Source organism: Halopseudomonas sp. Lyrl_26, from assembly GCF_051948695.1.
Taxonomy (GTDB): Bacteria; Pseudomonadota; Gammaproteobacteria; order Pseudomonadales; family Pseudomonadaceae; genus Halopseudomonas; species Halopseudomonas formosensis.
Genome location: NZ_JAYJLH010000002.1, coordinates 57,481 through 115,151 on the forward strand (window position 1 = coordinate 57,481; position 57,671 = coordinate 115,151).

The 57,671-nt window shown below is 62.1% G+C and carries 47 protein-coding genes and 1 tRNA gene (2 of these 48 only partly in view); 26 read left to right on the top strand and 22 right to left on the bottom strand.

Annotation, left to right across the window (positions count from 1 at the left end; all coding sequences use genetic code 11):
• From pglX (VF673_RS03650) to VF673_RS03690, 9 genes are all read left to right on the top strand, one after another.
• Nucleotides 1-893, top strand: partial view of a BREX-1 system adenine-specific DNA-methyltransferase PglX gene (pglX, locus tag VF673_RS03650; protein WP_440290932.1) — the end only. The gene continues 913 nt to the left of window position 1, outside the view; the window shows 893 of its 1,806 coding nt (coding positions 914-1,806); the start codon falls outside the window, past its left edge; the stop codon is at nt 891-893.
• Nucleotides 890-1,063 carry a hypothetical protein gene (locus tag VF673_RS03655; protein ID WP_440290933.1) on the top strand — a complete coding sequence of 58 codons (174 nt, stop codon included), beginning with the start codon at nt 890-892 and terminating at the stop codon, nt 1,061-1,063. The genes pglX (VF673_RS03650) and VF673_RS03655 overlap by 4 nt, the downstream gene beginning before the upstream one ends.
• Nucleotides 1,063-2,307, top strand: a complete 1,245-nt coding sequence (locus VF673_RS03660) for a Shedu immune nuclease family protein (RefSeq protein ID WP_440290934.1) — start codon at nt 1,063-1,065, stop codon at nt 2,305-2,307. The genes VF673_RS03655 and VF673_RS03660 overlap by 1 nt, the downstream gene beginning before the upstream one ends.
• Entirely contained in the window at nt 2,304-5,324 is a 3,021-nt protein-coding gene (locus tag VF673_RS03665) for a reverse transcriptase domain-containing protein (RefSeq protein WP_440290935.1), read from the top strand. Before VF673_RS03660 ends, VF673_RS03665 begins: the two co-directional genes overlap by 4 nt.
• A complete protein-coding gene (gene pglX, locus VF673_RS03670; RefSeq protein ID WP_440290936.1) occupies nt 5,321-7,087 on the top strand; it encodes a BREX-1 system adenine-specific DNA-methyltransferase PglX in 1,767 nt (588 codons plus the stop codon). Before VF673_RS03665 ends, pglX (VF673_RS03670) begins: the two co-directional genes overlap by 4 nt.
• Nucleotides 7,088-7,090: 3 nt before the next feature.
• Nucleotides 7,091-8,962, top strand: coding sequence for a DUF262 domain-containing protein (locus VF673_RS03675; protein ID WP_440290937.1), 1,872 nt, complete (start codon nt 7,091-7,093; stop codon nt 8,960-8,962).
• Nucleotides 8,959-11,472 carry a BREX-1 system phosphatase PglZ type A gene (gene pglZ / locus VF673_RS03680; RefSeq protein ID WP_440290938.1) on the top strand — a complete coding sequence of 838 codons (2,514 nt, stop codon included), beginning with the start codon at nt 8,959-8,961 and terminating at the stop codon, nt 11,470-11,472. Before VF673_RS03675 ends, pglZ begins: the two co-directional genes overlap by 4 nt.
• Before the next feature lie 12 nt (nt 11,473-11,484).
• A complete protein-coding gene (brxL, locus tag VF673_RS03685; RefSeq protein ID WP_440290939.1) occupies nt 11,485-13,569 on the top strand; it encodes a BREX system Lon protease-like protein BrxL in 2,085 nt (694 codons plus the stop codon).
• A gap of 114 nt (nt 13,570-13,683) precedes the next feature.
• A complete protein-coding gene (locus VF673_RS03690; protein ID WP_440290940.1) occupies nt 13,684-14,613 on the top strand; it encodes a hypothetical protein in 930 nt (309 codons plus the stop codon).
• 325 nt (nt 14,614-14,938) lie between these two features.
• On the opposite strand, the gene VF673_RS03695 is transcribed toward VF673_RS03690, so the two are convergent.
• Nucleotides 14,939-15,015, bottom strand: a tRNA-Arg gene (locus tag VF673_RS03695).
• A 354-nt stretch (nt 15,016-15,369) separates the two neighbouring features.
• Between VF673_RS03695 and VF673_RS03700 the strand changes: the two genes are divergently transcribed.
• Complete coding sequence (locus VF673_RS03700; protein WP_440291139.1) at nt 15,370-15,657, top strand: c-type cytochrome; 288 nt, start codon at nt 15,370-15,372, stop codon at nt 15,655-15,657.
• Nucleotides 15,658-15,768: 111 nt separating this feature from the next.
• Here the strand turns inward: VF673_RS03700 and rep are convergent, their stop codons facing one another.
• A complete protein-coding gene (gene rep, locus VF673_RS03705; RefSeq protein ID WP_440290941.1) occupies nt 15,769-17,775 on the bottom strand; it encodes a DNA helicase Rep in 2,007 nt (668 codons plus the stop codon).
• A gap of 275 nt (nt 17,776-18,050) precedes the next feature.
• Between rep and VF673_RS03710 the strand changes: the two genes are divergently transcribed.
• Complete coding sequence (locus VF673_RS03710) at nt 18,051-19,628, top strand: putative bifunctional diguanylate cyclase/phosphodiesterase (RefSeq protein ID WP_440291140.1); 1,578 nt, start codon at nt 18,051-18,053, stop codon at nt 19,626-19,628.
• Here VF673_RS03710 and VF673_RS03715 read toward each other — a convergent pair.
• Entirely contained in the window at nt 19,601-21,109 is a 1,509-nt protein-coding gene (locus tag VF673_RS03715; protein WP_440290942.1) for a YifB family Mg chelatase-like AAA ATPase, read from the bottom strand. The two genes, VF673_RS03710 and VF673_RS03715, sit on opposite strands and share 28 nt — an antisense overlap.
• Before the next feature lie 14 nt (nt 21,110-21,123).
• The gene (locus VF673_RS03720) at nt 21,124-21,366 is read right to left on the bottom strand and encodes an accessory factor UbiK family protein (protein WP_090538932.1); all 243 of its coding nucleotides are present in this window, start codon (nt 21,364-21,366) and stop codon (nt 21,124-21,126) included.
• 346 nt (nt 21,367-21,712) lie between these two features.
• Here VF673_RS03720 and glnK point away from each other — a divergent pair, with 346 nt between their 5' ends.
• From glnK to VF673_RS03740, 4 genes are all read left to right on the top strand, one after another.
• A complete protein-coding gene (glnK, locus tag VF673_RS03725) occupies nt 21,713-22,051 on the top strand; it encodes a P-II family nitrogen regulator (RefSeq protein WP_090538931.1) in 339 nt (112 codons plus the stop codon).
• 49 nt (nt 22,052-22,100) lie between these two features.
• The gene (gene amt / locus VF673_RS03730; protein ID WP_440290943.1) at nt 22,101-23,345 is read left to right on the top strand and encodes an ammonium transporter; all 1,245 of its coding nucleotides are present in this window, start codon (nt 22,101-22,103) and stop codon (nt 23,343-23,345) included.
• A 117-nt stretch (nt 23,346-23,462) separates the two neighbouring features.
• Nucleotides 23,463-23,918, top strand: coding sequence for a hypothetical protein (locus VF673_RS03735; protein ID WP_440290944.1), 456 nt, complete (start codon nt 23,463-23,465; stop codon nt 23,916-23,918).
• Between the two features lie 97 nt (nt 23,919-24,015).
• A complete protein-coding gene (locus VF673_RS03740; protein ID WP_440290945.1) occupies nt 24,016-24,324 on the top strand; it encodes a transcriptional regulator SutA in 309 nt (102 codons plus the stop codon).
• Between the two features lie 85 nt (nt 24,325-24,409).
• On the opposite strand, the gene VF673_RS03745 is transcribed toward VF673_RS03740, so the two are convergent.
• From VF673_RS03745 to VF673_RS03775, 7 genes are all read right to left on the bottom strand, one after another.
• Nucleotides 24,410-25,108, bottom strand: a complete 699-nt coding sequence (locus VF673_RS03745; RefSeq protein WP_440290946.1) for an HAD family hydrolase — start codon at nt 25,106-25,108, stop codon at nt 24,410-24,412.
• Between the two features lie 8 nt (nt 25,109-25,116).
• Nucleotides 25,117-26,010, bottom strand: coding sequence for a tyrosine recombinase XerC (xerC, locus tag VF673_RS03750; RefSeq protein ID WP_090538963.1), 894 nt, complete (start codon nt 26,008-26,010; stop codon nt 25,117-25,119).
• A gap of 14 nt (nt 26,011-26,024) precedes the next feature.
• On the bottom strand, nt 26,025-26,720 hold the full coding sequence (locus VF673_RS03755) for a DUF484 family protein (RefSeq protein ID WP_440290947.1): 696 nt from the start codon (nt 26,718-26,720) through the stop codon (nt 26,025-26,027).
• Nucleotides 26,717-27,547, bottom strand: coding sequence for a diaminopimelate epimerase (gene dapF, locus VF673_RS03760; RefSeq protein ID WP_273125351.1), 831 nt, complete (start codon nt 27,545-27,547; stop codon nt 26,717-26,719). The genes VF673_RS03755 and dapF overlap by 4 nt, the downstream gene beginning before the upstream one ends.
• Nucleotide 27,548: 1 nt before the next feature.
• Nucleotides 27,549-28,802 (bottom strand): diaminopimelate decarboxylase, encoded by a 1,254-nt coding sequence (lysA, locus tag VF673_RS03765; RefSeq protein WP_440290948.1) that lies wholly within the window; start codon nt 28,800-28,802, stop codon nt 27,549-27,551.
• An 8-nt stretch (nt 28,803-28,810) separates the two neighbouring features.
• Nucleotides 28,811-28,957, bottom strand: a complete 147-nt coding sequence (gene lptM / locus VF673_RS03770) for an LPS translocon maturation chaperone LptM (protein ID WP_090538914.1) — start codon at nt 28,955-28,957, stop codon at nt 28,811-28,813.
• A gap of 155 nt (nt 28,958-29,112) precedes the next feature.
• Complete coding sequence (locus tag VF673_RS03775) at nt 29,113-29,349, bottom strand: TIGR02647 family protein (RefSeq protein ID WP_440290949.1); 237 nt, start codon at nt 29,347-29,349, stop codon at nt 29,113-29,115.
• Nucleotides 29,350-29,527: 178 nt separating this feature from the next.
• Here VF673_RS03775 and VF673_RS03780 point away from each other — a divergent pair, with 178 nt between their 5' ends.
• Nucleotides 29,528-30,193, top strand: a complete 666-nt coding sequence (locus tag VF673_RS03780; protein WP_090538911.1) for a glutathione S-transferase family protein — start codon at nt 29,528-29,530, stop codon at nt 30,191-30,193.
• Nucleotides 30,194-30,247: 54 nt separating this feature from the next.
• Here the strand turns inward: VF673_RS03780 and VF673_RS03785 are convergent, their stop codons facing one another.
• Both VF673_RS03785 and VF673_RS03790 read right to left on the bottom strand, forming a co-directional pair.
• Entirely contained in the window at nt 30,248-32,152 is a 1,905-nt protein-coding gene (locus VF673_RS03785; protein WP_440290950.1) for a beta-ketoacyl synthase, read from the bottom strand.
• A 185-nt stretch (nt 32,153-32,337) separates the two neighbouring features.
• Nucleotides 32,338-33,675, bottom strand: a complete 1,338-nt coding sequence (locus tag VF673_RS03790) for an aspartate aminotransferase family protein (protein ID WP_440290951.1) — start codon at nt 33,673-33,675, stop codon at nt 32,338-32,340.
• A 246-nt stretch (nt 33,676-33,921) separates the two neighbouring features.
• Here VF673_RS03790 and VF673_RS03795 point away from each other — a divergent pair, with 246 nt between their 5' ends.
• The gene (locus VF673_RS03795; RefSeq protein WP_440290952.1) at nt 33,922-35,070 is read left to right on the top strand and encodes an MFS transporter; all 1,149 of its coding nucleotides are present in this window, start codon (nt 33,922-33,924) and stop codon (nt 35,068-35,070) included.
• Nucleotides 35,071-35,153: 83 nt separating this feature from the next.
• Here the strand turns inward: VF673_RS03795 and VF673_RS03800 are convergent, their stop codons facing one another.
• The 4 genes from VF673_RS03800 to VF673_RS03815 form a co-directional block, all read right to left on the bottom strand.
• Entirely contained in the window at nt 35,154-37,250 is a 2,097-nt protein-coding gene (locus VF673_RS03800) for a TonB-dependent receptor family protein (RefSeq protein ID WP_440290953.1), read from the bottom strand.
• Between the two features lie 86 nt (nt 37,251-37,336).
• Nucleotides 37,337-38,524, bottom strand: coding sequence for an osmoprotectant NAGGN system M42 family peptidase (locus VF673_RS03805; RefSeq protein WP_440290954.1), 1,188 nt, complete (start codon nt 38,522-38,524; stop codon nt 37,337-37,339).
• 20 nt (nt 38,525-38,544) lie between these two features.
• On the bottom strand, nt 38,545-40,293 hold the full coding sequence (gene ngg, locus VF673_RS03810; RefSeq protein WP_440290955.1) for an N-acetylglutaminylglutamine synthetase: 1,749 nt from the start codon (nt 40,291-40,293) through the stop codon (nt 38,545-38,547).
• Nucleotides 40,293-42,071 (bottom strand): N-acetylglutaminylglutamine amidotransferase, encoded by a 1,779-nt coding sequence (locus tag VF673_RS03815; RefSeq protein WP_440290956.1) that lies wholly within the window; start codon nt 42,069-42,071, stop codon nt 40,293-40,295. The genes ngg and VF673_RS03815 overlap by 1 nt, the downstream gene beginning before the upstream one ends.
• A 281-nt stretch (nt 42,072-42,352) precedes the next feature.
• On the opposite strand from VF673_RS03815, the gene VF673_RS03820 reads away from it, so the two are divergent.
• Nucleotides 42,353-42,814 (top strand): MarR family winged helix-turn-helix transcriptional regulator, encoded by a 462-nt coding sequence (locus VF673_RS03820; protein WP_440290957.1) that lies wholly within the window; start codon nt 42,353-42,355, stop codon nt 42,812-42,814.
• Between the two features lie 56 nt (nt 42,815-42,870).
• On the opposite strand, the gene VF673_RS03825 is transcribed toward VF673_RS03820, so the two are convergent.
• Nucleotides 42,871-43,548, bottom strand: coding sequence for a DUF2931 family protein (locus VF673_RS03825; protein WP_440290958.1), 678 nt, complete (start codon nt 43,546-43,548; stop codon nt 42,871-42,873).
• Nucleotides 43,545-45,491 (bottom strand): PAAR domain-containing protein, encoded by a 1,947-nt coding sequence (locus VF673_RS03830; RefSeq protein WP_440290959.1) that lies wholly within the window; start codon nt 45,489-45,491, stop codon nt 43,545-43,547. The genes VF673_RS03825 and VF673_RS03830 overlap by 4 nt, the downstream gene beginning before the upstream one ends.
• Nucleotides 45,492-45,761: 270 nt before the next feature.
• On the opposite strand from VF673_RS03830, the gene gabD reads away from it, so the two are divergent.
• Together gabD and gabT are read left to right on the top strand one after the other, a co-directional pair.
• Nucleotides 45,762-47,222, top strand: coding sequence for an NADP-dependent succinate-semialdehyde dehydrogenase (gene gabD, locus VF673_RS03835; RefSeq protein WP_273125126.1), 1,461 nt, complete (start codon nt 45,762-45,764; stop codon nt 47,220-47,222).
• A 24-nt stretch (nt 47,223-47,246) separates the two neighbouring features.
• Nucleotides 47,247-48,518 (top strand): 4-aminobutyrate--2-oxoglutarate transaminase, encoded by a 1,272-nt coding sequence (gabT, locus tag VF673_RS03840; protein ID WP_440290960.1) that lies wholly within the window; start codon nt 47,247-47,249, stop codon nt 48,516-48,518.
• Nucleotides 48,519-48,567: 49 nt separating this feature from the next.
• On the opposite strand, the gene VF673_RS03845 is transcribed toward gabT, so the two are convergent.
• On the bottom strand, nt 48,568-49,995 hold the full coding sequence (locus VF673_RS03845) for a phospholipase D-like domain-containing protein (RefSeq protein WP_440290961.1): 1,428 nt from the start codon (nt 49,993-49,995) through the stop codon (nt 48,568-48,570).
• Nucleotides 49,996-50,072: 77 nt separating this feature from the next.
• Between VF673_RS03845 and VF673_RS03850 the strand changes: the two genes are divergently transcribed.
• From VF673_RS03850 to VF673_RS03860, 3 genes are read left to right on the top strand one after another with little or no spacing between them, the layout of a single operon-like run.
• Nucleotides 50,073-52,367, top strand: coding sequence for an intermembrane phospholipid transport protein YdbH family protein (locus VF673_RS03850; RefSeq protein WP_440290962.1), 2,295 nt, complete (start codon nt 50,073-50,075; stop codon nt 52,365-52,367).
• A gap of 12 nt (nt 52,368-52,379) precedes the next feature.
• Nucleotides 52,380-52,565 carry a YnbE family lipoprotein gene (locus VF673_RS03855; protein ID WP_090538889.1) on the top strand — a complete coding sequence of 62 codons (186 nt, stop codon included), beginning with the start codon at nt 52,380-52,382 and terminating at the stop codon, nt 52,563-52,565.
• 10 nt (nt 52,566-52,575) lie between these two features.
• Nucleotides 52,576-52,920 carry a YdbL family protein gene (locus VF673_RS03860; protein ID WP_440290963.1) on the top strand — a complete coding sequence of 115 codons (345 nt, stop codon included), beginning with the start codon at nt 52,576-52,578 and terminating at the stop codon, nt 52,918-52,920.
• 3 nt (nt 52,921-52,923) lie between these two features.
• On the opposite strand, the gene VF673_RS03865 is transcribed toward VF673_RS03860, so the two are convergent.
• Nucleotides 52,924-53,907, bottom strand: coding sequence for a lipase secretion chaperone (locus VF673_RS03865; RefSeq protein ID WP_440290964.1), 984 nt, complete (start codon nt 53,905-53,907; stop codon nt 52,924-52,926).
• Nucleotides 53,908-53,961: 54 nt separating this feature from the next.
• Entirely contained in the window at nt 53,962-54,891 is a 930-nt protein-coding gene (locus VF673_RS03870; RefSeq protein WP_440291141.1) for a lipase family alpha/beta hydrolase, read from the bottom strand.
• A gap of 328 nt (nt 54,892-55,219) precedes the next feature.
• Between VF673_RS03870 and VF673_RS03875 the strand changes: the two genes are divergently transcribed.
• The 3 genes from VF673_RS03875 to VF673_RS03885 form a co-directional block, all read left to right on the top strand.
• Nucleotides 55,220-55,696, top strand: coding sequence for an NfeD family protein (locus VF673_RS03875; protein WP_273123547.1), 477 nt, complete (start codon nt 55,220-55,222; stop codon nt 55,694-55,696).
• A gap of 33 nt (nt 55,697-55,729) precedes the next feature.
• Nucleotides 55,730-56,650, top strand: coding sequence for an SPFH domain-containing protein (locus VF673_RS03880; protein WP_440290965.1), 921 nt, complete (start codon nt 55,730-55,732; stop codon nt 56,648-56,650).
• 484 nt (nt 56,651-57,134) lie between these two features.
• On the top strand, nt 57,135-57,671 hold the 5' portion of the coding sequence (locus tag VF673_RS03885; protein WP_440290966.1) for a 3-deoxy-7-phosphoheptulonate synthase. 555 nt of this gene lie beyond the right edge of the window; 537 of the gene's 1,092 nt are visible here — the first part of the coding sequence; its start codon is at nt 57,135-57,137; the stop codon falls past the right edge of the window.

The following is a 57,671-nucleotide window of genomic DNA, read 5'->3' on the forward strand; positions in this document are numbered from 1 at the left end:
ACCTGCTGTATGCGATGTACGAAGAGGAGGGCTATGACCCGGCTGAGATCCCGGAAAAGATCCTCACCCACAACCTTTTCGGCATCGAGCTGGACGAGCGTGCAGGAGAACTGGCTGCCTTTGCGCTCACCATGAAAGCCCGAGCTCGCCAGCGGCGCTTCTTCAATAAAGGCGTCGAGCCGAACATCACCGTGCTGGAGAAAGTGATCTTCAGCAGTGAAGAGCTGGACGAGTACATCGGTTTTGTTGGCCGTGACTTGTTCACCTACGGCCTGCGCGAAACGTTGCAGCAATTCAGCGAAGTCGACAACTTCGGCTCGCTAATTGTGCCCAAGGTCGCCAACGTGGCCGATGTGCTGACCACGCTGGAGAGCAAGGACATGAGCAGCAACCTGTTCCTGGCCGAGACGCACAAAAAAGTGCTGAGTGTTCTACGTATGGCTGAGGCTCTTAGCCCACGCTATGCCGTGGTGGTGGCCAACCCGCCCTATATGGGCGGCAAGGGCATGAATCCAAGGCTTGGTGCATGGCTGAAAGAAAACTACGAGCCCGTAAAGACAGACCTGTTTTCAGCATTTGTTGTACGCAATCTGGAGCTCTCTCTCCCCAAAGGCCAGCTTGGCTTCATGACCCCGTTTGTCTGGATGTTTATTTCCAGCTACGAAAAACTGCGCACCATTCTGATCGACCGGAAAACGATCACTTCACTCATCCAGCTTGAATACTCCGGCTTTGACGGCGCGACCGTGCCCATCTGCACTTTCACCGTTGAGAATGCTCACAAACCTGACTTCCGCGGCGGATATGTGCGTCTCTCGGACTTCCGAGGTGCCGACCAGCAAGGGCCTCGGGCGTTGGAGATCATTCAGGCGGCACGCAAGGTGGGCAAGTGAGCTTGATCACCAGCCTGCAACACAAGAACTTTACGGCCTTCATCGATCTGACCATCGATTTCTCGCAGTGCATCAACATCGTCATTAGCGAGAACGGCGCCAGAAAGATCCAGCTGCTCAAGGCCATTCTTGTTCAGGGCGGGCCAAAGGCCGCGCGTGAGGTTGATTAGTGATCAATATTGTCGCCGAAGAGAACCAACTGCTACTGATGTATCAGCCTGATCGCTTCAACGATGCGCGTTGGCTCGATGAGAAGCTTCGGCAAGACGGCGAAGTGACTTTGCGTCGCACGTTCACCTTCACTGGCGCAGATCTGCTGACCCCGTCTGCATCCTCTGAAGAGGGGGACGACAGCGAACGCATCTTTTTGCTCGGCCTATTGGAGGACGGCTACTACAAGATCAATAGTGACGTGCTTGGCCTTAAGCACGACCTTCTGCTCGACAGTGGGATGACGCTGGTACCGAGCACATTCATTGCGCAGCGCGATATTTCGGTGTTCCGAAGAATCGATGAATTGATTGATGAACCTATCGTCGTTGGCGGTGACAACGAAAGCGCCATCCCGTTGGCGGACTTTGAGCAGCTTCTAAAAACCTTTCCGACCAGCACCGAGCTCACCCATTACGCCCGAGCCCGTATTGTGCGGGTTCTCAAAGACTATTTTGGAACGATCTCGGATGCCGAAGGCCAGCTGAATCAGTACCTGAAGCGCAAGAAGAAGCTCCCTGCCGCGTCCCGTGAAAGCATTGTTTCCAACTTTGAGCTGCAGAAGTTTGAGTATGTTCATGCAGAATTGGAGTCCATGCTGAAGCAGGTGGATGCGTACTCTGAGAAGGACTGGCAGGCCAAGATATTGGGCTTGCTGTTGTTTGTTTTCCCCAAGTATGTTGCGGTACTTGAGAATGTCCATATCAAGGACTTCTACACCAATGCTTCCAAAACCACCGACCGTTACATCGACCTGATGCTGGTCGATGCGAATGGCAACATCGACATCATCGAAGTCAAAAAGCCCTTTCCGAATGCAATGGTGTCCCGCAGCACATACCGCGACAGCCACACGCCGAAGAAAGAATTGGCCGGATCTGTCATGCAGGCGGAAAAATACCTATTCCACCTGAGTAAATGGGGCCACGCGGGTGAGCAGGAAATCTACAACAAGCGGAAAAGTGAGTTGCCAGCTTGGGTTGAGCTCAAGATCACCAATCCCAAGGCAATGATCCTGCTCGGGCGTGATAACGATTTTGTGGGGCAGCAGCGTTTTGACTTTGAAATCATCCGGCGTAAATACGCCAACATGCTCGACATCATGACTTATGACGACCTATTGCGCCGGGTGGGGAACATCATTGAAATGATGAGGCGTCAGAATTCAGCACGGAGTGTGACATCAAACCGGAGAGGCGCATGACTTCCCTCCAAGCCCTAGGTCTGGCTTACCGCAAAGCCAAGGTGGATCTGTACTACTCGTCTCATGCATCGCTGGACGCGATTGCGCACTACGAGGATGCACTCCATGCCAACCTGACCGCTTTGCTCGCGAAGCTGCTTAGCGATGATGAGTCCTGGGTCACGCAACCCGAGTTTATCGGCGGCTGGACTCTGGCCACCAAGTCGGTGGACATGTCTTGCTGGGATGAATATCGCAAGCAGAATGGCAATGGCCTGATCTTTTCATCTCCGGCCGAGGAGTGGGCTCACGCCTGTGGCCTGCTGGCTGAAGGCGAGCATCCCCAAAAGCCCAACGCTGAATTTCGAGTGATGGCCCAGTGCAGCCTGGATTTTCATGTGCTGTCCACCCTCTGGATGCTGGAGGTTGGCCATCTGTTCGATGACAAGTTGACCGACTGTGCCTATGGCAACAGATTGCGGCGCACGCAAGACAAGAAAGGCATCAACGCGCTCTCGCTGGGCTCTTTTCAGCCGTACCTGAAGCCTTTCCGCGACTGGCGTGACCAGGGTATCGAGGCCATGCGTACTGCGTTGGACGCAGACAAGAAGATCGTAGCGCTCACTGCGGATGTCAGCTCTTTTTATCACGAGTTGAATCCTGGTTTCATGCTCAATCCAGCCTTCGTTACGGATGTGCTGGGGCTGGAACTGTCGCCCGCTCAATCTAAGCTGCATCGCCTCTTCATTCAGGCGCTGCAGGCATGGGCGGCAGCCACGCCGCTGAAGAAGGGCCTGCCCGTAGGTCTGCCAGCTTCAGCCGTGGTGGCGAACCTTGCGCTTATTGAGCTGGATCGCGTCGTCGAGCAGCAGATTGCGCCGCTGTACTACGGCCGCTATGTAGACGACATCCTCCTGGTCATGGAGAACCGTGCCAGCTTCCGTTCCACGGCTGAGCTGTGGGAGTGGTTGTTCGCCCGCTCCAGCGGCATGCTGGCGTGGGTGCTAGGTGAGGAGTACAAGCAGATCGGTTTTCAGCCCGTCTATTTGAGCGACAGCCAGATCCGCTTTGCCAACGCCAAGAACAAGGTGTTCATGTTGGCAGGCGAGCCGGGCAAAACCCTGGTGGATGCTATTGCTCACCAGATCCACGAGCGGGCCAGCGAATGGCGCGCTATGCCTCGTTTGCCGCGCGCTGCCAGCCATGTGGGCACCGATCTTTTGGCTGCCACGCAAAGCGACGGTGAGGCCGCCGACAACCTGCGCAAGGCGGATGCCCTGACCATGCGCCGCGCGGGTTTTGCCATCAAGCTGCGCGACTTTGAAGCCTATGAACGTGACCTGCAGCCAGACGCGTGGCGCGAGCATCGGCAGACTTTCTTCCGTGCCTTTGTTCAGCACGTGCTGGTGCTGCCACAGTTTTTTGATCTGTCGCTCTACCTGCCTCGGGTTATTCGCCTCGCTACGGCATGCGAAGACTTTGCCGCCTTGCGCCAGATTTTGTGTGGGCTGGAGCAACTCTGTACGCAAGTGGCACAAGGTTGCGAACTCAGCATCAAGGCTTGCCCTACAGAAGACAAACCAAGCCACAGCGAAATGCTGGGTCGTTGGCAAAAGCAGCTTTTCACCACAGTGCGCGAGAGCATCAGCGCAGCTTTTCCGCCCCGGCTGTCGAAAGACGGCAAGGCGGCTTGGCTAGCGCACATGGCGGACTACCTGCCGGCTCTGGGTGTTGATGCACTGCTGAGCTGGTATTTGTCACCCAAAGGCTTTCAAGCCCAACAGGCCCGCCTGTTCTCATTCGATCTGGCGCATATGCCGTTCCGCTTTCTTGGTCTGCCCGAGGAAATGGTGGCCCAGCGCGGAATCCCGGCAAGGAAGACCGCTACATCCTGCAACCAATCGACCGATTTGCTGCCAGACACTGTGCTGGAAGGCAGTCAAGTGCTTGCCAAGTGGATCCGCTTCAAAGGTTTGCCGCACGGGCTGCTGTTTGCTACCCGGCCTTACAACTTGCCGGAGCTGTTTATCCTGAACAAGGCGGCCTACGATGCTGCTGCGCATGGGGCCATGCAAGCTGTCGTCCTTGCTGTACGCGGCTTCGAGCTTGGTGATGCAGCGCCCGCTTTCGACAAGCACGGCGTGCTACAGATCCCGGATGTCCAGCGGCAGAGCAAGTACGCCATCGCCGTCTCCAGTTGGAAAACGCAGATGGTGAGCTGGACGGCTTCGGTCATGCGCATGCCTGATCCTGATGCCGAGCGTTACGCGCGCTTGTGTCGCTTGCTGGATGGTGTAATTGCACAGCCAAGGGAAAGCCGCTACTTGGTTCTGCCCGAGCTGGCCTTGCCCGCGCACTGGTTCATCCGTATTGCCCGAAAGCTTCAGGGGCGCGGCATTTCGTTGATCACTGGCATTGAATACCTGCACGCCAGTAAAGGGCGCGTGCGCAACCAGGTTTGGGCTGCGCTGTCGCACGATGGATTGGGCTTCCCTTCGTTGATGATCTATCGGCAGGACAAACAGCGCCCAGCCCTGCATGAGGAACGGGAGCTGCAGCGTCTGGCTGGCTTGGAGTTGAAACCTGACAAGCCGTGGCGAACACCGCCCATTCTGCAGCATGGTGACTTGCGTTTTGCCCTGCTGATCTGCAGTGAGCTGACCAACATCAGCCATCGCGCCGCCCTTCGCGGCAAGGTGGACGCGCTGTTTGTACCCGAGTGGAACCAGGACACCGAAACCTTCAACGCCCTGGTGGAGTCTGCCGCGTTGGATATGCACGCCTACATCATCCAGTGCAATGACCGCCAATACGGCGACAGCCGCATCCGCGCACCAGCCAAAGACAGTTGGGAGCGTGATGTGCTGCGGGTCAAGGGCGGTGTGACCGATTATTGCGTAATCGGTGAGATCGACGTGCAAGCGCTGCGCCAGTTCCAGAGCAGCTATCGCTCCCCGGCTAAACCGTTCAAACCGGTGCCGGATGGATTTGAAATTGATTTTGGCCGCAAGGTATTGCCGGCGGGAGATAAAGAATGAGTGATCACCAAAACAGCGGCCGCGAGCAGGGCATGGAGAAGTACTTTTTTCGGGCTTCGACTGAAGATTTTAAGAAGATTCCAATGTATCCAATCGCCTATTGGGCTAGCGATGCAGTGTTCTCAAATTTTGGCTTGGAAAAACTAAGAGATGTTGCTGATGCCAAACAAGGCATGGCTACCTCTGATAATGGTCGGTTCTTACGCTTCTGGCATGAGGTTAGCCTTGGGCAGCTTTGCGTGGATTGCAAAAGCGCCACCGAGTCGGAGCTCAGGCCAGAGAAATGGTACGCCTATAACAAAGGAGGCGAGTTTCGTCGTTGGTTTGGCAACAATGAGTATGTGGTCAACTGGAAAAATAACGGGGAAGAGCTTAAGGAGTTTGTTGAAGAGATCAACAAACTCAGGCCGGGCGGTCGTCTAAAAAATCAAGAATACTATTTTCTTGAAAATATAACTTACTCATCTTTAAGTTCTGGCCTATTTTCGGCGAGATACAATCCTCCGGGCTTCCTTTTTGATACTAAAGGATCGTGCATATTTCCAATCTCAGCTGACAAGAATGGGCTCTTGTCTATGTTGAATAGTAACGTTGCTCAGGAGTTTCTGAATATCCTTTGTCCTACGCTCGACTACAGCTCAATCGGAATAAACGCAATTCCCATAAACTTGCCGGATGTCAGATATTTGGCAGAGCCTCTAGTTGGACTGGCAAAAGGCGATTGGGACTCTACAGAGATGTCCTGGGACTTCACCAGCTTCCCGCTAGTGCGCCCCGACCATCGACAGCCCACTCTCAAGACCAGCTACCACAAGCTCCGCTCCCACTGGCGCGAGATGACGCAGGAAATGCAGCGCCTGGAAGAAGAAAACAACCGCATCTTTATCGACGCTTACGGCCTGCAGGGTGAGCTCACTCCTGAAGTTCCTCTCAACGAGATTACGCTCACTTGCAATCCGCACTACCGCTACGGCGGTGAGAAGAGCGAGGAGGAGCTGGAGGCGATGCTGTTGGCCGACACCATGCGCGAGCTGGTGTCTTATGCAGTGGGCTGCATGTTCGGCCGCTATAGTCTCGACAAGCCGGGGCTGATCCTGGCCAACCAAGGCGAAACTCTGGCGGACTATCTGGCACAGGTGCCACAGCCCAGCTTCCCTGCCGATGACGATAACGTGATTCCGCTGTTGGATGGCGACTGGTTCCCGGACGACATCACCCTGCGCTTCCGCCAGTTCCTGCGTGTGGCCTTTGGCGATGCGCATTACGAAGACAACCTGGCCTTCATCGAGCAGGCGCTCAACGTCAAGGGCAAGCGCAACTACAGCCTACGCGACTACTTCCTGGGCGAGTTCTATGCCGACCATGTGAAGCGCTACAAGAAGCGTCCCATCTACTGGCTGTTCAGCAGCCCCAAGGGCACCTTCAGCGCATTGGTCTACCTACACCGTTACCGTCCGGACACCGTCAGCGTAGTGCTCAGCTACCTGCGCGATTTCCGCAAGAAGCTCGCCTCGCGTCTGGACTATCTGCAGCAGGTAGCTATCAACCCATCTGCCAGTCAAAGCGAAAAGACGAAGGCCAGCAAGGAAGCCGATACCATCAAAAAACAGCTTATTGAGCTGGATGATTACGAGCGCGATACGCTTTACCCGCTGGCGACCGAGCAGGTCGAGTTGGATCTGGACGATGGCGTTAAGGTTAATTACCTCAAGTTAGGTAAGGCACTGAAGAAAATCCCCGGCTTAGAAGCCAAGGAAGACTGATCTATGCCAGGTAGCTTCGAAAAGGCGATCACGATTCGCCAGGCAATACGTAACATCGATGACCGGACGTTTTTGTTGCCGGCAATCCAGCGCAATTTTGTCTGGTCGACGCAGCAGATCTGTACGCTCTTTGATTCCTTGATGCGGGAGTATCCCATCAATACGTTCATGATGTGGGATGTGACGAGCCCCGAGATCAAGAATAAATACCGCTTTTACAGCTTTCTGACCGACTACTGCCAGCGCTTCAAGGAGTCTAACGACTATGTCCCGACCCAGGGGGACTTCAAAGACTTCAAGGCGGTTATAGATGGGCAGCAGCGCCTGACCTCAATCTATATCGGCCTAAAAGGAACCTACGCTTATAAGCAGCCCCGAGTCTGGTGGCCCAACGCGCGCAACGATCAGGTCCTCCCACCGCGCCGGCTATACCTCAACCTGAGCAAGGGCGTTGAAGCGGACGACAACGAGTCGATGGCTCAGTACGACTTCCGGTTTCTGACCGAGAAACAGGTAGCAACTTATAAGAGCGATAGCACCTCGTTTTGGTTTGAGGTGGGCAAGGTTTTGGAACTGCCCGATGTGCGATCTGATGAGATCGTGATGGAGGTTGTGCTGCCTTACCTGACGGAGCACGGGCTGGCCAGCAACAGGTTTGCACTTAAGACGTTGAATCGTCTGTACCACCTCGTTCGCCGGGAGGAGATTATCCGCTACTACAACGAGGAAAGTCAGGATATCGACCATGTCCTTGACGTGTTTATTCGTACCAACAGCGGTGGTACGCCACTGGCTTTCTCCGACCTATTAATGTCCATCGCCATTGCCAATTGGCAGGGGGATGCACGCAAGGACATTGATGAGCTGATTGCGGAGGTAAGGCAGAGTTCAGAGATGCAGTTTTCGATTGGTCGAGACTGGGTTCTGAAGACCTGCCTGATGCTGATCGGTGCCGATGTGCGGTTTAAGGTCAAGAACTTCGACGCTGATCAGGTCAGTGTTATCCAGACGCAATGGTCGCAGATCCGATCCTGCATTGTCGCAACCTTCAAGCTGTTGCGTCTGTTCGGGCTAAATGATCATTCGCTGAGAGCAAAGAATGCTGTCATCCCGTTGGCTTTTTACCTGTACAGACAGTCATTCCAGGACAAGCCCCTTTATCTGAGCATCAACAACATCAACCATTTGCGCGATGAGCGCCTGGCGCTATCGCGCTGGTTGCACATGGTGCTGCTGCGTGGGGTGTTTGGCGGTCAAGCCGATGGCGTGCTCACGAAAATGCAGCGCCTGCTGGACAGGCACCTTGGCAAGAAGGCCTTCCCTCTGGACGAGATAATTGAAGCCTTCACTGCGACCAATAAGGATCTGCGCTTTGACGAGGCGTACCTCAGAGGGTTGCTCGATATCCAGTATGGAGACTCGCGGTGTCGTTCGGTCTTGAGTTTGTTGTTCCCCGAAATCAACGAAAACCTGCAGTTGGACATCGATCACTTGCATCCGCAAAGCGCCTTCACCAAGGCAGAGCTCTCCAAGCAAGGCTTTCTTAAAAATGACTCCGAGCTGATGGCGTTCTACCAGAACCCAGTCAATTGGAACTCGATTGCCAACCTGCACCTGCTGAATGCCTCGCAGAACCGCTCGAAGAAGGATATGCCGCTGATCGAATGGCTGGCCGACAAGGGCTGTGGTATCAAACCGGCTGATCTGCTGCTGGATGAGAGAGACAGCCTGCGTTTTGAGGACTTTAAGGCTTTTTGCAATGCACGGCGTGAGGCCCTTCTACAGCGCCTGCGTAGCAATGTGGTGGTCAGTGGACCACAGCCAGTGTCTGAAGAAATATTGGATGAAGAGGAAGAAACCGAGGCTGTGGTATGAGCAACTCGAAGATTAACCAGGCTCTGACCAACCTGTTCGAGAAGCAGCGTATTGTCTTCTGGTACGACAACCGTCTGGAGTTCCGTGCAGATTTCGAATCCCTAGAGCTGCCGGGTGTCGAGAAAATCGAGCTGGCCAACAACGAGTTCGGTGTTAAGTACCGCATTCTGCGCGAGCAGCCCGAGCAGAAGTTTCTGCTGTATCGCGAGGGTGCAGAGCCAGCCTATCTGGATAACTGGTTGCTTGATGTACAACTGGCCAGCGGCAATACCTTCCGCACGGACCAGCTTGCCCTTTGGTTGGCCGAGCTAGAGTTAGGGCCAGACTGCTATCCGGTATTGGAAGAGCATGCTGCCTTCTTTGCTGCGGCCAAGCGGCGTGAGCAGTTGCATAAGCTGCTGCAGCCGGGCGACTCGCACAGTATGCTGCGCTTCAAGATGCTTGCAGTTTGTGCTGGTGCAAAGGGTGAGCCGCGACTGGATGTGATTGTTGAGGAGTTGCTGGCTGAGCTCGCCAATGCGGAAGTCACACGCATCAAGCTTATTGAAACAAGTGGCCTGGATAGCTTCCTCTGGGAGCAGATGAAGCGCGCTTACGGCTATGTGTCGGACCAGCCGGGACTGCACGATTTCGTGATCGAGCTGTTCAAGGCCTGCTTCATGATGGGCACGGATCCTGAGTACAAGGCACGTTTGTCCGGGGAGTCCTTAGTCTTTCTCCGGCGCTGGAAGGACAGTCGTTCGCATGAGAGCAGCTTCGAACTGCTCTCTGCGCAGTGTGCAGAGGTACTACAGATTGGTGACAAGCTGCATAAGCTTGATTATCGAGCCCTCCTTGATCTTGATTACTTTGAGCTGATCGACCGCAAGATCCTCAGTGAGCTGGTTCGCGCGACTGTTGCCCGAACGGCGACTGCTGCCGATGTCGAGCAATCTGTGCGTCAACGGCGCCAGAGCCATTGGTTCAGCCATTTCGAGGATGTGTATCTGGCGCTGGATCATGCTGCGCAGTTCCTGCAGACGCTGGATGCTGCCAAGCTGGAAATGACCTCCTTGGCCGATGGCGTTGAGAAGTACGCGAAGAGCTGGTATCGGCTGGATCAGCTGTATCGCAAGTTCGTCTATCATGCGCGCAAGTCTGGCCAGGCCTCCTTGCTGGAGGAGCTCAGCGCCCAGATCGAAAACCAGTACACCAACAACTATCTGGCGCGCCTTAATGATCGTTGGCAGCAGTTTGTGGACTCTGCAACAAGCTGGACGGCAGCTCCGATCATGCTGCAGCGGAATTTCTTCAGCCGCTGCGTCAAGCCTTTCCTGGAGCGCAAGACCAAGGTCTGCGTACTGATCTCGGATGCTTTCCGTTATGAGGTAGGTGAAGAGCTGCAGAGCCTGATTCGCCGTGAAGACCGCTTTGAGGCCGAGCTGGAACCGGCGCTTTCCATGTTGCCGAGCTACACACAGCTGGGTATGGCCGCACTGCTACCTAACCAGGCACTGCAGCTGGCTGAAAACGATAGCGGCGATGCAATAGTGGATGGTCAGAGCGCCCAGGGCTCGACTAATCGCGGCAAGATCCTTGCTGCTGCGGTGCCGAGTTCTGCTGTTGTTTTGGCCAAGGACCTGCTGGCTATGAACCAGGTGGATTCGCGAGCGCTGCTGCGTGATAACGATGTGGTTTACGTCTACCACAACCTGATCGATAAGACTGGCGACACGCGAGATACCGAGGAACGGGTATTTGCTGCGGCAGAAGAGACATTGGCCGAGCTGGTCCGGCTAATAAAGAAACTGACCAATGCCAATGCCAGCAACCTGTTAGTCACCGCAGATCATGGCTTCATCTACCAGCACCGACCGCTGGAGGAGAGCGATTTTCTCAGCAACGTGCCGGAAGGCGACGAGGTACTCTATCGGGACCGGCGTTTCGTCCTGGGGCGCGGTCTGCGCAGCCAGGCAGGTTTCCGAACCTTCACCCCTGAACAGCTGGGACTTGAAGGATCGCTGGATGTGCAGATCCCTAAGTCGATCAATCGCTTGCGTCTCAAAGGTTCTGGCAGCCGGTTCGTACATGGCGGAGCCACGTTGCAAGAAGTGGTGATCCCGGTTGTGCGTATCAACAAAAAGCGGCAAAGCGATGTAGGCAGTGTCGACGTCGAGTTCATCGGTGGCGGGAGCAGAAGCATCACCACCGGCCAGTTGGCCGTTGTGCTGTATCAGTCCGAGGCGGTCACCGAGAAGAAACAAGCTCGCCGCTTGCGTGCAGGCCTGTATACCCTGGACGGGGAGCTGATCTCCGACTCGCATGAATTGACGTTCGATTTCGCGTCCGATAACCCGCGTGAGCGCGAGCTGGCGGTGCGCTTCATCCTCAGCAGAAAAGCCGATGAAGCAAACAACCAGCAGGTTGAGTTGCGACTCGAAGAGCAGGTTGAAGGCACCTCGCATTTCACCCAGTACAAGGCCGCTCGGTATACGATTCGTCGTTCGTTCACCAGTGAATTCGATTTTTAAGCAGGAGCCCTCATGAGCCAGCTCAATGACAAGATCAACCAGTATTTCGCGGGCTTAGTCGTTCGCAAGGACCTGGTCAAAGCGGTGAAGGGCAACGCCATCGTGCCGTCCTACGTGCTGGAGTACCTGCTGGGCCAGTACTGCGCAACGAATGACGAGTCGACGATTCAAACCGGCATCGAGACGGTCAAGGAAATTCTGCGCAAGCACTATGTGCACCGCAATGAAGCGGGACTGGTACGTTCGACCATCAAGGAGAAAGGGCGCCACAAGGTCATTGACCGGATAAGTGTTTCTCTCAACGACAAGGACGATGTGTACGAGGCTGAATTCGCCAACCTCGGGATAAAAAAGGTGCTGATCGACTCCAGCACGGTCAAGGCACATCAGAAGCTGTTGGTCGGCGGGGTATGGTGCATCGCTGACCTGGAGTACGACTACACCGAAGACAAATCTGCCTCTCCCTGGGTGCTGGCGTCGCTCAAGCCTATCCAGATCTCCCGTTTTGATTTCGACGGCTATCTGGAGTGCCGCAAGCAGTTCACTACGGACGAGTGGATTGATCTGCTTATTCAGAGCATCGGCTTCAATCCACAGATGTTCGGCAAGCGCAATAAACTCTTGCAGCTGATCCGTCTGATACCTTTCTGCGAGCGGAACTACAACCTGATCGAGCTGGGGCCGAAAGGCACCGGCAAGTCGCACGTCTACTCTGAGTTTTCTCCGCACGGCATCCTGATTTCCGGTGGCGAGGTGACGGTGCCCAAATTGTTCGTCCACAACGGTACGGGCAAGCTCGGCCTGGTGGGTTATTGGGATGTGGTGGCCTTCGATGAATTCGCCGGCAAGCAGAAGCGGGTGGACAAGGCGCTGGTCGACATCATGAAGAACTACATGGCCAACAAGTCGTTCTCGCGGGGTGTGGAAACCCTTGGGGCCGAGGCCAGCATGGTGTTCGTGGGCAACACCGATCACACTGTGCCGTACATGCTCAAGCACAGCGACCTGTTTGATCCATTGCCGGAGAAATTCCATGACTCGGCCTTCCTCGATCGCCTGCACAGCTACATTCCGGGCTGGGAGGTGGACGTGATCCGTGGGGAAATGTTCTCCAGTGGCTATGGCTTTGTCGTCGATTATCTGGCCGAGATCCTCCGTTCACTGCGCAGCCATGACTTCTCGGATCGCTACAAAGGTCTGTTCACGTTGTCGGATGAAATATCCACGCGTGATCGTGACGGTATCAACAAGACTTTCTCCGGCTTGATGAAGATCCTCTTCCCTCATGGTGATGCGACTGAATCGGAGGTCGAGGATGTGCTGCGCTGCGCTATCGAAGGGCGTAAGCGGGTCAAGGACCAGCTGCTGCGCATAGATGCCACCTACCCAGCTGTGCGTTTTGCCTATCAAGGAAAAGACGGCGTAGAGAAGCTTGTCAGCACTCTGGAGGAAGGGGAGTACCCGAACCAGTACCATCGGCGAGTGGCGAGTGAAGTCTCGGAGTCAGATCTGTTGAATACGGCTAATGTCGCTCCTAGCGAGCCGGTTAGCGATGCGGCCAATCCTCAGCCCATTCAACAGCCTGCTGTCTCGGAGAGCAAAGAGCCGGAGCTGAAGCCTCAGCATCTGGTTATTCAGGAGAACCAGCGCGGTGTCACCTTCGATAAGCTGTTTGGACCCTACCTAAAGGGAGCTAAGCGGATCATCGTTATTGATCCGTACCTGCGGATGTTCCATCAACTGCGCAACCTCATGGAGTTGATGGAAACAATTAGCAAACAGCTGGCGTCCGGTGAGGAAGTGGCCGTTCATGTCGTCACCGTGGAGGATGAGTTAAACGGCGATCGACAGACCGAAAGTCTGCAGAAGATTGCAGATGCCTGCGCTGGGGTGGGTATTCAGTTCACCTGGGCGTATGACACCACCGGCACCAAGCATGACCGTGACATTACAACGGACACCGGGTGGAAAATCGTCTTGGGGCGGGGGTTGGATATTTTTCAGCGATTTGAGTTGAACGATGCGTTTAGCTTTCAAAATCGGCTTCAGCAATACCGCCAGTGCAAAGAATTTAGTGTGACGTTTGTGCGGCAGTAGATGGCACAGCGCGCCGAGCTGTAATGACCCAGTGAAGGGGGTGTTCCTTAGATAATTTGGCGCCTCGTCAGCCAACTCAATTTGGAGCTAACTTCCTCTATAAAGGAGATATACATGAGCCACGTTACGAAGCTGGCCTTCGAGGGTCGGTGGGCTGAACTGTTGGAACTGCTTCGTGAATCACCTGAGGGTATTAACGAAGCCAGCACTGGTCACAGCTTCACCCCTCTGCACCAAGCCGCATGGCATGGTGCAACCCCGGCGGTTATCGGTGAGCTGCTGATGTTGGGTGCTAATCGGAGCCTTCTCAATACCAACGGGCAAACCGCACAGCAGGTCGCTCTGAATAGGCACCCGCATCGAATGGACTTGGTCTATCTCTTGAGGCCACGCCCTTTCTCCCTGGCTCGGCTGATTCGTAGGCTGTTGGTGGAGCAGTCGTCAATGTTCGGCAGCTATGATGGTAACCAGGTTATCTGCGACCGCTTGGTTGAAATGTTTAGTCTTGAACTTGCTGACTCCTCGCCTGCAGAGGCGCCGCAGCGTGTGATGATTGCGTTGCGAGCCCTCACAGGGCTTGAGCTGGAGTCCCGGCAACGCCATGAATTCCATATAGGTACAAATTTAAGCTTCACGACTACTGCCGAGTTCTGGCTGGACTGCTTCATGCCTGCTTTGGAGGGGATCCTTCAACGACCAGGTTCGGATGCTTTGATGGCACCTTGGGCAGTCGTCTCCGACCTGTTTGATCCAGTGCCAGAGCAATGGGGGCTTAGGGGGGATCCCTTTCTCTGGCTAGAGCTGCGTCGCACGTTGTCGCATACCACTCTACCGGCCACAGAGGATGATTTGGCAGATATCCTTCATGGCGCCTATACAGCAATGACTGGGTCCAAGTTGACGCCGGTGGATGATCATCAAGTGCCTTATCTGGCGCGGGGAGGAATGAGTGGCGGTCTGGTATCTGGAGAGTTCTGGTACCGCAAGGCGATTCCTATGCTGCAACAGAGGCTGGACTGGCTCCGCCAAAGCTGGCGCTTCTGAAGATCGTGGGGGCTTGGTTGAGCTCCACCTGCGCGAGATTTGAGCTTTCCCGTTTCTAAGAATCCGCCTTCTGGCTTGTCACTTCATGATTTTAGGGCGGTACTCAAAATCGCTGAGGCCGGGGGAAGACATAAAAGTACGTGGCCACAGAATGGACACATTTTGGACACAGAGCATTTTCAGCTGATTTTTATCAGCCGAGGGCAGGTGTCACGAGGAATGTCCTGATAAGAAAGAGAAAGTGAGTACTTTTTTCATTGACCACTGAATTGGGCACAAGAAAAGCGAGCTGATGCGAAGGTAATCTGTTGATTCTAAAGGGAAATGGCGCACCCGACAGGATTTGAACCTGTGACCCCTGCCTTCGGAGGGCAGTACTCTATCCAGCTGAGCTACGGGTGCGTAAGCGCGGCATGATACCTATTGAATGGCCTTTCGTCCATGCTTTCGATACCGCCTGGGTGTATTGAAGGCGCATCCGGGGTGCGACGCCTTGTCGCTGAATGAGCTTGCAGTTTTGCCGTATGCGGGTTTCGCAGTATACTCGCGCAATTGTCCGGGCACTGTACTTGGGCGCATACCGATAGCCATGATGAGGATGGATAAGTGACGATTGCGAAGAATATTCTGGCTGCTTCTGCGGCCGTGCTTGCCCTGTTCGCTGGCAGCGCCCAGGCGACCACCGATGAGGCGATTGCCGAGCGTATCAAGCCCTACGGTACCGTCTGTGTGGCGGGTGACCCCTGCGCTGAGGCCGTGGCTGCTGCTCCGGCTGGTGAGGCTGCGGGTGAGGCGGCTGGTGGCAATCCGGGCGAGGCGCTGTTCTCTGCCAAGGCCTGCGTAGCCTGCCACAGCGTTGACAACAAGGTTGTCGGCCCGGCCATGAAAGAAGTGGCTGCCAAGTATGCCGGTGATGCTGCACACATTGCCAGCAGCATCAAGAATGGCTCCACCGGTAACTGGGGTCCGATCCCGATGCCGCCGAACGCTGTCAACGACGAGGAAGCTGCCCAGCTGGCTGAGTGGATTCTGTCCCTCAACTGAGTTGTGTTGCAGTGATGAAGAAGCCGCCTGATTGGGCGGCTTTTTTGTTTCCCCCTCTCCCCGGCTCTCTCCCGCGAGGGGGGAGGGAGTGTGGTGGCGGCTGGATTGGGGTTAACGGCCGAGGAGGCTGCGGATGTCGGCCAGGGCGCTGTTGCCGCGGGCCTGTTTCTGTTCGACGGGGACGTCTTCGGTACCTTCCCACTCGAGGTCTTCCTGGGGTAGTTCGTCGAGGAAGCGGCTGGGCAGGCAGTCGATGATTTCGCCGAACTGGCGGCGGCGGGCGGCGAAGGTGAAGGTGAGGTTGCGCTTGGCCCGGGTGATGGCGACGTAGGCCAGACGGCGTTCCTCGTCCACGGTGTCGGCCTCGATGCTGGAGCGGTGGGGCAGTATCTCTTCCTCCATGCCCATGACATAGACGTGGGGGTATTCCAGGCCCTTTGAGGCGTGCATGGTCATCAGCTGCACCCGGTCGGCGTCCTCTTCCTCTTCCTGGCGCTCGAGCATGTCGCGCAGCACCAGTTTGGCGATGGCGTCCTCGAAGGTGGTCTCGCCGGTTTCGTCCCTGTCCATAGTGGCCTTGAGCGAGTCGAGCAGGAACCAGACGTTGCCCATGCGCTTGGCGGCGATCTCGTCGCTGGAGCAGTTCTGGCGGATCCAGTTCTCGTAGTCCAGGTCGCTGACCATGTCGCGCAGGGCGGCGATGGCGTCGCCCTGCATGCATTGCTGGCGCACGCCCTCGAGCCAGCGGGCGAAGCGTTGCAGGCGCTCAAGGTAGCGCGGCTCCATGTGTTCGGCCAGTCCCATCTCGCCGCAGGCGGTGATCAGGCTGACGCCGCGCTGGTTGGCATAGGTGCCGAGTTTTTCCAGGGTGGCCGGGCCTATCTCCCGACGCGGCACGTTGATCACCCGCAGCAGGGCGTTGTCGTCATCCGGATTGACCAGCAGGCGGAAGTAGGACATCAGATCCTTGACCTCCTGCCGGCTGAAGAAGCTGGTGCCGCCGGACAGGTGGTAGGGAATCTGGTGGTGCTGCAGCTTGAGCTCGATGAGCCTGGCCTGGTGGTTGCCCCGATAGAGGATGGCGAAGTTCTTCCAGGCGATGCCCTGTTTCAGGTGCAGCATCTGGATATCGGTGGCCACCCGTTCGGCTTCGGCATCCTCGTTGCGGCAGCGGATCACCCGGATCGGATCGCCATAACCCAGTTCACTCCACAGCTGTTTCTCGAACACGTGGGGGTTGTTGGCGATCAGGGTATTGGCCGCCTTGAGGATGCGGCTGGTGGAGCGGTAGTTCTGCTCCAGCATGACGACCTTGAGGTTGGGAAAGTCCTCTTTGAGCTGCACCAGGTTTTCCGGGCGGGCGCCACGCCAGGCGTAGATCGACTGGTCGTCATCACCGACCACGGTGAAGCGCGCCTGGTTGCCCACCAGCATCTTCACCAGCAGGTACTGGCTGGCGTTGGTGTCCTGGTACTCGTCGACCAGCATGTAGCGGATGCGGAATTGCCACTTTTCCAACACATCCGGGTGATCCCGGAACAGCAGCACCGGGATCAGAATCAGGTCATCGAAGTCCACCGCGTTGTACGCCTTGAGCGTGCGGTTGTAGTGCATGTAGACGCTGGCGGCGGTCTGCTGCTGGGGCGTTTTGGCCTGCTGCAGTGCTTCCTCGGGGGTGATCAGGTCGTTCTTCCAGGACGAGATCTGCGCCTGGATGCCCTCGACACCGTCGTCACCGCCGTAGTCCTTGTGCATCAGGTCGGCAATCAGGGCCTCGGCATCGCGCTGGTCGAAGATGGAGAATCCGGGTTTGTAGCCCAGGCGCTTGTGCTCCTTGCGGATGATGTTCAGGCCCAGATTGTGGAAGGTGGAGACGGTCAGGCCCCGGCCTTCGGCGCCGCGCAGCAGCATGCCGACGCGCTCCTTCATCTCCCGGGCGGCCTTGTTGGTGAAGGTCACAGCGACGATGTACTGGGCACGGATGCCGCACTCCTTGACCAGATAGGCGATCTTGCGGGTGATGACACTGGTCTTGCCGCTACCGGCGCCGGCCAGCACGAGCAGGGGGCCGCTGATGTAGCGCACTGCTTCCTGTTGACGGGGGTTGAGTTGCGACACGTTGACCTCGAGCAAGGGTAGGCGCGCAATTCTAGCATAGGGTATTCTCTGCGCTGCGCCTGATGCCTCGACAGGGGATCCGGCAGGCGCTAACCTGCACAAACTCGGACATCTGATCATGTCCGAGCCGAGGAGAGAGATTGTTTATCGACAGACCATTGCAACGGATTGTGCTGCTGGATGCGAACGGTGCGGCTGACGGCCTGGTTGACCGTTTGCGGCTCACCGGCGCTGCTGAGGTATTGATTGCCTCAGACTGGCCGCAGGCACTGTCGATGGCCACCGAACCGGACACGCTGGTGCTCTTTGATGAGGTATTCCAGCCGGTGCCGGATCTGTGCACCGTGCCCGTGGTCAATCTGGCAAGGCAACCGGAAGGCGGTGTGCAGCCGGTGGCGGGGGTGGACAGCATCTATCGCCATGCCAGCGTTGCAGAATTGCTGCGTTGCCTGCGCTACGCCCGTGACCGCCACGAGATGCTCAATGCACTGGCCCGGGCTGCGACGGACGATCCCCTGACCGGTTGCAGCAACCGCCAGATGCTGCAGGACCGACTCAAGCACGGCATGCAGCGCGCGCTGCGCGCCAACCAGCCGCTGGCGGTGCTGGTGCTGGATCTGGACAACTTCAGCCACGTCAACGATTCCCTCGGCCACGCCGCCGGGGATGCCATCATCCGCCAGGTGGCCGACCGTCTGCGGGGTGTGCTGCGCTCCACCGATACGGTGGGTCGCATCGGCAGCGACGAGTTTGCGGTGATCGTCGAGGAATACGGTAACGCCGCCAACCTGATGCACGTGGTGAAGAAGATAGTCACCACCCTCAGCGAACCCTTCGGCACCGGTACCGACAGCACCCTGCTGGGATGCAGCATCGGCATTGCCACCTACCCCGAGGGCGGTGTGTCGGTAGACAGTCTGCTGCTGCACGCCAGCGTTGCGGTGCAGCAGGCCAAGCTGCAGCCCGGTTGCAGTTACCACTTCTACGACGAGCGCATCAATCATCAGGCGGCAACCCAGATCGAGTTCGAGACCCAGCTGCGGGATGCCCTGCGCAGCAACGAACTGGAACTGCATTATCAGCCCCGGGTCGACCTGCGCAGCGGCAAGATCGTCGGGGTCGAAGGCCTGATCCGCTGGCGGCATCCCGTACGCGGGCTGCTGGCGCCGAACGAGTTCATTCCGCTGGCCGAGGAAACCGGCCTGATCATTCCCATGGGTTACTGGGTGATCGCCCGGGCCTGTCATGATCTGCGTACCCTGCAGCGCCGCGGCATGGCGCTCAACGTGGCGGTCAACGTGTCCTTCAGGCAGTTCCTCGACAGCCGCCTGCTGCCCACGGTGCAGCGGCTCATCGAGAAGACCGGCGTGGGGCCGAAGATGCTCGAGTTCGAGCTCACCGAGACGGCGGTCATGCAGCAGCCCGAGCAGGTGCAGCAGGCCATGACCGGTATGACCGATCTGGGGCTGCGTTTCTCCCTGGACGACTTCGGTACCGGGTTTTCCTCCTTCGTCCATCTGCACAGCCTGCCGATCAAGCTGCTCAAGCTCGATCGCAGCTTCGTGCGCGGCATTGTCGATTCCCCGGCGGATCGCAAGCTGGTCGCGGCCATGATCGAGATGGGCCACAGCCTGGGGCTGGAGGTGGTCGCCGAGGGGGTTGAGCAGCGGGCGCAGATGGAGATTCTGCGTGAACTGGGCTGTGATCAGATCCAGGGCTTCTTCATCAGTCCGGCGCTGCCTTTCATCGAGCTGTGCTACTTCATCGATGCATACAGCATGGGGCGCGAGGGCGCCCTGAAAGCGCCCTCGACCAAGCGGGTGACTCAGCTGGCCGGCTGCCGATCCAGCTGACGGTACTGCAGCGCCTCGGCCAGCTGCTCCCGGCCGATGTTCTTTTTCTGTTCCAGATCCGCCAGGGTGCGGGCCACCTTCAGCGCCCGATGGGTGGCGCGCCGGGACAGACCAAGGCGTTCTGCCGCCCGTTCCAACCAGCGCTCATCCTCGGAATCCAGACGGCAGTGCTGACTGACCCCGCTCAACTCCAGATGCGCATTGAGACAGTCCTGGCGCCGCAGCTGGATATCCCGTGCGGCGCTGACCCGGGCGGCGGCTTCCCGGCTGTCGGGCCGGCCGGGCTCGCCTGAGGAGAGACTGAAGGGCTCGTTGTGCATGCCCAGATGCAGGTCGATACGGTCCAGCAGCGGCCCGGACAGCTTGCCCCGGTAGCGCTGGACCTGCTCTGGCGTGCACTGGCAGCGACCGGAAGGGTCACCCTGATAGCCGCAGGGACAGGGGTTCATGGCGGCAATCAGCTGGAAGCGGGCGGGGAAGGTCAGTTGTTCCCGGGCCCTGGCCACATGGATCATCCCCGACTCCAGCGGTTCGCGCAGCATCTCCAGCACCTTGCGATCGAATTCCGGCAGTTCGTCGAGAAAGAGCACCCCATGGTGGGCCTGGCTGATCTCGCCGGGGCGCGGGTAGCTGCCACCGCCGACCAGTGCCGCAGCGGATGCCCCATGATGGGGCGAACGGAAGGGGCGGGCCGGCCAGCGGTCGAGGTCGGTATTGCCACAGACGGACTGTATGGCTGCTACCTCCAGCGCCTGCTGCTCGTCCAGCGGCGGCAGGATGCCGGGCAGGCGGCTGGCCAGCAGGGTCTTGCCGGTGCCGGGCGGGCCGAACAGCAGCAGGTTGTGGCTGCCCGCCGCCGCGACTATCAGGGCCCGTTTGGCCTGGGCCTGGCCCTGTACCTCGGCCAGGTCCGCTACCGGTGCCGGCTCGGAGAAGCCGGCACCGGACTGCACCGGCGGCAGTTCCCGCTCGCCGCGCAGGTGTTCGCACAGCTCGAGCAGGTGATCGGCGGCGATGACGCGCACCCCGGGCACCAGGGCGGCTTCGGCGGCGTTGGCCCTGGGCACCAGCAGGGTGCGCTGCTGGTCTCGACAGGCCAGGGCGGCGGGCAGTACGCCCTGCACCGGGCGCAGCTCCCCGGACAGGGCCAGCTCGCCGAGGGCTTCGCAATGCTGCAGGCTGTCGGCGGGGATCTGGTTGCTGGCCATCAGCAGGCCGAGGGCGATGGCCAGGTCGAAGCGGCCGCCTTCCTTGGGCAGATCGGCTGGGGCGAGGTTGATGGTGATGCGCTTGAGGCTGGGAAAGTCGAGGCGGGCGTTCTGCAACGCGCTGCGGACCCTATCCTTGCTCTCACGTACTGCGGTCTCCGGCATGCCGACCAGAGTGAGACTGGGCATGCCATTGGCCAGGTGGACTTCAACAGTGACTGGTGGTGCCTGAATTCCCAGTTTTGCGCGACTGTGAACAATCGCCAGGGACATTAATCACTCCTTGATCAGGGGCGGCTTTCCAGCTCGGCTACGCGTTTCTCCAGTGCTTCCAGACGTTCGCGGGTGCGCAGCAGTACTGTCTGCTGGGTCTCGAATTCCTCGCGACTGACGACATCCAGGCGGGAGAGCGCACTCTGCAGCATGGCCTTGAGCTGTTTTTCCACATCCGCCACGGGCAGGCCGTGCTCGCTGCTGAGCAATCGGGCAGCCTGACTGCCGACGGTATCCATCAGAACCTTGTGCAACATGGGCTTTCCACTTCCGTTGACCGGTGGGCCCGGCAGAGCCGGTAAAGGAGGCCAGTCTACCACTGCAGCCGGTGGCGCCCAAAACGGTGCGGTCGCAAAAAACGGTGCGCCAGTGCACGTTACTGGCGCAGCCCGCTTGAGGCTATGCACCGATATGGTGCGCCATTGTGGAGCAGAGGACGGGCGGTCAGCTCGCGTTTCGTCATATCCCGCTGTTTTTGAAGGAAAAAACAAAGTTGGCAGGGTTTCTGCTATGTCTCGAATGCAAAGTCCGATTTTAAAAGGCTTTAACTCGGCATAGACTTGTCCTGTCCCCCAGGGCAGTCCATCAAACGGGAGTAAATCGATGAAATTAGTAACGGCTGTTATCAAGCCATTCAAGCTGGACGACGTTCGGGAAGCCCTCTCCGAAATAGGCGTTCAGGGGATCACCGTGACCGAGGTCAAGGGATTCGGCCGGCAGAAAGGGCACACCGAGCTGTACCGCGGTGCCGAGTACGTGGTGGATTTCCTGCCCAAGGTAAAACTCGAGGTGGCGATCGGCGACGACATGCTTGACCGTGTCATCGAAGCCATCAGCAAGGCGGCCAATACCGGCAAGATCGGCGACGGCAAGATCTTCGTCGTGTCGCTGGAGCAGGCCATCCGTATCCGAACAGGTGAGACCGGCACTGACGCCATCTGACGCCTCGTTTCATCTCATGTTGTAACAAGCCTAACTGGGGGGCTTAGTTATGGAAGATATCGTACAGATCAAGTACGCGCTTGATACGTTCTACTTTCTCGTGTGCGCCGTGCTGGTAATGTGGATGGCATGCGGTTTTGCCATGCTCGAAGCCGGCCTGGTCCGCACCAAGAGCACTACTGAAATTCTCGCCAAGAACATCGCCCTGTTCGGCATTGCCTCGATCATGTACCTGCTGGTGGGCTACTACATCATGTACTCCTCCGACGGTGCGATATTCCCGAGCCTGGGAATGCTGATCGGCAGCGAGAACACGCTGGCTGACGTCACTGCCGGTGGGGATGATGCGCCCTACTACTCCGCCCGTGCCGACTTCTTCTTCCAGATCGTCTTCGCCGGTGCCTGCATGTCGATCGTCTCCGGTGCGGTGGCCGAGCGCATGAAGCTGTGGGCCTTCCTCGGCTTTGCGGTGATCATGACCGGCTTCATCTACCCGATCCAGGGTGCCTGGAGCTGGGGTGGCGGCTGGCTGAGCGAGCTGGGCTACTCCGACTACGCCGGTTCCGGTATCGTCCACATGGCCGGTGCTGCTGCCGCTCTGGCTGGTGTACTGCTGCTCGGTCCGCGTCAGGGCAAGTACGGTGCCAACGGTCAGATCAATGCCATCCCCGGCAGCAACCTGCCGCTGTCCACCCTGGGTATCTTCATCCTGTGGATGGGCTGGTTCGGTTTCAACGGTGGCTCCGAGCTGAAGATCTCCGACGTGGCTTCGGCCAACAACGTTGCCCAGGTCATGGTCAACACCAACCTGGCTGCCGCCGGTGGTCTGCTGGCTGCGATGGCCACGGCCCGGGTCCTGTTCGGCAAGACCGATCTGACCATGGTGCTCAACGGCGCCCTGGCCGGCCTGGTCTCCATCACCGCTGACCCGCTGTCGCCGTCCGCCCTGAGCGCAGTGCTCATCGGTGGTGTGGGTGGCATCATCGTGGTGCTCAGCGTGCTGGGTCTGGACCGCCTGAAGATCGACGATCCGGCTGGTGCCATCTCCGCCCACGGTTCCGCCGGTATCTGGGGTGTGCTGGCCGTGCCGCTGACCAATGCCGAGGCCGCCTTCAGCTCGCAGCTGATCGGTGTGCTGGCCATCTTCGGCTGGATCTTCCTCGCCAGTCTGCTGGTGTGGGGCATCATCAAGCTGATCATCGGCATCCGCGTCTCCGCCGAGGAGGAGTACCTGGGTGTGGATTCCGCCGAGTGTGGACTGGAAGCCTACCCCGAGTTCACCCTCAAGAAGTGATCCGCGGTTGCGGTAACGAAGGGCGCCCTCGGGCGCCCTTTGCATTTGCGGAAATACCAAACTTGCCCGGCAAGCGGCAGTCCAAGATTGCATCCACCCATCCACAGGGAGACACCGATGCAGACCGAAACCTACGACTACCTGCTGCAGTGGACCGGCGACCTGCACTCGATCATTGCCGACCGGCTCGAAGAGGCCATGACCCCGGAAACCGATCAGCGCACCCGCTGGCTGATGGAGTACATAGCCGGGCACGAGCGCGAGCTGGCTGCCACCGTGAGGCGCTACCGGGAACAGGCTGCCGAAGCCGCCAGCCGGACCTGGCTGTACGAACATATCGGCGAGGATGTGCCGCCCAACTCGCGCTGGGTGCTGCATTTCGACGGCATGGATGCGGAGCAGATCAGTGCGCGGGTCTTCGAACTGCATGGTCAGCTGATCGAGGTCTACACCTCGATGAAGGGGCGCGCGCCCATTCCCGCCGCGGAGGAGCTGATGGACAACATGCTCACTCTGGAGGAGGGCGCCACCCGGCGTCTGGCGGAACAGGCCGGGCGTTTGAACGAACTTTGATCGGCCCCCGGGCCGGGGATAAAAAAATCCTTCGCTACCTCTTTTCAAATCGCTCTGTTGCGCTATATATAGCCCGAGTTTTACGCGGAGGACTCGTATGAGCGAAGACGATATCGAAGATGATGATGACCTGCCGGAAGACGACCTCGACAACAGCAGTGTCGATGAAGTCGATGAGATGGAGGTTGAAGATGAACCGGCGGTGAAACCCCGCAAGAAGGCTGCTGCCCAGGAGGACCTCCTGGAAGGGATTTCACTGGAGGCCAAGCAGCGGGAGCGGGAGATGCTCGCCCGGCAGATGGAGGAGTTTCTTGCCCGCGGCGGGAAGGTCCAGCAGGTCGACAACAATGCGCTGGCCGATCCGCCGAAGAAGCCGGAGGGCAAGTACGGCAGTCGTCCTATCTGAGCTCAGAGCAGGGAGCGGCAGCGCTGGCTGCCCCTCCTCAACGGCCGGCAGGGAGTCCGGCCGCTGCTCCGCAGAGTGACCCGCATCAGCCCTGATAGGCTTTCAGCCAGTCGGGTATCTCGCTCAGGCAGCGCACTTCACCATGGGCGGGCTCCGCCCCGGTCCATTCCACCCCGAGCCGGTTGAACCACAGCGTATGCAGGCCGACCGCCCGTGCCCCGGCAACGTCATCCACCGGATGGTCACCGATATGCAGCGCCTGGGACGGCTCCACGCCGGCGCGCTCCAGGGCGGCAAGGAAGGGGGCAGGGTCGGGTTTGCTCAGACCCACCTCATCCGCTGACACTATCACCCGGAAGTACTTTTCCAGCCCCAGCCGCCGTACATCGGCATTGCCGTTGGAAATGGTCGCCAGCTGGTAGTGCCGGGCCAGCTCTTCCAGCAGGGGCTCGCAGTGGGGAAAGAAGGTCAGTGCATGGCGCGCCTCGAGGAACACCTCGAACCCGGCCAGGGCCAGTTCGCCGGCCTGCTCCGGGCTGTAGCCGGCCTTGCGCAGACCATGCTCCAGCACCGCAATGCGCAGGGCGGTTACCCGGTGACGCAATTCGGGGTTGACCGCCAGCACCTCTCCACGCAGGGCGCGACGCGCCTGCGCGTCGAACTGTCGGGTGAAACGGGGCGCATGGCGGTCCAGCCACTCCAGCAGGGTCTGCTCGGCGGCGGCCACCACCGGCTCGGTTTCCCACAGGGTATTGTCCAGATCGAAGGTCAACAGCTGGATCATGGTGCGGATCAGTCCTTGGTGCGGCGTCTGGCCCGGGGGTGCGCCTTGTCGTACACCTCGGCCAGATGCTGGAAGTTCAGATGAGTGTACACCTGGGTGGTGCTGATATCGCTGTGGCCGAGCAGCTCCTGCACGGCGCGCAGGTCTCCGGAGGATTCCAGCAGGTGACTGGCGAAGGAGTGGCGCAGCATGTGCGGGTGCAGATGCTGGCCGAGCTGCTCGATGCCGTAGCGGCGGACCCGCAGCTGGATGGCCCGGGTGGTCAGGCGTCGACCCTGCTGGCCGACAAACACCGGGTGCTCCGGTCCCGGCGTCTCCGGCCTCACCGCCAGCCAGCGTTGCAGGGCTTCGCGGGCCAGCCGACCAACCGGCAGAATGCGCGCCCGGCTGCCCTTGCCCATGACCCGCACCTCGCCCTGACGCAGGTCCAGCTGCGCCAGGTCCAGGCCCGCCAGCTCGGCCAGGCGCAGGCCGGAAGAGTAGAACAGCTCCAGCATCGCGTGGTCGCGCAGCGCCAGCCAGTCATCCTCCGCCGGCGGGCTGAGCAGCTGATTGGCCTGATCCACATCCAGCAGTCGCGGCAGGCGCTTGCCGACCTTGGGGGCACGCAGATCCAGCGCCGGGTTGTGGCGGCAGCAGCGTTCGCGGATGAGGAACTGGAACAGGGTGCGGATGGCGCTCAGCTCCCGTTGCAGGCTGCGTCCGGACAGGCCGCTCTGGTGCCGACTGGCGATGTACTGGCGCAGCAGGGCGTTGTCCACCCGGTTCCAGTCGTCGATCTGCCGCTCCTGGAGAAAGCGGCAGCAGCTGAGAAGGTCCCGCCGGTAGGCAGCAAGGGTATGCTCGGACAGCCGGCGCTCGCTGCGCAGATGGTCGAGAAAGCGCTCCAGTGCCGGCTGCAGCGGAGCGGTGGACATTATCGGGCCTGCAGCGCCGGTTGCGGCCGCTGGCGCATCAGGACACGGGCCAGGGCATCGGCGACATAGCTGAGGAACAGGGTGCCGGTGGCGCTGCGATACTGCTGCGGGTCACGGCTGCCCAGGGCCAGCACGCCGAGCAGTCCCTGATGCTGTATGGGAGCCAGAGCACAGGAGGTCACCTCGCTGCCCTGGTCGCCGAACAGGAACGCCAGCTCATGCTCGCGCAGCACCCCGCTCAGGGTCTTGCCGCTGTCCAGCAGGTGGCCGATGGCGCTGCGGGCTTCGGCGTGGGAAACGCAGCGGGTATTGCAGAAGCGCTGGGTCTCGGTGAACAGGATCAGGCTGACGAAGGGCACCTGGAAGTCGTCGCGCAGGCTGTCCTCGATGCTGGCGATCACCTCCTCGACGTCCGGCGCCTCGAGCAGGCGCAGGATCAGGCGGCGGCTCTTCTCGAACAGCCGGTCATTCTCCCGGGCCACGTCCATCAGTTCGCCCAGGCGGTGGCGCACATCGATGTTGCGCTCGCGCAGCAGCTTTACCTGACGCTCGACCAGTGACACGGCCTGCCCGGATTGGTGGGGGATCAGCAGATCGGCCAGCAGGTCGTCATGCTCAACGAAGAATGCCGGGTTCTGTCGCAGGTATTCGGCGACCTCGGCGGCGCTCAGTTGCGATGGGGAGGCTTTGCTCATACGCGTATCTGTCCTTCGTAGACCCGGCTGGCGGGGCCGGTCATCATCACCGGCTGACCCTCCCCAGCCCATTCGATTTTCAGGGTGCCACCGGGCAGGCGGATGTTGACCGGAGAGCGCAGCAGGCCCTGACGAATGCCGGCCACTGCGGCGGCGCAGGCGCCGGTACCACAGGCCAGGGTCTCGCCGGCCCCGCGCTCATGCACACGCAGCCGTGCGGTGTGGGCGTCGACCACCTGCAGGAAGCCCGCGTTGACCCGCTGGGGGAAGCGCGGGTGGTTCTCGATCAGCGGGCCGAGCTCCGGCACCGGGAAACTGTCCACATCATCGACCAGGGTGACGCAGTGCGGGTTGCCCATGGAGATGGCGGCCACCTCCAGAGTGCGGCCGTCCACTTCCAGCGGGTAGGTCAGGGCCTGAACCTCGGCCTGGAAGGGGATCTCCGCCGGTCTGAGCCGCGGCACGCCCATGTTCACCGTGACCTGACCATCCCGGCGCACATGCAGGGTGATGCGCCCGGCGGCGGTCTCCACCTCGATGCGCGACTTGGCCGTCAGGCGCTTGTCCTGGACGAAACGGGCGAAGCAACGGGCACCGTTGCCGCACTGCTCCACTTCGCTGCCATCGGCATTGAAGATGCGATAGCGGAAGTCCACATCCGGATCGCCCGGCGGCTCGACCACCAGCAACTGGTCGAAGCCCACGCCGAAGTGCCGGTCACTCCACTGACGTATCAGTTTCGGACTCAGCTGGGCGTGCTGGGTCACCAGGTCGATGACCATGAAGTCGTTGCCCAGCCCGTGCATCTTGGTGAAGCGCAGCAGCATCTCAGGCCTCGGGCAGCAGGGACTCGCCGGCAAACAGTTCCGCGACTGTCTCCCGACGGCGCACCAGATGGGTGACGGAATCCTCGACCATCACTTCGGTGGCGCGGGGGCGGGAGTTGTAGTTGGAACTCATCACGAAGCCGTAGGCGCCGGCCGAGCGTACCGCCAGCAGATCGCCCTCGGCCAGGGCCAGTTCCCGGTCCTTGCCGAGGAAGTCGCCGGTCTCGCATACCGGGCCGACCAGATCCCAGTTCAGGGTGGGCACATCGTCCCGCGGACGCACTGCGTCGATACCCATCCAGGCGCTGTAGAGCGCCGGGCGGATCAGGTCGTTCATGGCCGCGTCGATGATGGCGAAATTCTTGTGTCCGGTGGGCTTGAGCAGGTTGACCCGGGTCAGCAGCACGCCGGCATTGGCGACGATCGATCGGCCCGGCTCGAACAGCAGGGTCAGATCGCGCCCGGCAACCTTCTCGCGCACACGGCCCAGATATTCGCCGGGCGTCGGCGGTGTCTCGTTCTGATAGGTCACCCCCAGGCCGCCGCCCAGATCCAGATGGCGTACCTGAATGCCTTCCTCGGCCAGCTGATCGATCAGCACCAGCATGCGGTCCAGGGCGTCGAGCAGCGGGGTGTCATCGGTCAGCTGCGAGCCGATGTGGCAGTCCGCGCCCTGGATGTCCAGGTTGGGCAGGCTGGCAGCGCGGCGATAGATGGCAACGGCCTGGGCGATGTCGATGCCGAACTTGTTTTCCTTGAGCCCGGTGGAGATGTAGGGGTGGGTCATGGCGTCCACGTCGGGGTTGACGCGCAGGGACACCGGCGCCTTGACGCCCAGCTCGGCGGCCACCTTCTGCAGCCGCTCGAGCTCGGCGGCGGATTCCACGTTGAAGCACTTGATGCCCACCTGCAACGCCCGGCGCATCTCCTCCTCGGTCTTGCCCAGACCGGAGAACACCACCCGATCGGCCCGGCCACCGGCCGCCAGCACCCGTTCCAGCTCGCCCCCGGAGACGATATCGAAGCCGGCACCCAGGCGGGCGAGCACGTTCAGCACGCCCAGGTTGGAGTTGGCCTTGACCGCAAAGCACACCAGATGGGGTACGCCGTCCAGCGCCTGATCCCAGGCCAGGTAGGCCTGCTCTATGGCGCGGCGGGAGTAGACGTAGCAGGGAGTGCCGTATTGCGCGGCGATGCTGGACAGGGCAACGTTTTCGGCGTGCAGCTCGCCGTTGCGGTATTGGAATTCACTCATGCAGGCTTTCAGTTTTCCGTGGGTTGCTGAATCAGGGCTTCGCGCGCGGGATCAACCGGCTGGCCGTCTGTTTCTTCGGGCAGGTAGAGGGGGCCTTTCTGACCACAGCCAGCCAGCAACAGCAGCACAAGGAACGCTCCGAGGGATCGTTTCATGATGGAACTCCGGAAGATGAGCGGAAGATGCAGGCAGTATACCGAGCCTGACTGCCAGACGCATCTGCCGCGGACAGGGCATGACTGTCTGCTGCCGTGGGCAGCAGGGAAGTGATTGAAGCGTGGAGACCGGGGGCCGGAGCCCCGGTGCGGGTTCAGGTACGCAGTATGGTCAGCAGCGACTGGGCGTGCTCGGCGGCCTCCAGCCCCAGGCTGGTCAGATAGCCACCGTCTTCCATGGTGATCAGGCCGCGCTGGAAAAGGCGCTCGGCGGCGGCGACTACCTGGGGCGCAGCGCTGCCCTGGTGAATCTTGAGGCCCTCGTGGGTGTTGGCCAGATTGAACTGGGCCAGCAGGTTGATATCGTCAACATCATCGGCAGTCAGGGTCATTGAGGCGCCTCGCTGTGGTGGGAGTCCTGCTGGCAGTCTAGCCGCAAACCACAGCGAAGGGGCAAATGACAGCTTGTCGCACGGTGGCATATTCATCAGTGTGATGGACTGGAAATGGGGCGTCCCGCCGGGTGACACTGGCAGGCCCATGACAACGACAGAACAAGGAATCCATCCCATGCTGCGACTTCACGGCTTTGCGGTGAGCAACTACTTCAACATGGTCAAGCTGGCGCTGCTGGAAAAGGGCATCCCCTTCGAGATCAATACGGTGCGCGGCAACCAGAGCCCCGAGTTCCTGGCCATCAGCCCTCGGGGCAAGGTGCCCTGCCTGGAAACCGAGCAGGGTTTCATCAACGAAACCAACGTCATTCTGGAATACATCGAGGAAACCCAGGGTGGCAAGCCGCTGCTGCCGAGCGATCCCTACGAGCGGGCGCGGGTCCGGGCGCTGACCAAGGAAATCGAGCTGTACATCGAACTGCCGGCACGCACCTGCTATCCCGAGGTGTTCTTCGGTGGCAAGGTCGACCCCGCCATCCGGGAAAAGGCCCGGGAGGAACTGCTGGCCGGCGTCGCCGCCCTGCGCCGGCACGGCAGCTTCGCGCCCTATGTGGCCGGCAGCGAGATGACCATTGCCGATCTGATGTTCCTCTACAGCATCGACCTGGCCCGGGCGGTCGGCAAGAAGCTGTTCGGCGTGGATCTGCTGGGTGACTGGCCGGAGGCCAAGGCGCTGCTGGACCTGCTGGCGCAGAATCCCCATGTACAGCGTATCGAAGCGGACAAGAAGGCGGAAATGGCAGCCTTCATCGCCGCCATGGGAGACAAGGCCAGGGGCTGATCCCGGTACCGGGGCCGGGCGGGCAGAGCGCGCCGCCCAGCCCCCGGGTGATCATCAGTCGCGCATGTCGCCGAAGCGCTCGTCCTTGCGGAACACCAGCGGCTGGGTGAAGCCGGGAATGCTGATCTGCTCCGGGGTGATGCGGATCTGACTGTCGTCGATCATGTCGTTGCCGAAGTTGTAGATCACGTCCAGCTCTCCAAACATCGCCCGCTGCTCGTAGGCGGCGGCCACCTCGCGGGTATGCTCGCGGCGCCGCTGATAATCGGCGAAACGTTCTTCCCCGTAGCGGCGGCGCAGCATGCGCTCCACCGGCTGCGGTCCCAGTACCACGGCGCTGGCGTTGTTGCCGCCGAAGCCCTTGGAGTTGATGAAGCACACCTGCACCGGGTTGTCCGCGCGGGAAACGTCGGTGGTGCTGAAGCGCAGGTGCTGCTGGTAGACGTCATCGGCAATGCGGTCGATGGTCTTGATTCCCGGCAGCAGCTGGTAGCGGAAGCTGCCCAGGGCCGAGATCAGCTGGTCGGCGCTGGCGCTGGCCAGCGAGTGACCGACGAAGGCCTTGACCGCGACCACCGGCAGATCCTCGATGCCGAAGGCGTCGGCTACCTCATCCAGCAGCTGCGACTCGGTCACCCGGTTGGCCGGGGTACTGGAGCCGTGGGCATGCACGAAGCTGCCCCGGCGTACCGCATCGGGTCCGAGGATCTGCATGGCGCTGTGTACCGCACGGGCCATGGTCAGGTAGTTGCCCGGACCGGGGGCGGAGATGGATTTCTTGAAGCCGTCGGCGGAGACGAAGACGTCCGGCACGGCGCCATGGATGTCGGCACCCAGTTCCAGCGCCAGTTCATCGTCCATCAGCAGCACGAACTGGCCCGACTCGGCCAGGGTGAAGCCGCAGTTCTGACTGAAGGGGCGGCTGGCCCGGCGGAAGTCCACCTCATCCCGACCTTCGATCAGGCGCAGACCCTCCTCGGTGGCCAGGGCGCTCATGGCGCCGTAGCCCTCGATGCATTCCTGGGTGATGGGCGCTTCACTGCTGCCGACCAGGGCTACCCTGGCGCGGCCGCTGCCGATCATTTCGATACCCTTCTGCAGGTTGTACAGGAAGCTGGCGCAGGCGCCGGTGACCGCGCCCGTGGTGCCGACGCTGCCCAGTACATAGGCGTTGATGAAGTCGGCCGGCATGCTGTTCAGACCCAGCGCCAGCTGCTTGGCGCTGACCCTGTGGCCCTTGAGCCGGGACTGCATCATGCCGCCGAAGCTGAATTCGTCCAGCTGGCTCATGATGCTGCTGGAGAACACCGCCACCTCGTCGGGCTGCACCCGCTCCATGATCTGCTGCCAGGACAGGCCGCTGGAATGCAGGGCGTCGGCGGCGGCGACGATCGTCAGTTGCAGGCCCCGGGGGTGAAAACGCGAGTTGTAGTGCTCGCCCGGCTCGAAGCCGCTGGGCAGCTGGCCGGCGGACTTGACCGCCAGTTCGCGGTAGCTGTCGACCTTGATTTCACAGTGGGCGGCGATGCTCACCCGCACCTCGTTGCCCTCCAGCGGCTCGACGCTCCAGCCCTCGGGCAGGGGTTCGGGCAGCTGCCTGGCCAGGGTGGTGAAGGTCATCGGCGCTGCGCCCGGATCGACCGGAAGCACCTTGTGCCAGTGGGCGGCATCCACGTCCAGGTGGCGCTTTTCGATACGCCGCACCAGGGTGCTGTCGAGGATCTGCTGGCCGAAACGCTGCTCGATGTCGGCCGGGGTCAGGCTGGCACCGGCGTCATCCACATAGCGTCCGTCCTCGACCCGTACCAGCTTCATCAGCACAGCCAGACCGGTCAGGGTCTGCTGACGCTCCTCTGGGGAAAGGGATTCGATCACCGTGCGGCGGAAGGCATGGTGGAACGAACTGCGGCCGGCGGCATTGTAGCCGCCGAAACCGACGATGACCGGCAAACGCGACATCTCGCAAGACTCCTCGCTGGGTCCGCATGGCGGTGCTCCATGGCCCGCCATGACCAGAGCGGGCCCTCGGGCCCGCCGGACGTTATCCAAATTAGCTTAGCTGACGAGGAATGTAACCGACCGGTCACATGTAGACCATGCTGTCACCGTGATTTTTTATCGGTGACAGCAGGCAGTGCCAGTGATTATGCGGTCTGGCGCAGGGCGTTGCCGAGGATATCCACCAGCCGGTCGATCTGCTCGCGCTCTATGGTCAGGGGCGGTGACAGGGCAATGATGTCGCCGGTGCAGCGCACCATGAGGCCATCCCAGAAGCTGCGCTCGAACACCTCGTAGCCACGGCTGCCCGGGGCATTGTCCCGGCTGGCCAGATGCACGGCGCCGACCAGGCCGGTGTTGCGGATATCGATCACGTTGGGATGACCGGCCAGGCTGTGCAGTGCCTCCTGCCAGTAGGTTTCCAGCTCTGCGGCGCGGGTCAGCAGGCCCTCCCGGGCATAGATGTCCAGGGTCGCCAGCGCGGCGGCGGCGGCCACCGGGTGACCGGAGTAGGTGTAGCCGTGGAAGAATTCGATCTGACCCTCCGGGCCCTGCATCAGCGCTTCCTGCAGCTCCCCGTCGAGCAGCACGGCGCCCATGGGAATGGCGCCGTTGGTCAGACCCTTGGCGACGGTCATGAGGTCCGGCGTCACGCCCCAGCGCTGGGAAGCAAAGGGCGCGCCGACACGACCGAAGCCGGTGATCACCTCGTCGAAGATCAGCAGGATGCCATGTTTGCGGGTGATCTCCCGCAGCCGTTGCAGGTAGCCGACCGGCGGCAGGATGACACCGGCCGAGCCGGACATGGGCTCGACGATGACCGCAGCGATGTTCTCGGCGCCATGCAGGGTCACCAGCCGCTCCAGCTGATCCGCCAGCTCCGCACCCTGTGCCGGCAGTCCCCGGGTGAAGGCATTGTTCTGTACATCCAGGGTATGCGGCAGGTGGTCTACATGGGGCAGGGTGGTGTAGGCGCGGCGGTTGTTGGGAATGCCGCCGACCGAGATGCCGCCGAAGCCGACGCCGTGGTAGGCCAGCTCCCGGCCGATGAGCATGCGCCTTGTGCCCTCTCCCCGGGCGCGATGGTAGGCCAGGGCGATCTTCAGTGCGGTGTCCACCGACTCCGATCCGGAATTGGTGAAGAACACCCGGTTGAGTCCGGCCGGGGCTATTTCCGCGAGGCGTTCGGCCAGCTCGAAGGGCAGCGGGTGGCCCATCTGGAAGGTCGGGGCAAAATCCATCTGACTGATCTGGCGGCTTACCGCCTCGGCGATTTCCCGCCGCCCATGACCTGCATTGCAGCACCACAGCCCGGCCGTGCCATCGAGTATCTGCCGTCCCTGCACATCCGTGTAGTAGAGTCCTTCGGCACTCTGCAGCATGCGCGGACGTGCCTTGAACTGGCGGTTGGCGGTGAAGGGCATCCAGAAGCTGTCGAGATCGGCAGCCTGGGACAGCGGTTTGGTGGCCAGCGGGCTATTCATGATGACACCGTCCTGCGGTCTGTGTTTGTTATGTTTGACTGGCAGTCTATGTCAAATAAAACAAACAGGAAAGCCGGGTGCATGCCTCCCGTCGGCGTATCCGCAGTTGGGTAGGTAAAGCATAAGCAGGCTCGCATCCTGGCGGCCGATGGGACGCCGGCGCGAGAGCTTTTGGCTGTAAAATATATTGAATGTTTTTCCGGGCCGGCGTATGTTTTTCCGCCCTTGGTGAACGGAAGACGATCGATGCGTTGGAGTACCTACTGGATTGTGACCCTGGCAGTGGTGGTGGTCGGCCTGGCGATGGGCGTGACCCTGCCGCTGGTATCCCTGCGCCTGGACCACTGGGGTTACGATGCCTTCGCCATCGGGGTGATGGCCGCGATGCCGGCCATTGGCATCCTGCTCGGGGCGCGGCTGGCCGGGCGCCTGGCCGGCCGACTGGGCTCCGAACGCTGCATGCGGCTGATGCTGGTGATGGCGGCCTTCTCCGTCGGCCTGCTGACGGTGCTGCCCAACTACTGGGTCTGGCTGATTCTGCGGTTGCTGCTGGGCGGCAGCCTGACCATCATCTTCATTCTCGGCGAAAGCTGGATCAACCAGCTGGTGGTCGACCGTCTGCGTGGGCGGCTGGTGGCGGTGTATGGCAGCGCCTTTGCTGTCAGCCAGCTGTGCGGCCCCTTGATACTGGGTGTGCTGGGTACGGTTTCGGATGCGGGTTTCTGGCTGTCCATTACCCTGCTGTTGCTGGGTGTGGCGGTGCTCTGGCAGGTGGATGGCGCGCCCCAGATCAATGCCCGCAGCGCCTCGGGCGGCGGAGTGATGGGGTTTGTGCGCCGGATGCCCGCCGTGGCGTGGGCGGTGATGCTGTTTGCCTGCTTCGAGGCCATGACCCTGACCCTGTTGCCGGTCTATCTGATACGCGAGGGCTTTGCCCAGACCCTGGCGCTGCTGATGGTCAGCAGCGTGGTGCTGGGCGACGCCGTGCTGCAACTGCCGATCGGCTGGCTGGCCGACAAGGTGCAGCGCACTACCCTGTTCCGCTGTTGCGGGGTGGTGCTGCTGGTCAGCAGTCTGGCGATCCCGCTGGTGCTGCACAGCGTATTCATCTGGCCCGCTCTGGTACTGTTCGGCGCCAGCGCCGGCGGTCTGTATACCCTTTCACTGATTCTGGTGGGTCAGCGCTTCCGTGATGATGCGCTGGTGCGAGCCAATGCCCATATCGCGCTGTTGTGGGGGTTCGGCTGTCTGCTCGGGCCGTTCAGCACCGGTGCCGCCAGTCGCTGGCTGAGCAGCCATGCGCTGCCCTGGTTGATGGCCGGCATGGCGGTGGTGTTCCTGGTACTGGCGTTGCGGCGCGGCGCGTTCGATGCGGTGCTGGTGCGACGGGAGTAGGGCAGGGAGCGGGCGCCGCGCTAGCCAGTCCCTTCGCCCCGGGGTCGGGGCTCCCACAGTTGGTGGGGCGGGCCTCGGTTGGCTCAGCGCCACTGGTACTGCAGACCGAGGCCGACCAGCCAGTTGCGACCGGGAGCGGGTTCGTAATAGCGGTCGCCTGAGCCGTTGACGATCAGTGAGCCGATATAGTCCCGGTCGGTGAGGTTATCCAGCCGGGCAAAGGGTTCAAGGGTGACGTTGCCCAGGTTGTGCTGATAACCGGCCCGCCAGTTGAAAACCGTATAGCCCGAGGCCTTGTGCAGGTTGTTGTCGGTGGCATAGCGCTTGCTCATGCCCTGGGCCTCGATGGCGGTGTGAAAACCGGTGTTCTCCGGATGCCAGGCCAGTTCGGCAAAGAAACTGTGGCGGGGAATGCCGGGCAGGTGCCTGCCTGCGTGGCTGACCGGGGCCTGGGCCTGGTCCACGGTGTTGAAACGCTCGTATTGGGCGTGAAGGTAGCTGTAGGCCAGATAGGCGCTCAACCCGTGGTCGAACTGCTGCTCCAGGCTCAGCTCGATGCCGCGGCGGGTCGAGCGGCCGGCGTTGGTATAGAAATTCCGGTTGACAAAGTTTTCATCGATTTGGATACGGCCGCCGGTGACTATCTCATCCTTGACCCGGCTCTCGAACAGTGCCAGATCCACACGGGTGCGCTCGGTACGCCATTTCAGCCCGACCTCGGCGTTGCGTGACACGCTGGGCTTGAGCGACGGGTTCATCCCTGCGCCGTCCGGGCGATAGGCCAGCTCCTGAAAGGTCGGCGTCTCGAACCCCTGACCCAGTGCCGCGTACAGGCTCAGCTGCGGGGTCCAGTTCCAGTTCAGGCCGATCGCCGGGTTGGCCCTCTGACTGCGGGTGTGGCCGCTGTCATCCTGACCGTCGGCCAGAAAGTCATCGTCGGAGTCGAACTCGACCCTGGTGTGGCGCAGCCCGGCAACCAGCTCCCAGCGCGGCGCCAGTTGCCAGGTGCTGATCAGATAGGCTTCCTGGCTGTCCACGGCGTTGAACTCGTTGCGCATCAGTCCGCCCTTGAGTCCCTGTTCGTTGACGAAGCCTTTGCGCTGCTCGCCCTGATAGTGGTAGGCGATGCCGGCGGCCAGGGTGACCGGCAGATCGAACAGTCGGGTGTCGCGCTGCCAGCCCAGCTCACCGCCACCGAAGCGGCGGTCCAGCTCGATCACGCCGCCGCCGGCACCGGGGTTGCCGCCGGAGAAGCCGAGGAACTGCTGCATGTCCCGCTCGCCGCCGTAGACCATCAGCGTGAGCAGGTCGTCATTGCCCAGGCGCCGCTGGTAGTTGATACCCGCCTGGTTATGGGTGACGGATTTGCGGGTGTCGAAGGTCTCTGCCTGCGGCGGTGCCTGGCGCCGGTCCTGGCGCAGCTGGTCCCGGGTCAGTCCGAGGGGGTCCTGGGTGCCGGGCTGGTGCAGGCTGTTGATCAGCAGGGTCAGGCTGGAGGCATCGTCCAGATCCCAGCCCAGGCGCAGGTTGGCTATGTCACGGCGGGTCTCGCTGTGATCGCGATAACCGTCGGTTTCCAGCCGTGACACATTGGCGCTGATGTTCAGATCGCCATGCTGGCCGCCATAGCGCAGGCGGGAGCGCCACAGGCCGTCGCTGCCGATCAGGGTGCGGGTATCCAGGGTGGGGCGAAAGGGTGCCTCGCCGGTGTAGCCCTGGATGATGCCGCCCGAGGCATTGCCGTACAGGGTAGTGAGCGGGCCGCGCAGTACCTCGATGCGCTGCAGGCCGTCCAGATCGAACAGCGCAGGCTGCCCCTGGCCGTCAGGCATGGTCAGCGGGATGCCGTCCTGCACCAGGCGCACGCCGCGCACCCCGAACTGGGAGCGGGCGCCGAAGCCGCGGGAGGAGATCTGCAGGTCCTGGGCGTAATTCTGACGATTCAGGGCAACCAGTCCGGGCACCCGCTGCAGCGGTTCCGACAGGTTGGCCCCGGCATTGGCGGCGTGGATGCGCTCGCTGTCGATGGTGTGCCGGGCCAGCGGCAAACCCAGGTCCTGGCCGTCATTACCGCCGCCGAGTATGGTCTGGGCGGGCAGGCTCAGGGGCTCGGCCGCATGGAGAAGGCCGCTCAGCAGACTGAGGCTGGCGGCGGACAGGGTGTGGTACAGCCGGGGCATGGCACTCTCTCAGCATGCCGAGGATGATCGGCGGGAATCGGGGCTGCCCCGGCCTGGATGGATGGGCCAGCCATGGTGGCACGAGCTTAGTTTTCGTCCCTGCTGCAGGCAAATATCTGCTCCAGCGGCGGCAGCGGCGTCTCGCTGGACGAAGGCATGTCAGCGTCGGTCTGCAGCTGGAAATGTTCCAGCGGGGCGTTATCCCGGTCGTCCTGTTCGAATACCGGCGGGCTGAACACGTAGGAGATCAGCAGCCGGGTCAGGGCCTCGAGACTGTCCCTGTGGGTGCGTTCGTAGCCGTGGGTGGCGTCGGTACCGAAGGCAATCAATGCCACACGGGTGTCGTTACCGGCGCGCACCGCGGATTCGGCATCGCTGTGGTAGTAGCGGAACAGGTCCCGGCGTACCGGTATCTGCTCACGCTGGCACAGGTGCAGCAGGTGGCGGCTCAGGTGGTAGTCATAGGGTCCGCTGGAATCCTGCATGCACAGGGTCACCGCATGCTCGGTCGAGGACTGGCCGGGGGCAACCGGGGCGATGTCCACGCCGACGAACTCGCTGACATCCCAGGGCAGGGCGCCGGCGGCGCCGGAGCCGGTTTCCTCGGTGATGGTGAACAGCGGATGGCAGTCCATGGGCAGGGTGCGGCCGCTGTCGACCACATACTTGATGGCGGTGAGCATGGCCGCCGCCCCGGCCTTGTTGTCCAAGTGGCGGGCGCTGATGTAACCGTTGTCGGTGAACTCCGGCAGCGGATCGAAGGCGACGAAGTCACCCACGCCTATGCCCTGGGCTTCGGTCTCGGCCCGGCTGTTGCTGAGGATGTCCAGCCGCAGCTCGACCGTATCCCAGCTCACCGGCAGGCTGTCGACCTCGGTGTTGAAGGCATGCCCGGAGGCCATCAGCGGCAGCACGCTGCCTCGCCAGCAGCCGCTTTCGCTGAACACGCTGACCCGGCTGCCCTCGGCGAAGCGGCTCGACCAGCAGCCCACCGGGGCCAGTTTGAGACGGCCGTTATCCTTGACCTCGCTGACCATGGCGCCGACGGTGTCCAGATGACTGGCGATGGCCCGGTCCGGGCTGTTCTGGCGACCGGCCAGGGTGGCGCGAATGGTGCCGCGGCGGGTCAGTTCATAGGGCACGCCGAGGGTGTCCAGATGTTCGGCGACATAGCGCACTATGCCGTCGGTGAAGCCGGTGGGACAGGGGATGGCGAGCATTTCCAGCAGTACCTGACGCAGGTACTGCATGTCGGGGCCGTGTTCACTGGGCATGATTAACCTCCCTGGGTAGCTCAGACTGCCTGGCTGAGCGGAAACAGCAGATCGATAAAGCATTCGGCGGTGGGTTGGGGCTCGTGGTTGGCCAGGCCGGGGCGCTCGTTGGCCTCGATGATGACGTAGTCCGGCTGGTCCGCCGCGGGCACCAGCAGGTCCATGCCGACCACCGGGATCTCCAGCGCCCGTGCGGCCTGGATCGCCGCCTCGGCCAGGTCAGGGTGCAGCTCTGAGGTGACATCCACCAGTACGCCGCCGGTATGCAGATTGGCGGTGCGCCGTACCTGCAGAACCTGGTTGGCCGGCAGCACCGAGTCGAAGTCGTAGCCGGCCTCCTCGACGGTGCGGCGGGTTTCCTCGTCCAGCGGTATGCGGCTTTCGCCATGGGTGCTGGCCTGCCGTCGGCGGCTCTGCTTCTCGATCAGCTGCCGTACGGTCTTGCGTCCATCGCCGCAGATCTGCGCCGGCTGGCGGATGGCCGCTGCCACGACCTGATAGTTGATCACCACCACCCTCAGGTCCTGGCCTGGGTGATAGCTTTCCAGCAGCACCTGGCTGTCGTATTGCCGCGCCTCGGCGATGGCCCGTTCCAGGCTGTCGGCATCACGCAGATTGACCGCAACGCCATTGCCCTGCTCGCCGTTGTCCGGCTTGACGACCAAAGCGCCGTGTTCGGCGAGGAAGGCAGCGTTATCTTCCGGGGTACCCGCCAGCCGCCAGTGGGGCGTGTTCAGGCCATGGCGCTGCAGCAGCCGGTGGGTCAGCTGCTTCTGCTGGCACAGGGTCATGCTCACGGCACTGGTCAGATCGCTCAGGGATTCGCGGCAGCGGATGCTGCGCCCGCCCTGGGTCAGGGTGAAGAGGCCGGCCTCGGCGTCATTGATGGTGACCTCGATGCCCTTGCGCCGGGCCGCGCGGGTGATGATGCGGGCATAGGGATTGAGCCCCTTGTCCTGCTCGGGCCCGAGGAACAGCGCCTGGTTGATGCTGTTCTTGCGCTTGATGGTGAAGGTGCGCAGCTGGCGGAAGCCGAGCTTGCGATACAGCGTCTTGGCCTGGCGATTGTCGTGCAGTACCGACAGGTCGAGGTAACTGCTGCCGCGGCTCATGAAGTACTCCACCAGATGGCGTACCAGCATCTCGCCCACGCCGAACCGCTGGGTCTGGCCGTCTGCGGCCAGGCACCAGAGGCTGGAGCCCTTGTCCGGATCATCGTAGGCGCGGGCATGGTTGAGCCCCATCACGGTGCCTATGACCTGACCGCTGTCGGCATCCTCGGCCAGCCAGAACTCCGGCCCGCCGGCCTCCCGGGGTGTCAGCCGCTGGGGATTGACCTGCACCATGCCGGCGGCCAGATACAGGTTGTTGATTGCCTGCCAGTCCTCCTCGCACTGCGGACGGCGGATATGAAAGCCGCGCATGGGGTCGTGGGCCGGCCGGTAGTCGGTGAACCACAGGCGCATGGTGTCCGATGGGTCGAGAAACAGCTGCTGCGGGGCGAAGGACAGCACTACATGGGGGTCGGCCACGTAGAGGGCGATGTCGCGCTCGCCGGGGGTTTCCTGCAGCAGACTGTCGGCCAGCCGCTGCGGGTCGCGGAAGGTGTGGCCGATCAGCAGCCGCCCCCAGCCGCAGTCGAGGGTGACCTCGGTCAGGCTGTCCTGCGGCTGCTGGCCCTGCTGGGCATGGCTGGCCTGCAGACGTTCCCAGGTGGGGGTCTGGCCGCGGCGCAGGCGTTGCTGATCGGGGGGAAGAATTCGGCTCATCAGGGGGTGACTCCGTGGGTATCCAGCCAGAGTTCGAGAACGGCCAGCTGCCACAGTCGCGAGCCCCGCAGCGGCGTGATATGGGCGGCGGGGTCCTGCAGCAGCCGATCGACATAGTCGGGATTGAACAGGCCGCGGGCCCGGGCATTGCTGCCGGTGAGGCTGTCGCGCACCCATTCCAGGGTCTGGCCCTGCAGGTACTTGAGGCCGGGGACCGGGAAGTAGCCCTTGGGCCGGTCGATGACCTCCGCCGGCAGCATGCTGCGCGCAGCCTGCTTGAGTACGTACTTGCCCTGTTCCGGCAGCTTGAAGCGCCCGGGAATCCGCGCCGCCAGTTCCACCAGCTCGTGGTCGAGGAAGGGCACCCGTGCCTCCAGACCCCAGGCCATGGTCATGTTGTCCACGCGCTTGACCGGGTCCTCCACCAGCATCACGGTGGCGTCGAGGCGCAGGGCCTTGTCCAGCCCGGCCTCTGCACCGGGGCGGGCGAAGTGCTCGCGGATGAACTCGCCGGCGTAATCCTCGCGTACCCAGGCCGGCTGCACCATGCTCCGGTAGGTATCGAAATCCTGATCCATGAAGGCCTGCTGGTAGGCGGCCAGCGGGTCGCTGGCCTCGGCTACGGTCGGATACCAGTGGTAGCCGGCGAAGATCTCGTCCGCGCCCTGGCCGCTCTGCACCACCTTGCAATGGCGGGACACCTCCCGGGACAGCAGATAGAAGGCGATGCAGTCATGGCTGACCATGGGCTCGCTCATGGCGGCCAGCGCATCGGGCAGGTGGCGCAGGATGTCCTGCTCGGGGATCATCAGCTGGTGATGATCGGTACCGTACTGACGGGCGATCAGGTCGGAATAGGGGAATTCGTTGCCGGCCTCGCCACCGACATCGGCAAAGCCGATGGTGAAAGTTTTGAGATTGCGTGCGCCGGCCTCGTCCAGCAGGGCCACCAGCAGGCTGGAATCCACCCCGCCGGAGAGCAGGACGCCAACGTCCACCGCTGCCAGGTTGCGTCGCTTGACGGCATTGCGCAGGGCATCCAGCACCGACTCCTGCCAGTGCGAAAGGGGCAGATCCTGCTCGCCCTCGGCCGGGCCGTAGTCCAGCGTCCACCAGCGTTGCAGCTGGCGCTCGCCATTGGCTTCCACGCGCATCCAGTGCCCGGGGGGCAGCTTGGTCACGCCGTTGATCAGGGTCTGGGGCGCCGGCACCACCGAGTGGAAGGACAGGTACTGGTTCAGCGCCGCCGGGTTGAGCGAGGTATCCAGATCTCCACCCCGCAGCAGCGCCGGCAGGCTCGAGGCAAAGCGCAGGCGCTGGGGCGTGTGGGACAGATACAGGGGCTTGATGCCCAGCCGGTCCCGGGCCAGGAACAGACGGCGGCTGTCCCGTTCCCAGATCGCCAGGGCGAACATGCCGTTCAGGCGTTCGAGCATCTGCTCGCCCCAGGCATGGTAGGCCTTGAGTATCACCTCGGTATCGCCATCGGAGAAGAACTGATAGCCGAGGATTTCCAGCTCGCCGCGCAGCGCGGGGTAGTTGTAGATGGCCCCGTTGAACACCAGGGTCAGCCCCAGCTGATTGTCGAACATGGGCTGACCCGAGGCCTCGGCCAGGTCCATGATCTTCAGGCGGCGGTGGGCCAGGGCCACCGGCCCGCTGGCCCAGAGCCCTGCGGCGTCAGGGCCGCGGTTGACCATCTGTCCGCTGATGCGGCTCAGGGCCTCCAGATCGGCCAGTTGTCCATCGAAGCGCAATTCCCCTGCCAGTCCACACATCTACTTCTCCCTCGGGCGCCTGCGCGCCTGTTTCCAAACGATTGATTTCACATCTAAGGTTGCAGCAGGCTGCATGGGCACCCTGCTATCTTCCTTGGACGGCAGCATGGCTGTTTGGTTTAGGGATTTTTGCGTTTCGCTCGATTGAAGGTTCTTTCTGCTGTAACGAAACGCTGGTGCAAGGGCACGGGGTTCAGCCGGCGCGCTGGCAACAGGCGCTGATCTGCTCTGTTTGTGGCAGAATGCCTGGCATTCAGCTGGTTTGCGGGAGCACTACATTCATGATGCACGACCTGTATCTGGCCTTGCGGCGTCTGCAGCGAGCCACCGAGATTCACGCCAAGCGGCTCGGGCGCCACAGCGGCCTGACGCCCATTCAGCTGCTGATTCTGCACAGTATTCAGGCGACCGGCGAGGGCACCCTGGGTACCCTGGCCAAACAGGTCAGCGTGTCCCAGGCGACCCTGAGTACCATCATCGACCGCCTGGAAAGTCGCGATCTGCTCAAGCGGGTGCGCAGCCAGAGCGACAAACGCAAGGTGCATCTGACCCTGACCGAAAAGGGCGAAGCGGTGATACAGGCCGAACCGGCGTTGCTGCCCAGCGCCTTTCTCGAGCGTTTCGGCCAGCTTGCCGATTGGGAGCAGTTGATGTTGCTGGCCAGTCTGCAGCGGGTAGCCGGGCTGTTCGAGGAGGGCCAGCAAACCTCCCATGTACTGATGGATGATGAGCCGCTGGTGTAGCGGACGCGTTATCTGTTTGTGGGAATGGAAAATGGCGGGCAGGCTGAGGCACTCAACTACCAGCTGTCAAAGGGGATTTCGTGAGTGTCGAGATAGCGCTGGGCATGTTCGCTGGGAGGTCGATAATATAATCCGCCGGACGTCCCCTCATAAGGCCCTTCAGGATGAATGGTGCCGACAAAACGACCGATTTCGATAGGTTCAAGACAGGCGCCTGTCAGCCAGGCCTTGGCGATACCACCTGGAGCCAGGCCCACGGTGACGGTGCGACGATAGAGGGTATGGTATTGGCCATCCAGGCGGCAGAAGGCGGAATGCGAGGTAACCAGCTCCTGGCGTGCCCATTCGGGTATATCGATTCGCACACGATAGGTCTGCGGTTCGGCCAGGGATTGCCAGCGTACGAAGACGATTTCGGGCAGGTCGATCCCGGTCATCGGGCGGGTGGCTCCGACACCTGGTCTGGCTGGCCAGCCTCTCGGGTCGCCACGGTTGTCGGGAGGATTCTGGATGGATGAAACGCCGCCATGTACCCGGTAATAACCGATCCCCCGCTGATCCAGTACATCCACGCTCTCCACCCAGACTTCCATATAGTTGGGAGCCAGCAAGCCTATTTGCCAGGTGCGGTAGGGCAGGTCCGGTGGTGGCGGGCGCAGCGGGTCTTGAACGGGTTGGCCGGTGCAGCCGGCCAGGAAAATCAGCAGACTGAAAGCCAGCAGTAACGCCTTCATACCGGATAGCCTCGTTGTGGCTGGTCTTCATACACCGCACGTTGGTTCTGGCTGCGCGGTTTGTTCAGCATAAAGCCGTAGGTCGATGTCCAGTTGGCCGAGCTGTGGATATAGCGGCCATGCAGAAAGCGCTTTTCCGTTGTACTCAATACTGCACTTTGTCCAGCCATGGCTGAGCTGATGACTTTATCGGCGATGGGCTTTAAATCAGAAGGAATTGAAAAGCGCTCATCCCGCTCGCTGAGTACATCAAGGGGTGCCCCATTCTGGATTGCCTTGGCATGCATTACCCGCAATGCAACCCGTGACAGCTCACCCCGCACCGTCCTCTTCAGCCCCAGGGCCAACAGCATGTCCTTGGCCTGTCGGTATCCATGGTCGCTCGCTGGACTCAGGCCAATATTTTCAGGAATGAGTTCACCCTGACCAGGCAAGCCCCTGGCGAGCAGCTCCTGTTTTTCTGCCTCCCGGGCGCGCCATGCCCGTGACTGCTCCAGTCTGGCTTGGTCAATGCTGTCCATCGAATAGTAGGCCGCACGACACAGGCGTGGACGGCCGATCAGTAGACGCTCGTGCACCACGGTCGGATAGCCGCCCCCGAGGTTGGAATGCACGCCGGGCAGTGCCAGCTCCTCATGGCTGGTATGTACCCGATTGAGGCTGAAGTTGTGCCGGTGCTCATCGGCAGCAGTCAGGTGCACCACCTTCCTGGCGCAGCCGGGCGGCAGATGCAGATTGACGCCGGGGTTGCGACTGCCGCTCACGCTGAGATTGGCGCGCAGGGGATCGGCAATGGCGGCGACGGTATCGAACAGGCCGATAAAGTTGATGCTGGCATGGGTTGACCAGTCGAAACCGGGAGCCAGTGCCGGCAGGGTGTGGTTCAACCGATCGGCCAGTACACCGCCGGTGGGCTTGAGCACTTCATTGGCAAAGTGCCTGGCAGCGGCGGCACCCCGGCTGAAGCCGAAGATATCGAATTCGATTTTCTCTATCAGCAGTTGAGGGTTGTTGCTCGTCAGTTCCTGTAATTTTTCCATTATCAAGACGGGGCTTTCGCTGACCCTGGCAACCACACCTGTTCCGCCTTTCCCTGTCCCCATGCTCCAGGCCGAATCCTCACTGCCGCCCGTGGTACCTATTCCATCGACATAGACCTTCAAGCTTGCTGTCTTGTCAGTCTCTTCCACCACCCCATCAGCCTGGTCCTCATACAGGTCGTACAACAACGCCACATTGCTCAACGCGTTGCCATAGCTGCCGTTGGGTATCTGGTCATACAACCCATCGTCATTGGTATCCCGGTAGCCATAGGTCTCGCAGAACTGGCGGATATGCTTCAGGGTCTGCTCGTCGAACTCCTGCAGGTCCTGGCGACGGCATTCTTCTGTCAGGGCGGCGTTGCCCAGGTTATTGCCGGTGCCATCGAAGAACATGCCCAGGCGCAGGGTGATGCGCTGTTGTACCGGCAACGCCCGTTCCTCTTCCTCTTCTTCCTCCTCAAGGGAATGGGGCAGGTCGTCACCCGGCATATCCTGGCGGAACTGCATGGCAGGAGGGGCATCGGAGGCAGATGCTCGCAGGCTGGAGGCGCCTGCTGTGGCGTTGGTTAGAGCTACCGCGGCGAGGCTGGTTGCCCGGCCGGCCCCGGCCCCCATGGAACCCTCGCTGCCGATAAAAACACTCCCCTCTGCCAACAGGCTGTTCGAGCCGGGAGGACAGCCGCAGGCGACGTAATCGCCGGCGCGCGCCGCAGGGCCGGCAGGCAAGGTGACCGTTCGGGGGCCAACGGCGACAATGGGACCGATGCCTTTCTTGCATTTCGGGCAGGTAGCCTGGTGGCCGACCGAACTGGCCACAAGGCCATTGAACAGGACGCCCTGGTTGCCATCGATCACAGTCCCGCCGGTGCTCGTCCTTGAGCCAATGCCTATGGTGTTCATTACTGTTCTTCTGCAATCCGGTTTCGATTGGGCTGGTAACGATCCCAGTCAGGCAGCAAGGGGGCAAAGTGTTTGTTGCCAGCTTGAGAGATGGGTCACAGCGCACTGCCATTTCTGCTCGCTACGGCTCCGATCAGCAGTGGCACGCCGTCCCCACAGCTATTTTTTGTCTGGTCTGCTTGTCTGGATTCTCCCGGCGACATAGCATGTTCGAAATATCAAACGCGGCCGTGGCAAATGCGTGACGCCACCGCACAGCAGGAGGATCCCATGGAACTGCAAGCCCCCGAACTGTTCCGCCAGCAGGCCTTTATAGACGGTATCTGGTGCGAGGCCGACCAGGGCCGGAGAACCGATATCTTCAACCCCGCCAACGGCGAGAAGCTGGGCAGCGTGCCTGACATGGGAGCGGAGGAAACCCGTCGCGCCATCGAGGCGGCTCAGGCTGCACAACCGGCCTGGCGCAAACGTACCGCCAAGGAGCGCGCTGCCATACTGCGCCGCTGGTTCGAGCTGATCATGCGCCATCAGGAGGATCTGGCGAAAATCATGACTGCCGAGCAGGGCAAGCCGCTGGCCGAAGCACGGGGGGAGATCGCCTACGCGGCCTCCTTCATCGAATGGTTCGCCGAGGAAGCCAAACGGGTCTACGGCGATATCATCCCGGGGCATCAGGGTGACAAGCGCATCCTGGTGCAGAAGGAACCTGTCGGTGTGACTGCCGCCATCACCCCCTGGAATTTCCCCGCGGCGATGATCACCCGCAAGGCCGGTCCGGCACTGGCCGCCGGCTGCGCCATGGTGCTCAAGCCTGCGCCGCAGACGCCGTTCTCCGCGCTGGCGCTGGCCCATCTGGCCGAGCAGGCGGGTCTGCCCGCCGGGCTGCTGAGCGTGATCACGGCGGATGTGGACAGCTCCCGGGAGGTCGGCGCCGAGCTGTGTGCCAATCCGGTGGTGCGCAAGCTGTCCTTCACCGGCTCCACCGCGGTGGGCGTCAAGCTGATGGAGCAGTGTGCGCCGAGCATCAAGAAGCTGTCCCTGGAGCTGGGCGGCAACGCACCCTTCATCGTCTTCGAGGATGCCGATCTGGATGCGGCGGTGGAGGGAGCGATGATCTCCAAGTACCGCAACGCCGGGCAGACCTGCGTCTGCGCCAACCGCATCTATGTGCAGGATGCCGTCTACGACGCCTTCGCCGAGAAGCTGGCGGCGGCTGTGCGTCATCTGGAGGTTGGGGACGGCATGCGCGAGGGCGTGACCACAGGACCGCTGATCAATGCCGAGGCGGTGCAGAAGGTCGAGCGGCACATCAGCGATGCGGTCGCCGGCGGCGCCACCCTGCTGGCCGGCGGCAAGCCCCACGCCCTGGGCGGCCTGTTCTTCGAGCCGACCATACTCACCGATGTGAACGCCAGCATGCTGGTGGCACGGGAGGAAACCTTCGGCCCGGTCGCGCCGCTGTTCCGCTTCACCGACGAGGCGGACGTGATCCGTCAGGCCAACGATACCGAGTATGGCCTGGCCGCCTACTTCTACGCCCGGGATCTGGGGCGGGTGTTCCGTGTCGCCGAGGCGCTGGAGTACGGCATGGTCGGCATCAACACCGGGCTGATCTCCACCGAGGTGGCGCCCTTCGGCGGCATGAAGTCCTCCGGGCTGGGCCGCGAAGGCTCCAGATACGGCATCGAAGAGTATCTGGAAATCAAATATCTGTGTCTGGGCGGCATCTGACCGCTGAACGCAAGGAGTATTGCCATGACCGAGAACAACGCCTCCATGATGTTGCGCCGGGAGCGGGCGGTGCCCAGGGGTGTCGGGCAGATCCATCCGGTCTTCATCAAGCGGGCCGACAATGCGGTGATCTGTGATGTGGAGGGCAACCTGTTCATCGACTTTGCCGGTGGCATCGCGGTGCTCAATACCGGGCACCGGCATCCGAAGGTGATCGAAGCGGTCAAGCGTCAGCTGGATCTGTACACCCATACCTGCTTCCAGGTGGTGGCGTACGAACCCTATGTGGCCCTGTGCGAGAAGATCAACAGTCTGGTGCCGGGGGACTTTCCGAAGAAGACCCTGCTGGTGACCACCGGCTCCGAGGCGGTGGAGAACGCGGTGAAGATCGCCCGCGCCGCCACCGGACGGGCGGGGGTGATCGCCTTTGCCGGCGGATACCACGGCCGCACCATGATGACCCTGGCCATGACCGGCAAGGTCATGCCCTATTCCTCGGGCATGGGACTGATGCCCGGCAACGTGTTCCGCGCCCGCTTCCCCGATGCCCTGCACGGGGTCAGCGAGGATGACGCCATCGCCAGCATCGAGCAGATCTTCAAGACCGACGCCGAACCCAGGGATATCGCCGCCCTGGTGGTCGAGCCGGTGCAGGGCGAGGGTGGCTTCCGCGTCGCCTCGCCGCAATTCATGCAGCGCCTGCGGGCACTCTGTGATCTGCACGGTATCCTGCTGATCGCCGACGAGGTGCAGACCGGCGCCGGTCGTACCGGTACCTTCTTCGCCATGGAGCAGATGGGCGTTATTGCCGACCTGACCACCTTCGCCAAGTCGGTGGCCGGCGGCTTCCCGCTGGCCGGGGTATGCGGCCGGGCCGAGGTCATGGACGCCATCGCCCCCGGCGGGCTGGGCGGTACCTACGCCGGCAACCCGGTGTCCTGTGCCGCGGCACTGGCGGTGCTGGAGGTCTTCGAGGAAGAGAACCTGCTGACCCGGGCGCGCACCCTGGGGGATATGCTGATGGAGCGACTGCAGAATCTGGCAGAGAAGGATGCGCGCATCGCCGAGGTACGGGGTCTGGGCGCCATGGTCGCCTTCGAACTCTTCACCGCGGCTGGCCATCCCGACCCCGAGCTGGCCAGCCGGCTGGTGATCAGCGCTCGGGAGCGCGGTCTGTTGCTGCTGTCCTGCGGCCAGTATGCCAACGTCATCCGCATCCTGGTGCCCCTGACCGCCTCCGATGTCGAGGTGGACGAGGGCATGAAGATCATCGAGGCCTGTCTGGCGGGGCTGTAACACTCTGCGGGTCGAGCGGGGCCACGCTCCGCTCGCGCCGCCCTCTGCCTCAGAAGGTGGACAGGCCGCTGGCCTCCATCACCCGGTACAGGCCGTAACGCAACTGGCTGTGGTCGGCAAAGGCCTCGTAGTCCAGGCTGTAGGACACCCCCTCGGCGTTGCTCCACAGGCGTTCGAACTCTTCCCGGGCCTGAGCCATGGGGTGATAGTCCCGGTGGGCGTGCAGCTGCACATCGGTTTCCAGATTCAGATCATCCAGATTGCGCCGGGTGAAGTTGGCCGAGCCGCTGATCAGCTCGCTGCTGCCGTCGGCGCGGTCCAGCCTCAGCCATTTGCGATGGCACTGTTCACCACTGGTATTGCACCAGCGCACCGGGATGCCGGCGCGGTGCAGGTCCCAGGCGGCCTGGCGGTTGGGGATGCCGTTCTTCTCCCGACCGAAGGCGTCGCGGTTGGGGTCCAGCAGCACGCGCAGTTCCACACCCCGCTGCCGTGCGCTGATCAGCGCCTTGAGCAGCGGGCGGTGCGACAGATAGAACACCTCCAGATCCAGCCGGTCGCCGGGCCGGGCGTCATTGACCGTCTCCAGCAGTGCCCGCTTGATGGCGCCCTCGGTGAGGATGCGCAGGCGCGGGCCGGTGACCGGCTCCTCGGCCGGTGGTGTTGGCCAGTGACGCGTGTCCAGAGAGGCCATGCGGGTAACCGCCTGTTCGCTGTACAGCAGGTCCAGCGCTGCCGGGCCGTCGAAACGCAGCGCCTGGTTGCTGTGCCGGCTGCTGGCGTCGTGGGGATTGCCCGAGGTCACCAGCGCGGTCCAGCCGTCGCCGGCATCGGCAATCAGGGTCTTGCGGTGATTGGCGCGGAAGTTGATCAGGTGCAGATAGCTGCGCAGGGTAACCTTGCCCGGTCCCACCGGGTTGGGCAGCCAGCCGCCCTCGGTGCTGTTGCCGAGGAACTGGCAGCACAGCGCCCATAGCCCGGTCCACAGCGGATTGGACGCCGGCAGGCGCTCCAGGGGCGTTGTCACTACCGTGATACCTGCCGCCTGCAGGGCATCCAGATGCGGGTTGCGCACCCCGCCATAGAGGGTGTTGAACGGGTCGGTAATCAGCACTACTTCGAGATCCGGGTGATTCTCGCGGGCGCGGATCAGCGCGCCAGCCAGCTCGGACGACAGGGGCCGGTAGCCGTGCTGCCCGGCGAACTCGTTGAACAGGAACATGTCCAGGACCACCAGCCTGCGGGCCTGGTCGATGATCTCCAGCACCTGATCGAAGATCTGCTGTCGGCTCAGACGCTCCCCCGATGCCGTCTGCCAGGTCTGATCGGAGAGCCATTGCAGGTTCTGTGCAGGTCGCCAGGGCAGGCTCAGGGACAGTTGATCGGGCAGGGCACGACCGGCCTGATACAGGGCCATACCGAACCAGGCAAGCAACAGCAGCGTAACCAGGCTATTGATACGGCGGAGAATGTCCATACTTCTGCCCCGTCAGATGGTGGAGCCTGCATGCTACCCTTGATGCCGGATGCTTGTCTGCAGGGGGACCTTGGCCGATGCGCAGAGTGGCGGGCCTGATCACGCTGGCGGTGCTGATATTGCTGTTGCTGACGCTGCTGGCCGGGCAGTGGTTGCAGCGCAGCCTGCATGGCGCCGGCGTGCAGCAGCTGGACTGGGAACACTGGCGCTGGGCCGAGGGCAGCCTGCAGATTGGCGGACTCAGCGGCGTGCACGCCGGTGAGCAGGGCCGGCTCGGCTTTCGGGTCGAGGGGCTGGTGCTGCGACCGATATGGGACGGCCGCCCGCGTCTGCAGCAGGTACGGGCAGAGCTGGTACAGCTGGTGTGGCAGCCCGCCGCGCAGCTGCCGGCCAGCGCGCCGGATGAGGCCTGGAGCCTGCCGGCGCTGGAGGACCTGGCCGCGCCCCTGGGCTGGCTGCCAGGGGAGTTGCAGGTAGATCGGCTGCTGGTGCAGCTGCCCTGTGATGAGGCCTTCTGCGATCTGCAGGGCAGTCTTCAGCTGCGCAGCCAGCCACAGCCGCTGGCGCTGGATGTCCGCCTGGACCTGCTCCAGCAGGAGCAGTGGCTGCAGGGCCGGATGCAGTTGCAGCAACAGCAGGACAGCTATCTGACCCGGGCTGAGCTGAAGGTGCCCGAACCCCTGCCTCTGCCCGGCATCGGGCTGCTCAGCGGGGCGATGACGCTGGACCTGGAGAACCGGGGAGCGCTATGGATACTGAACGAGGGGCAGGCCCAATGGCGCCTGGAGCAGCCCTTCTCCGATGACCTGACGGCCGTGCCCGAGGACTGGCGTCCCCGGGTCCTGTCACTGGAAATCACCCCTGATCCCGGCAGTATTGCCGACTGGCAGCAGCGCCTTGAGCTGGCGGTCCGGGCGCGGCTTGAGGGGGGCATCGAAGGCGGTCTGGAGGGGCGTCTGCTGTTGGCCCGCGCCGCCGCCGGCTGGGAGGCGGAACTGGATGGGGCGCTGCTGCAGCTGGCCGCTGACCGCCTGCGGCTGCCAGACCTCGAAGTCCGCGGTCTGGCGCTGGACTGGCCGCTGCAGGGGCGCTTTGCCGAAGGGCAGCTGACCCTGACCCTCGGTGAACAGGCCAGCCTGGCTGCCAGCAAAGTGACGCTGGCGGCCGCGGAACTCGCGGTGACCGGCCTCGACGCCCGGATGGGTGGAGCCCGTCTGGCCGTGCCGCTGGAACACCCCGACCAGCTCGTACTGCACAGTGCGCTGCAGCTGGGCATGCAGCAGTTGCAGCATCCGGCGCTGACTCCCCAGGGCTGGACGCTGAATGGCGAGCTGCAGCACTCTTCCGGTGTACTGGGGTTGAGCGGGCGGCTTGCCGGTCAGGGCGGCCTGAGCGCGGATCTGAGCCTGGACTGGCCCGCGCAGGCCGACTGGCGTCTGCAGCTGACCCTGGGTGAGATGTTCCTGCGGGCGGCCAACCCGCTGGCGGCGACCTTTGCCGATTGGCCGGAACTGCTGAGCTTTTCCAGCGGCCGGCTCAGCGGGCAGCTGCAGGCCCGTGGCAGGGATGGTCTGGACCAGCTGAGCGGTCGACTGCAGCTGAGCGGAGGCCAGGGTATCTATGATCGCGCCAGTTTCTCCGGGCTGTCGGTCCCCCTGGAGCTGGGTCTGCGCAATGACCGCCTGCAGCTGGCTACCGAAGGCCTGGTGCTGGAGACGGTGGATCCCGGTCTGCCCCTGGGCCCCCTGCGTCTGCGCGGCAGTTACACGGCCGAGCTGGCGCATCTGGACAAGGGGTTGCTGCAGCTGGAGGCGGCCAGTATCGGCGTGCTGGAGGGGCAGGTCCGACTGGAGCCGGCGCGGGTGGACCTGAGCCAGTCACGCCAGAGTCTGGTAGCCCTGGTGGAGGGCGTCGAACTGGCGCGGCTGTTCGAGGTCTATCCCGCCGAAGGCCTGAGCGGTCGCGGCACACTGGACGGGCGCTTCCCGGTCAGCCTGGTGGATGGCAAACTGCTGGTCGACGGCGGGCGTCTGCAGGCCCGGGAACCGGGTGGCGTGCTGCGCTACCGTGCCGCCCAGCTGAGCGACATGGCGGCCGGCAACCCCGGGCTGGAACAGCTGGCCGCAGCGCTGGACGACTTCCGCTACCGGGTGCTGGCCAGCGATGTGTCCTATGATGAGCAGGGCAAGCTCCTGCTCGGGCTGCGTCTGGAGGGCAGCAACCCGACATTCCAGCAGGGCCGCCAGGTCAATCTGAACATACAGCTGGAAGAGGATATTCCCGCGCTGCTGACCAGTTTGCAGCTGAGCGGGCAAGTGAACGAGATCATCAGGAAACGGATCGAGCAGCGGTATCTGCAGCGCAGTCCATGACAGGAGAAGACCATGTGGCGTCTGACAATCATAGCGGTGGCCGTGGCGGTGATCAGCGCCTGCACGCCGACAGTGCAGCTGGCCGCCCCCAGCGACCCCATCAACATCAACCTGAATGTGAAGATTCAGCACGAGATCTACATCAAGGTCGACAAGGAGCTGGACTCGCTGTTCAGCGAATCCAGTGGACTGTTCTAGGAGAGATATCATGCGTACACCCGTTCGAATATTCGGTCTGCTGCTGGCCCTGCTGCTGAGCGCTCCGGTGCTGGCAATGAACCTGAACGAGGCCATGTCAGCTTTGCCGGCGGCCAAGGCGGCAGGGCTGTTGGGGGAGCAGCCTGATGGCTATCTGGGTGTGGTCAGCCCGGGTGGCAATGCACAGGAGATTGCCCGGCAGATCAACGAGGCCCGGCGCCAGGAGTACCAGCGCCTGGCCCGGGAGAACAACATCCAGCTGCGGGATGTGGAGTCCATGGCCGGCAAGAAGGCGCTGGAGAAGACGACCTCGGGCCAGTACATCATGCTCAACGGCGTGTGGATGAAGAAGTGATCCTCAGTTGATCAACCGCAGCCGTTCGTTGGCGGTGAACTGCTCCTCCAGCAGGGCGTTCACCGCCGCCCGGCGGTCACTCTCGGCCAGCCCCGGCTGACTCAGAATGCGTTCGCGCTCCTGCTGGAAGGCCTCGACCCGCTCACGCCACTCGGCGCGGCTGCGATCCAGCTCCTCCAGCCGCTCGGTCGCCTCCGGGCCCAGCATCCCCATGCGCAACTGCCGTATCCGGCCTTCGTCGGCCCCGGCGGCGCGCAGGGCCAGGGTCTGCTCGCGCAGGTCGTTGTGGATCTGCGGCACCAGCAGCTGCTGCATCTCCTCGGGCAGATTTTCGCGCAGGGCCTCTATGGCCAGCCCCTTTTCCCTGTCGCTCAGGGACGGGTCCTGCTGGATCGTCAGGCGCTCAAGGGTGAAATTGTTGTAGATCTCCTCGCCGGCAAAGAACGCCTCGTGGGCCTCGCGGCTGAACAGGCGGGCACGCAGCTGCTGTACTGCCTGCTCGCGGGCCAGCAGGTCCTCCAGACGCTCTGCGACGGGGAAACGCGCTTCCAGATCCACCAGTTGGTACTGATAGTCCAGATAGGTTTCCAGCAGTTCCAGCGCCTGGCTGCGGGCGGGCTCGTCGAGCTGGGCGGTGAGATGATCGCGGATGCGCTGCCGGGCCTGCTGGCTGGATTCCTCACCGATCAGGCTGAGGAAATAATCGAACAGATGGCGCACCTGGCTGGTCAGCACCAGGTTGCCACGGGCATCCACCAGCAGCTCGCCGTCTACCTCAGTGCCGCGCAGACTGGTCGGCTCCTGCGCAGCCGGCGTCAGCCGGGCAGGAGCGCTCGGCGGCGGCAGCGACGGCGGTGCGCTGATCCTGCTGTCCTGTGCTGTCACGGCAGGCGCCGGGGCAGGAGTGGGCGCCTCATTGCCGGAAGACAGATACCAGCCCAGCAGCAGCGCGCTGGTCAGCAGCGGGAGATAGATGATGAGTTTCATGGGGATCCTCCCTGGATAACGAGCGGCGGACCCGGTGCCGGGCCCGCCCGCACATCACAGACCGGCATTCTTCAGACGGTTGGCCTGCTGCCGGTAGACGGTCACCGGATCGGTTTCCAGAATGCTGGTCAGACCGAAGAACTGGTTGACCTCATCCAGGTGGTTCATCCGGTAGTTGTCGCGGATCACCATGCCCAGGCGCGAGCTGCAGCGGCCGACCATGCCGTCATTGGCCTCGCCCTTGGGAAAGGTCTTTGAGGCCACTGCCATCATCAGGTCCGATGGATCCAGCAGGTTGGTTGAAGGACTGGTGCCGCTCCAGGAGTAGTAGCGCACGCCATTGACCTGATAGGCCCCCTCGCCACAGGCGGTGGTGGGCAGACCCTGGGGATACAGGGCGTTGAACCGGGCCGCGCCCTCGGAATTCAGCGACTCCAGGGAGCCCAGGGAATTCATCGGGCTGCTGATCGGGCTGCGCGAGAGGAAGTTGATCATGCGGCCCACGGCGTTCACCAGCTCGGACAGGACCTTCTCACCGGTCGAGCCCTCGGGGATCCTGCGCAGGAAGTCGGCCAGGGCCGAGCCCTTGTGCGGTGCCCCTATGCTGGTAACCGAGGCGACCAGATCCGGACGCACCGCCGCCACATAACGTATGGTCGGCCCGCCGTGGCTGTGACCGAACAGATTGACCTTGCCCTTGCCGGAGATCGCCACAATCTCCTCCACCTGCTCCAGCAACTGCTCGCCCCTGGCCTGGGAGGTATCCAGCTGACTGACCTGGGTGACGTAGACGGTGGCGCCGTCCTTGCGCAGGGCCTGGGGAATGCCGTACCAATAGTCGATGCCCAGCATGCTGTCCCAGCCGAGCATGCCGTGGCTCAGGACTATGGGGTAGCGTGTCTGGGTGTAGTTGGAGGAGCTGCTGAACCAGGAAGCCTGAGCCTGTGCGGACAATCCCGCGGCCAGCAGCAGTCCGGCTGTCATCAGCGTGAGGTGCGATTTCTTCATTCGGATCTACCTTCGGTTTCTTGTCGTTGTTATCGCTCCGACCGCAAACAGAGCCCTGTGCAGCTTACTACAGCGGTCGGCATCGCGGCGAGCGGGACCCCGGGGCCGGGAGCCGACTGATGGGGCGTCCGCTCTGGCCCGCGGCCATTCATGCAATCAATCCGACGAACGGCTCCCAGACCCTCTCCGGCGGTGGGCGAGCAAATGCGCCTGCCTTCACAAATGGAGCCAGTCGTGCCGCTTTCGGCCCAGCTATCTGGTAGTCTGCAGGCAGGATCAGGCGGCATGCAGAGAGGGGTTACCTATGTTGGTTGGAAGTTTTCTGAGTGGTTACGCTTTCTGGTTGCTGCTCGGCCTGGCATTGCTGATTTCCGAGTTCTTCGTACCCGGGGTGGTCGCGGTGTTCTTCGGCATCGGCGCCCTCGCGGTGGGATTGCTGACCCTGGCCGGGGTGATCGAGAGCCTGCCGGTACAGCTGCTGTGGTTTGCCCTGATCAGCCTGGTAGCTCTGTTTGGCCTGCGCCGGCATTGCACGCGCTGGCTCAAGGGGATGGTCGGCGGGCAGGCGCAACAGGATCTGGACAGCGCCGGGCTGCTGGATCAGCGCGTCACCGTACTGACCGATTTTGTTGACGGCGTCGGCGATGTCCTGCTCAACGGGGCCAAGTGGGATGCCGAGGCCAGCGAGCCGCTGCGTGCCGGCGATACCGCCTGGGTGACCGGCTTCAGCGGGATTGTGCTCAGGGTCAGCAGCCGGCCGGGCAGCAGCCGGGCGCAATAACAACAATCCGATTCGACTTTAAGGGGAGCAAACATGGAAACCGCAACCATCATCGCCCTGGCGTTCCTGGTGCTGATCATCATCACCATCGCCAAGACCGCACAGATTGTGCCGCAGCGCTCGGCCTACGTGGTCGAGCGGCTGGGCAAGTACGTCAAGACACTGGAGGCGGGCTTTCACCTGCTGATTCCCTTCGTCGACCGCATTGCCTATCGCCACACCATGAAGGAAGAGGCCATCGACGTGGACCGCCAGGCCTGTGTCACCAAGGACAACATCCAGGTGGTGGTCAACGGCGTGATCTACCTGCAGGTGGTGGATCCCAAGGCCGCCAGCTACGGCATTGCCGACTACCGCTATGCCGCCACCCAGCTGGCGCAGACTACCCTGCGTTCGGTGATCGGCAAGATCGATCTGGACAAGACCTTCGAGGAGCGCGAGGCGATCAACAACCATGTGGTCGATGCACTGGACGAGGCGGCCCGGCCCTGGGGTGTCAAGGTCATGCGCTACGAGATCGCCGATATCGAACTGCCGGCGACCATCCTCGACGCCCTGGAGAAGCAAATGCGCGCCGAGCGGGAGCGCCGCGCCGTGGTCGCCCAGTCCGAAGGGGAGCGGGAGGCCAAGATCAACGTCTCCGAAGGTATCAAGCAGGAGACCATCAACCTGTCGATCGCCGACAAGGAACGGCAGATCAACGAGGCTGAAGGCAAGGCGCGGCAGATCGAGCTGGTGGCCAAGGCCACGGCCGATGGTCTGCGCATGGTGGCCGAGGCGATCAACACCGCCGGCGGCAAGGATGCCGTGGCCCTGCGGGTAGCCGAGCAGTACGTGACCGAGTTCGGCAAGCTGGCCAAGACCAACAACACCATGATACTGCCGGCGGAGCTGAGCAATGTCGGGGCCGCGGTCGCGGCCATTACCAAGACCCTGGAGACGGCGAAGAGCTGAGCTGTCATCGCCCGGTAACCTGTTGCTGGCAGTCTGCAGCAACAGGTTGATCGGAACCGGGGAAAGCAGTAAGGTAAATGCCAGATCAACGGAGAACACCATGACTCACCCGACATCCATGTCACATCAGCTCAGCCCGGTTTGCACCGTGGCCGCGTCTGCGTGCATGCCGGAAGCTGGTGTTTCCGCTTATTTTTACGGGTATTGGTTTAGCCAAGGGCTGGCCTGATCCCGTCAGGCGGCCCACTCAGCACCGGCCGCCCACCGCAAGAATCAAGAAACCCCCGGTCGGCCACCCGATCGGGGGTTTTGTTTTTCAGGCCCAGAGCCAATGAGTCGAGAGGAAAGAGACATGCGCAATGACTACCAGGGTTACCGTTACTGCAGCTGGCGATTTAGTGGTCGCGCCCAGAACCCACGAACATTGCAACGACTGACACGATAGAACGCCACGCGGAATGAACCGCGTGGCTGAGGAAACATGATGAATTCTTCCGTATCCGCCCTGCCGCTCTCCCTGGTGTCCAATATGGCCCAGGCCTCCAGTCCTGTTCAGGACAACGTTCGTCACACGCGCCCGCTGCCAACCCCGGCTGTACTTCGCCAGCGCCTGCCCCTGAGTGACCTGTTGGCACAACAGGTGTCCGCCCAGCGCCAGGCCGTTCGCGACATACTGCATGGCGATGACCCCCGCCTGCTGGTGGTGGTGGGCCCCTGTTCCATCCATGATGCCGACGCGGCCCTGGACTATGCCCGCCGCCTGGCGGATCTGGCCCCCGAGGTGGCAGACCAGATGCTGCTGGTGATGCGAGCCTACATCGAGAAGCCGCGCACCACGGTCGGCTGGAAGGGGGTGGTCTATGACCCGCAGCTGGATGGCAGTGGCGACATGGCCCGGGGGCTGGAACTGTCGCGCCGGCTGATGCTGCAGATGATCGAGTTCGGCCTGCCGCTGGCCAGCGAACTGCTGCAACCGCTGGTGGCCGGTTATGTGGACGACCTGCTGGGCTGGGCCGCCATA

Coding starts and splice junctions, on each gene's coding strand:
- VF673_RS03870 (WP_440291141.1), bottom strand. CDS start 54,891: ATGACAGCCGGACTGCTGCTGGCCGCGGGATTGTCCGCACAGGCTCAG.
- pglZ (WP_440290938.1), top strand. CDS start 8,959: ATGAGCAACTCGAAGATTAACCAGGCTCTGACCAACCTGTTCGAGAAG.
- VF673_RS03780 (WP_090538911.1), top strand. CDS start 29,528: ATGCTGCGACTTCACGGCTTTGCGGTGAGCAACTACTTCAACATGGTC.
- ngg (WP_440290955.1), bottom strand. CDS start 40,293: ATGAGCCGAATTCTTCCCCCCGATCAGCAACGCCTGCGCCGCGGCCAG.
- VF673_RS03815 (WP_440290956.1), bottom strand. CDS start 42,071: ATGTGTGGACTGGCAGGGGAATTGCGCTTCGATGGACAACTGGCCGAT.
- VF673_RS03715 (WP_440290942.1), bottom strand. CDS start 21,109: ATGTCCCTGGCGATTGTTCACAGTCGCGCAAAACTGGGAATTCAGGCA.
- VF673_RS03775 (WP_440290949.1), bottom strand. CDS start 29,349: ATGACCCTGACTGCCGATGATGTTGACGATATCAACCTGCTGGCCCAG.
- gabT (WP_440290960.1), top strand. CDS start 47,247: ATGACCGAGAACAACGCCTCCATGATGTTGCGCCGGGAGCGGGCGGTG.
- VF673_RS03820 (WP_440290957.1), top strand. CDS start 42,353: ATGATGCACGACCTGTATCTGGCCTTGCGGCGTCTGCAGCGAGCCACC.
- VF673_RS03800 (WP_440290953.1), bottom strand. CDS start 37,250: ATGCCCCGGCTGTACCACACCCTGTCCGCCGCCAGCCTCAGTCTGCTG.
- VF673_RS03675 (WP_440290937.1), top strand. CDS start 7,091: ATGCCAGGTAGCTTCGAAAAGGCGATCACGATTCGCCAGGCAATACGT.
- VF673_RS03665 (WP_440290935.1), top strand. CDS start 2,304: ATGACTTCCCTCCAAGCCCTAGGTCTGGCTTACCGCAAAGCCAAGGTG.
- VF673_RS03690 (WP_440290940.1), top strand. CDS start 13,684: ATGAGCCACGTTACGAAGCTGGCCTTCGAGGGTCGGTGGGCTGAACTG.
- VF673_RS03845 (WP_440290961.1), bottom strand. CDS start 49,995: ATGGACATTCTCCGCCGTATCAATAGCCTGGTTACGCTGCTGTTGCTT.
- VF673_RS03745 (WP_440290946.1), bottom strand. CDS start 25,108: ATGATCCAGCTGTTGACCTTCGATCTGGACAATACCCTGTGGGAAACC.
- VF673_RS03735 (WP_440290944.1), top strand. CDS start 23,463: ATGCAGACCGAAACCTACGACTACCTGCTGCAGTGGACCGGCGACCTG.
- pglX (WP_440290936.1), top strand. CDS start 5,321: ATGAGTGATCACCAAAACAGCGGCCGCGAGCAGGGCATGGAGAAGTAC.
- amt (WP_440290943.1), top strand. CDS start 22,101: ATGGAAGATATCGTACAGATCAAGTACGCGCTTGATACGTTCTACTTT.
- VF673_RS03755 (WP_440290947.1), bottom strand. CDS start 26,720: ATGAGCAAAGCCTCCCCATCGCAACTGAGCGCCGCCGAGGTCGCCGAA.
- VF673_RS03785 (WP_440290950.1), bottom strand. CDS start 32,152: ATGTCGCGTTTGCCGGTCATCGTCGGTTTCGGCGGCTACAATGCCGCC.
- lysA (WP_440290948.1), bottom strand. CDS start 28,802: ATGAGTGAATTCCAATACCGCAACGGCGAGCTGCACGCCGAAAACGTT.
- VF673_RS03825 (WP_440290958.1), bottom strand. CDS start 43,548: ATGAAGGCGTTACTGCTGGCTTTCAGTCTGCTGATTTTCCTGGCCGGC.
- VF673_RS03865 (WP_440290964.1), bottom strand. CDS start 53,907: ATGAAACTCATCATCTATCTCCCGCTGCTGACCAGCGCGCTGCTGCTG.
- VF673_RS03855 (WP_090538889.1), top strand. CDS start 52,380: ATGTGGCGTCTGACAATCATAGCGGTGGCCGTGGCGGTGATCAGCGCC.
- VF673_RS03830 (WP_440290959.1), bottom strand. CDS start 45,491: ATGAACACCATAGGCATTGGCTCAAGGACGAGCACCGGCGGGACTGTG.
- lptM (WP_090538914.1), bottom strand. CDS start 28,957: ATGAAACGATCCCTCGGAGCGTTCCTTGTGCTGCTGTTGCTGGCTGGC.
- VF673_RS03880 (WP_440290965.1), top strand. CDS start 55,730: ATGGAAACCGCAACCATCATCGCCCTGGCGTTCCTGGTGCTGATCATC.
- VF673_RS03795 (WP_440290952.1), top strand. CDS start 33,922: ATGCGTTGGAGTACCTACTGGATTGTGACCCTGGCAGTGGTGGTGGTC.
- glnK (WP_090538931.1), top strand. CDS start 21,713: ATGAAATTAGTAACGGCTGTTATCAAGCCATTCAAGCTGGACGACGTT.
- VF673_RS03790 (WP_440290951.1), bottom strand. CDS start 33,675: ATGAATAGCCCGCTGGCCACCAAACCGCTGTCCCAGGCTGCCGATCTC.
- VF673_RS03875 (WP_273123547.1), top strand. CDS start 55,220: ATGTTGGTTGGAAGTTTTCTGAGTGGTTACGCTTTCTGGTTGCTGCTC.
- VF673_RS03860 (WP_440290963.1), top strand. CDS start 52,576: ATGCGTACACCCGTTCGAATATTCGGTCTGCTGCTGGCCCTGCTGCTG.
- VF673_RS03740 (WP_440290945.1), top strand. CDS start 24,016: ATGAGCGAAGACGATATCGAAGATGATGATGACCTGCCGGAAGACGAC.
- VF673_RS03805 (WP_440290954.1), bottom strand. CDS start 38,524: ATGCCCAGTGAACACGGCCCCGACATGCAGTACCTGCGTCAGGTACTG.
- VF673_RS03720 (WP_090538932.1), bottom strand. CDS start 21,366: ATGTTGCACAAGGTTCTGATGGATACCGTCGGCAGTCAGGCTGCCCGA.
- VF673_RS03710 (WP_440291140.1), top strand. CDS start 18,051: ATGGCCACCGAACCGGACACGCTGGTGCTCTTTGATGAGGTATTCCAG.
- VF673_RS03850 (WP_440290962.1), top strand. CDS start 50,073: ATGCGCAGAGTGGCGGGCCTGATCACGCTGGCGGTGCTGATATTGCTG.
- dapF (WP_273125351.1), bottom strand. CDS start 27,547: ATGCTGCTGCGCTTCACCAAGATGCACGGGCTGGGCAACGACTTCATG.
- brxL (WP_440290939.1), top strand. CDS start 11,485: ATGAGCCAGCTCAATGACAAGATCAACCAGTATTTCGCGGGCTTAGTC.
- gabD (WP_273125126.1), top strand. CDS start 45,762: ATGGAACTGCAAGCCCCCGAACTGTTCCGCCAGCAGGCCTTTATAGAC.